The sequence below is a fragment of the Exiguobacterium sp. LL15 genome (assembly GCF_024436095.1).
Classification (GTDB): Bacteria; Bacillota; Bacilli; order Exiguobacteriales; family Exiguobacteriaceae; genus Exiguobacterium_A; species Exiguobacterium_A indicum.
The window spans coordinates 1620550-1678090 of the sequence record NZ_JANFNX010000001.1 but is presented as its reverse complement, the minus strand read 5'-3'; the positions used below and the strand labels follow the sequence as shown (position 1 = coordinate 1678090).

The window sequence follows — 57541 nt, the reverse complement described above, 5'->3', positions numbered from 1 at the left end:
ACCTACATTGCAAGAAGCATCTCGCACCTCATCAACGACCGACGGAGTGGCAACTCGTTGAGCAAATTGAGCTGTCTGTGAATGGGAAAGTGAGTAGAAAACGATTGGGGGAACAAACATGTCCCGTTTAACGATTGCGCAATTCGAAGATATACTGACCGAACAGCTCGAATGGTCATCATCTGTCGCTATTTCGACAACAGACTCTCTACGAGATGATCTAGGACTGGATTCGATGCGCTTGATTCATCTGTTGCTTCACCTCGAATTGGAACACGGATTAGTGATTCCCGATGAGCACATGTCAGCCCTTCCCAAAATGCGAGTAGAAGAGTTGATGTCTGTTTTACAGGAGGTCATTCATGATTAAAGTACACTGTCTCGTCAGTTGCGTCTGCGAGACGATCAAACGATCGGCCGCGGACCATCGTCCCTATTACTTTGGCGTGTGGGACTCTTCCTTTTCCATGTCAGCCGATTATGTCCTCTCGCATCATGATGAAACAATCAACCATCAGGAGATGCTTGTTTGGTATGAACGTCTTTACGGAATCCCAGTCGAAGAATGGTACGATCACAAACAATCAAAAGAAGAAAACATCACTCAGCTGATTCAACGGATTGAACAGAAAAATAAGGACGAGTCAGTGATCGTCATGTTGGATTTAGCTAGTCTACCTGAGCGCGAAAATAAATTTCACCATGATGTGTTTCCCCACTACGTCATGTTAGAGGCGACAGAAGATCCGGAAATATGGCATATGCTTGATCCTGATTTCCGGTATGAAGGTGAACTAGAAAGAGAACGTATTCTTGCAGCAGTACGCCATCGTGCTGTCGCTGGTGGGTTTGCGTTTCGAAGTACGGATGTTCGAATACCGAATGCGATGACGGTAAGTGCGTATTTCATGAGTTGTATAAAAGTACAACATCCATTGACTGAGGCAGTCAAACGTGTTGTGCATCACTATCGTGAACAACCTGAGGGATTACCGAATGCCTTAAAGCAGTTACCTGTCATTGCTATTCGAAAATATGCCTATGAGCATGCATTTGCTTATTTATATGAAGCGATTGGACGCGACTTGCAGACATCTGATTTTGAAGAATGGACGGATGAGGTTGAAACACTTGTCAATCAATACTCTGTCATCCAACATCGGGCTGTCAAATATGCTATAACGCGTCAACCGAAAGTGTATTTAGAAATCGAACGATTGATTGAAGAACAATGGGCACGGGAGAGTGCCATTAAACGGCAACTCGTCGACACGTTCCATGCGTATCAACGACAGGAGGGGATTGAACATGAAACTCGCACTCTGTACGATCAGCTATCGGCATCATCTGCGTTCATTTAATGATTTGATCGATTTTGCTTCAGAAGAACACTTTGACGCCATTGATATTTGGGGAGTTCATGCTGAACATTTAAGAACGGAAGAAGTCGAACGGCTGAAATCGTCCCATCTGAATGTCAGTATGCTAAGTCATTATTTAAATTTAGACGCACCGATGTCAGAACTGCTTGCGGAGACGAAACGACTCTCGCGATTAGCGACACGAATCGGAACGGAGCGTATCCGCATCTTTGCGGGGAATGAGGCGAGCCATACCTTATCCGATGCCAAATGGGATCAACTCGTTTATCGGTTGAAGGGGATTTGCCGTGTCCTTGATTCTGCAGGACAGCGATTATTACTTGAATTTCATCCGAATACTGCAACAGATACGGTAGAGACAACGATACATTTACTACAAGCGATCAACCACCCGGCATGTCGGATCAACTTTGACGTCTTACACGTCATCGAATCAAAGGCAGATCCCGTCGAAGCATACTTCAGACTCGCATCGTATGTGGATCATCTACATTTAAAAACAGTGGGGAATGTTGATCAGTTCTCAGTCTTTGAACCGACGAATGTCTATGCGGCAAGCGGATCACGGGAAGGGATGGTTCCATTGTTCGAAGGGATCGTCGATTATCACCGGTTCTTCCAAGACTTATCAGGTCATCTCGATCACTTGACGGCTAGTCTCGAATGGTTCGGTCCTGATCCAGACAAGCGTTTAAAAAGTGATCGACGTCTTATTGTTCAAGCACTTGAAAGAGTACCCGTTTTGTTAAAATGATTCGAATCGATGGGGTTTAAACGTCAGCAGAAAAGGCAATTCCTCTACTGTATGTCATTGATCATCGTGTCCCTTACAGAAAGGATGTTGAAACATGTCAGAACGTGTCTTCATTAGTCCCTCAAAGTATGTCCAAGGAAAGGATGTCATTGACCGGCTCGGTACATATGTGAGCCCGTTCGGTGAAAAAGCGCTCGTCATCGCGGATGATGTCGTTTGGAAAATCGTCAAGGAACGTGTCGAGCATTCGTTGTCCGGCGAAAACGTCGGCATCGAGAAGGCGGACTTCAGTGGTGAAGCCTCACGGCATGAAGTGAAACGAATCGCTGAGCAAGCACAAGCAGCAGATGTCCGGTTCGTCATGGGTGTGGGAGGCGGAAAGACGCTCGATACGGCAAAAGCCGTCTCGGATGAGCTGAACGTCTCCGTCGTCATCGTTCCGACGCTTGCTTCGACCGATGCCCCGACGAGTGCCCTGTCCGTCATCTATTCCGACGAAGGGATTTTCGAAAGTTACCGATTCTATAAGAAGAATCCCGATCTCGTTCTCGTCGATACGAAGCTGATCGCCCAAGCACCAGCGCGTTTCTTCGCGTCCGGAATCGCGGATGCGCTCGCGACGTGGGTCGAGGTCCGGAGTGTCGTCGCTTTTGGTGGACAAACGATGGCAGGAGGACGACCAACGATTGCGGCACAAGCGATCGCTAAACGGTGTGAGGAAGTCTTGTTCGAGCATGGTCGCTTGGCGTATGAATCCGTTCAAGCGCAAGTCGTCACGCCGGCACTTGAAGCCGTCGTCGAGGCAAATACGCTCTTAAGTGGACTCGGCTTCGAGAGTGGTGGATTAGCTGCAGCGCATGCCATCCACAACGGGTTCACGGCGCTTGACGGTGAGATTCACCACTTGACGCACGGGGAGAAGGTCGCCTTTGGTACACTCGTCCAGTTGGCGCTCGAAGAACATCCACAAGAAGAGATTGAACGCTACATCGCGCTCTACACGGATCTTGGTTTACCGGTGACGCTCGAAGACGTCAAGCTAAAAGATGCGTCGCGTGAAGACATCGTCAAGGTCGGCGAGGCAGCGACTGCTGAAGGCGAGACGATCCACAGCGGTTTTAACGTCACGGCGGACGAAGTCGCGGATGCGATCATCGCAGCTGACCGCTATTCGAAAGCGTATCTAGCGAAACATGCTTCTTCCTGATTGATGCGTTTAAATCCGCTTCCTCTACCAAGGGGAAGCGGATTTTTTATGAGTCTATATCAATTTGCCCTTGAATTCTTCTTAAAAACACGCTATCTTTATAAAACGTAATGATTACGATTTAATTCGGGTAAAGGAGTTTTTGTGATGACGGATCGATATGAATGGGTGATTGTAGGTGGAGGAATTCATGGAATGACGGTATTCAATGCCTTACGTGAAAAAGGAATCGATCGGGAGATGATACGGATCATCGACCGTCATGAGCAACCATTGATGAACTGGCGGAAACAAACCGAACGGATCGGCATGCCTTACCTACGTTCAACTCGGGTCCACCACACTTCGACGAATCCGACGAGTCTCAGGCATCATGCGGAAGAACAGGATTATACACATCAAGCCTTCAAGGATACATACGGGCGGCCATCCTTGGAATTATTCAACGACCATGCCCTTCAATTGGCGCAGCAAAATGAAGTGGAGGCGAGTTGGGTCCAAGGGGAAGTCGCACGGCTAAGACGAGAAAGCGGAACGTGGATCGTCTCGACAGATGAAGGCGAGTTACGAGCAAACCATGTCGTTCTCGCTCTCGGACAATCGGAACATAACGTCATGCCAGAATGGGCGAAATCGGCGCGTCACGTTTTCTTATCAAAGCACGATACACCACCGGTCGTCATCATCGGAGGTGGGATTAGTGCTCTGCATCATACGATTCAATGTGCCGAGCGCTATCCCGGGCAGGTGACCCTTCTTTCACGACGTCCGCTCGAAAAAAGTGCATTCGATGCCGATCGAAAATTCATGGGACCAAAAGGATTGACACCATTCAAGTCCTTGTCGGCTAGCGAAAAACGAGCGCTGATCGTACAGGAGCGTCGCCCGGGAACGGCAACACAGGATTTGATTCAACGTGTCCGTCATCTGATTCGAGAAGGAATCATCAGTCATGTGATTGGTGAAGTCGAGCAGGAAGTCGAAAGCGGAGTAAAGCTGATGGATGGTCGTATCCTCACCGCTGAATCGATTATTTGCGCAACGGGTATCCGTCCGATGGTCGTCGAAGGATCTTGGCTTGAAGCGGTACAGCAAGAGTTGAAGCTGCCATTATCTCCTTGCCGGACACCGTTATTAGATGAAGAAACCTTTGAATGGGGAGAGAACTTATTCGCGACAGGCAGCCTCGCTGACTTAACGGTTGGTCCGTTCGCTCGCTCGATTTACGGAGGACAAGCCGCAGCGCGTGCGATCGCCTCGACGATTGAAGCGAAACAGACAGAAATGCTCGTCTAACACTATATCGCTATCCCCGTAGACATTACGAGAAGTCATGTTTACGGGGATTTTAATGTTTTAATGAAAGAAAGACAATCTTATCAATTCAACGAATTAGTCTAGTAAGATTTAATACTAGTCGCTTGCTATCATCATGAAAGTAAGTTGACTCATTTGGGTGTAATTGGATAAAATGTAAAATTGGATGGAATTCAAAAAAGGTACCCCGTACGGAGTACCTTAAAAGTGATTATAAGAAAGCGAGTGGGTTGACGCTGCTTGCTGCAGACGAACCGCTGTAGGTGTAGTTTCCACGGTGGATCTCGAAGTGCAGGTGAGATCCGAATGAGTTACCAGTGCTACCGACAGCTCCGATGTTCGCGCCTTTCGGGATTGATTGACCGACGAAGACAGAACGTTTGCTAAGGTGAGCATACACGGTTGTGTACGAAATACCGTTCACATTATGTTCGACCATGACATGGTTACCATAAGCTCCCTGATATGACGACTTGATGACTTTTCCGGCAGCAGCTGCTTTAACTGGTGCTCCAGTCGGTGCTCCAAAGTCAATTCCGTTATGGAACGTGTAGCCGTACTTACCGCTAGCATTCCCGTAGCCTTGCGTGATTGGTCCGCTTGTCGGACGCATGAATCCAGTTGATGAAGAGAACGAAGCTTTTTTCGCTGATTTGCTAGAAGTACTGTACTTCTTGACGTAACCAGAATAGACGTAGCGTTTTTCACCTTTATGCATGATTTTCGTCCAGTTCCCTGTCTGACCGAGGTACTTGAATGTTTGACCCGCATTGACGCCGTCGACGATACGGTGTTTTAACGATGGACCAGTCCGGACGCGAAGTCCGTCTGCTTTAATCTTTACTTTATACGATGAGCCAGAAGAGGCTTCAACTTTACCTGTACCCGTAGCTGCAAAACCTGAAACAACGAGGGCGCTCATTGCTAACGTCGTGATTGTTCGTTTCATGAATGTTCCTCCTAAGTTGAATATCTAGTGTTGTCGTCGGAATGACATCTATAGAAGTGGATGCGTTTAGTGTGTATTGAAGTGAGTGATGCGGTCATTTGACTAACGAGAGTATAGCATTCAACTATCAGACCGTTGTGTTTCAATTCGATTGCTAAAATATATTCTAATAACATTTGTTGTAATATTGAGTGATCGTTCAATTCGAAAATCCTTTAAAATCAAGATGAATTTATGTTACAACGAGATGAATTTGATGACAAAATAGAATCGTGGGAAATGATGAGAAAGTATGGGAATCTAATAAGAAGAGAGTAGGAAATAAAATGGACTTAACGTTTACAGTAGATCAAAAAAAGCTTAACATTCGCGCAGTGGCGCTGCTCATACAAGATGGACATCTTTTGATTCATCGTCAAGGAGAAGATGATTTTTGGTCATTACCGGGAGGACGCGTCCAGTTCGGTGAGAGTGGTGCAAAAGCAATTGAACGTGAACTAATTGAAGAACTAGGACAATCGATCGAACCACCAATCTTTCGTTTCCTGCATGAAAACTTCTTTGATTATGCGGCGCACCAATTTCACGAACTGGGACTATTTTATGAAGTGACGTGCCGTGAACCATTACCGCTCTCAACGGATGACTTCTATGGACCAGAAGGTGAAGGATTGACATATCGGTTCGTACCGTTCGAAAAGTTAGATCAATATACGTTGTATCCAAGTGAACTCACGCATATGCTCCGAACGAGTATATTCCCGCCCCTGTTGACGAATGACATCTGACTTTTTTAGAAAAGCGTTTACATATACTTCGCAAGGGAATCGTTGAACATATGATTCATTATGTCATCGATGAGGGAGTGGAACGTTCATGAGGGAAGAGCAGTTCGAAGCGTTACATCAGGAAGCACGAGGGCAGACGCAGGAGCGACAGCCGGGCATCGAATATATCATGAAACCGGAGCCGATCTACGATGATCCAGATTATGTCGGTTCAGGTAAGTTAAAAGGGAAAGTCGCGTTGATTACCGGAGGGGATAGTGGAATCGGGCGTGCTGTTGCCGTCGCTTTCGCTAAAGAAGGGGCGAACGTCGCGATCGTTTACTTAAATGAGGGGAAAGACGCTGAAAAAACGGTGACAACCATCGAATCATACGGCGTCAAAGCATTAAAGATCGCGAAAGATATTAGTCGACCGGAACACGCACAACCAATCATCGATACCGTCATCGCAGAGTTTGGACAATTGAACATTCTCGTTAATAATGCCGGGAAACAATTCCCGCAAGATGACTTTCTAGCCATCACACCGGATCAACTCCGAGAAACGTTCGAGACGAATGTATTCTCGATTGTCTACCTGACGCAAGCCGCATTGCCGCATCTAAAAAAAGAAGACACGATCATCAATACCTCGTCCGTGACAGCATACGCCGGTGCACCAACGTTGATCGATTATTCGGCGACGAAGGGAGCAATCGCGACACTGACGCGTTCACTTGCATCAAGCTTGATCAAACAAGGGATTCGGGTCAATGCCGTCGCACCAGGTCCGATTTGGACACCGCTCATTCCAGCGACGTTCACGAAGGAAAAAGTGGAGGCACACGGGGAAAACACGTTAATGAAGCGTCGGGGTCAACCGTCTGAGAATGCAGCGGCCTATGTGTATCTCGCCTCCCGCGATTCAAGTTACGTCACAGGTCAGACGATTCATATCAACGGCGGCGATTACATTACGTCTTAAGGGGGAGATCAAGATGAAGAAAAATCCGAATGAAGTGCCAAAACGCGAACCGGATCATCAACCGGACGAGGTCCCGCAGACACCACCGAGTGAGGTGCCAGATACGCCACAGGAGGACCCAGTCCGTCAGCCGGAACCGGATACGTTCCCAGAACCGACCGAGATTCCGGATACACCGCAGGAAGATCCGAATCCCTATTAACGAGTGAAGTGACCACCATCCAAAATCGGATGGTGGTTTTTTCGTGATAAAGAAGACAAACTATCTTGACAGTCAAACTGTATGGTGAGTATGATACAGAAGAGAAGTGTATTATTGTTTTAATACATTATACAGGAAAGGGAGGTCTACCGATGCATTTCGACCAAAGAAGCCCGGTGTACCTGCAGGTCGTCCGTTGGTTCAAACAACGAATTGCGACCGAGGAATTGCAAAGCGGGCAAGAAATCCCGTCCCGCCGCGAAATCGCCGCACAGCTCGGAATCAATCCGAATACCGCACAAAAAGCATACAAAGAGATGGAGGAGCAGCAATTGATTACAACAGAACGGAATGTCCCGAGTAAGATTACACGTGATCCACAAGTCGTCCAAAAAGTACGTGCCGAGATGCTGGAAGAAGCCGTCTCTGAATTCATCGATGCCGTCAAGGCAATTCAAATCCCACTCGATGAGGTCGTCTCGAAGGTCGAGACGGTCTATCAGGAAACGGAACGGAGGAAGATCGATGCTTGAAGTCCATGGCTTACAAAAGAAGTACGGGAAAAAACCGGTTCTTCAAGGAGTATCGTTCTCGGTTCCGATGGATCAACTGACGTGTCTGATTGGACTTAACGGTGAAGGAAAATCGACGATCCTGAAGGCAATCGCAGGTCTCGTCCCAGTCAACGCGGGAACAGTTCTCGTCGATGGCGAGGTCAATCGAAACAAGATCGCCTTCGTTCCGGATATCCAGACGATGCCCGGCTACATGACGGTCGGTGATGCGCTGACGTATATGGCGGATTATTACTCCGACTGGAACCAGGCGACAGCGGATGAACTGATGCGGATTTTCCAGTTGTTATCGACAGATAAGATTACGGACTTATCAAAAGGAAACCAGGCGAAGGTCAGCTTGATTCTTGGTTTTGCGCTCGATCGTCCTTACTTACTACTCGACGAACCATTCGCTGGGATCGATTTGTTTACGAAAGAACAGATCGCAGGACTATTCTCGAGTCACTTCATGGAAGGACGCGGTATCCTGATGACAACACACGAAATTCAGGAAATCGAGCACTTGATCGACCGGGTCGTCTTCTTACAGGACGGTCGGATCATCGATGAACATGAGACGGAAGAGATGCGAGAACTGTACGGGAAATCGGTTCAGGACCGGATGCGGGAGGTCTATCAGCGATGAAACAATACATACAATTGACGAACGAAGAAATTAAGCGGAGTTTTAAGCTTTATGTAATCGTCGTGCTTGCTATGGTAGCAATTGAGCTGGTGTCGGTCGTTGCGCAAGTCATGTATCACGCACGGAAAGTCGAGAATTTCATGGAACTTAATCGAGTTTCCGTCGCAGAAGCACTTAAACAAATTGATACACTTGGATACTCTGAGGCGTCCTCTTTCTTTAGTTATGTGACTCTGATCGGAATGGCGATTGTTGTCATCTATGCGATTCAAATTTGGTATCGAGATTGGTTAGGAGAAACAAAGTATATTTATCGTTTATTGATGCTTCCAGGAAATCGGGCAAGTATTTTCTTCTCAAAATTGACGACAGTCTTTTTAATCATCGTAAGTTTTATTGGCATTCAGTGGTGTGTATTGCAATCAGGTTTTTATCTGTTTGATTGGTTGATTCAGCCGGAATATCAAAATCAAAGTAACTTAAGTCCAGTCCGAAACGTGATGAACGATTTTTATACGATGAATCTGATCGACTTAGGGATCATTCTCGCCATTTCACTATTCATTGTCAGTTTTATTTTCTTGTTGGTTTTAATCGAACGTTCATTCCGTAAAGGAAAAGCCATTATCAGAATTGGACTTGAAATTTTTGTTCCTGTTGCTTTAACGATTGGTATATTAGCGCTTTTAGATGAGACGCGTTACTTACTGGAGACAGAGGCGATGTTTCTTCTGATTGGGTTAAGTCTCTGTTACTTCGTGTACATGATCTGGAAAAGTCTTCGATTACTGCAACGAAAAATTACGGTGTAAGGAGTATACTATGCGAACCTATAAATATATATTGTGTTTGGGAGTCATTTGTATTTTGACACTTGGAGTCTACGCCGTGTACTCTTCTTCAACAGATGAGCCCACATTTACGGTCCAAACGTTACAGGGAACTTCAGATGATCCGTTGGTGAAACAACTTCAATTCGAATTCAATGATCCTGAAAGTTATAAAACAGATTACGAAGTTACGTTAAAAGGAGAAGTTGAAAAAAAGCGAACGAATTATTTGTCTGAGTTCGCTAGAGATTACTCCGATGTGACGGATGCCCCGCGTAGTTTCCGGCATTTCATGAACCAAATCGAATTATCACGATATGAGCAAGACAAAGAGGTATTTGGATTACACGTCAATGAAGATGGATCATGGGATCTACAATCATGGAAACGTGGCACGGAAAAGGTGCAGATTGTTTCTTTACCAAAACCGGCAAAGACTAAAGGGATCTACTATCAACCATTTCAACGAACGAAACAGAAGTTATATGTCAAACGAATTGGCGATGTTATACAAAAACCAGGTACAAATCATATCTACGTGATTGATTTAAAGAAAAAAACAGTCCAACTTATGGATTTACCATTTCAATTAACAGAAGACGATGAGGTACTCGCCATCTATCAGAATCGTGTCTTATATCGACAGATGCCTGACGATTCCAAGACAAGAGTTTATCTGAGAGACAATTCAAAAACGACACGATTAAAGTTGTTTGAAGTTGAAGACATGTGGGATACACGTGTGATAGACGAAGGTACCGTCGTAGGGATGACAGAGAACATGACCGAAACAAAAATCAAATGGTCGACGTTTGACTTACGAACAAAGCAATTCACGCAGCATCGTTATGATTTACCTAAACGAGATGCCAATGAAGTGCAACGACACACATCGGCAATCCTTGAGAACGATTTAGTGTATTCCTTCATCGAAACAAAGAAAAATGGCACATCTATCCTTGTTTTAGATGCACAGACTGAAGAAGTTCGATACGAGGGGACAATCAAATATGACATGCCTAAGAGTGACCTTCAACTCAACGGGATGACAATTAACTGAACTACGAAAAAAGTAAAATATTTGAAACCTCCTGTTTTCTTCCAACGTATAAAGACTATACAAAGGGGGAACTCACATGCAATTCTTGATTTTTGTCGTATTCGCAGGTGCTATGTATTGGTTCTACTACAATTTCTTACTCGGGTATCGTAAGAAAAACATCACGATGACGTTTGACGATCGGTTTTATTCACTCGACGAACATGTCGCAGCAATCGAACAAAAGCTCGCAACGGATGGGCATTCGGCACGTTATCTCGGTGACCGTCGCTTTGAAGTTGATGGTAAACCATACCTATTCCTCGAGCGTACGGTCTCAGTCGGCGGGACCCCGACACAACAGACGATTCTTGAGCAACAAAAAAAATAACTCTCCCGCGTTTGGGAGAGTTTTTTTCGTTAGACCGGAATCCGGTCCAGGGGATGCGGTTGCTGCGACGAACGATACCAGCGGATGATCCAGTGATCGATGCCGATTTGATAGGCAAAGCGTCCTGCAGCCAGTAAGGCGATTGACGCTGCTAAGAATACTGGATTCAATGCGATCGTCCCAGCGAGTAAGTAATTGAGATTCATGATGCTTCCGACAACCAGTGCAGGAACTGTCAACAGACTAAGAATCAACAGAATCCCGACGACGAGTTCCGCGAACGGAATCAAGGCGTTGATCAGCCCGATGTTCGGTAAGGCGAGTTGCTCGATCCACGTCGCATACCAGGAACTGACGAGTGCGTCTTCGCCCGTTGACTTCGCGAGCGCTCCTTCGAGAAACGGTTTTGCATCAAAGCCATTAATGTACTTACCGATTCCAGCGATGAACCACTGGATTCCGAGCCAGAGTCGGATGATCGTCAACAGACCGAGACCGATGATGTGTAATGCTTTCACTTTCAGACACTCCTCTACTACAACATAGTCCCCATCATACTGAAAAATCATCAGCGAGATGGGGACTATCATCATAACGTCATCGAACCGTCATCGACCTGTTACAAAAAAGGATAAGGTAACGGTTTCATGACCGTTGATCGAGGCGATGACTGACTGCAGTCAATAAAGCAGCAATGAGCGCGACCAGTCCACCGACGAGTGCCGTGTTCATCATCGGACCGTTCGCATAGACGATACCACCGAGTGCCGAACCAAAAGCAATCCCGACGTTACTCGCAACCGGCATTAATGAAGCGGCTAGTCCTTTTGCTTCCGGGTTGAACTTTTCAGCGAGGTCAATCAAGTAGATTTGTGTCGAAGTGGTCAGTAAAATCGACATCAACGACATCAAGGCGATGTTGAACAGACCAAGCGGAAGGGATGCTGTCGTGAAGTATAACGCAGCAAGAACGATTGCTTGCACGACGAAGACGAACCGTAAGCGTCCCATCGGATTTTTGCTAGCAATCTTGCCGGCAAGGATGTTACTAAAGATTGAGACGACGCCGTAAGCGAGCAAGATCGGACTGATCCACGTTTTCGCAATCCCGAGTTCTGTTTGCAGAATCGGCACGAGATATGTGTAGACGACGTAAGTTGCCCCGAATCCAAACGACGGAATAAAGAAGGCGATCAGGATCCGTGGGTTGGCGAGCAATCCAAGCTGTTCCTTAATAGAACCAGAACCCGTCGATTGCTGGACCGGAACGATTTTCCACACGGCGAGAAACGCGATCAATCCCATGACTGTCGTCAGCCAGAACGTGGCTTCAAAGCCAGCATGTTGCCCGATGAACGTTCCAATGGGGACACCGAGAACGTTCGCGAGTGTAAAACCACCGAAAATGAACGAGACGGCGACACCGCGTTTTGCGACAGGCACACCGTCACTTGCGACGACCATCGCGAGTGAGATCAAGACACCAGTCAAGATCGCTGTCAGAATGCGGGTTGCGAGCAACACTTCGTAACTTGGAGCAAAACTACTGGCAAGGTTCAGTAAGACCCAGGCGAGTAAGAGACGTAGGATCAGGCGACGCCGTTCCAGGTGACCGGTCAGCGACATGACGATCGGTGTACCGATTGCAAAGGAGATGGCAAAGGCTGAGACGAGCGTACCGGCTGTTGCGATCGTGATATCAAGGGCTGAGGAGATTTCAGCGAGGATCCCGACGATGACGAATTCGCTTGTTCCGAGTACGAACGTCAGGAGCGACAACGTGGCGATCAAGAGCCAATCGCGTCGACTTAAACGAGTAGTAGGTGACATGGATAATTCCTCAATTCTAGCGCTTGCGCGCGAAACTATGAGTAACAGGATAGCATGAAACGATTTCGCCGGGTATCGCAAAGCGAGATTTCGGGAAAAGAACCATTATTCAAAATAGCGTGTGAATTTCCAGGCTTGCTGTTTTTTGCGTATACTACAGAAGAAGACTACTTATAAAGGAGTGGAAACGATGCAAGCGACAGTGACATGGAACAAACAGATGGGGTTTAGTGGACAGACGGAATCAGGGCATCACCTGGCGATGGATGCAGCACCCGAAAACGGGGGTGAAAATCAAGCGCCGCGACCGACTGAACTACTGCTACATGCCGTTGCCGGCTGTACCGGAATTGATATCGTTTCGATCTTAGAGAAGATGCGCTTGACGATCACCCATTTCGAAATGGATATCGAAGGAGAACGGGCAGAGGACCATCCGCGGCGTTTTACGTCGATCTCGATTCATTACCGGCTCGAAGGAGATCTCCCGGAAGATAAAGTCCGTCGCGCCATCTCGTTATCAAAGGATAAATATTGTTCGGTCTCGCAATCCCTGAACGCTGAGATTTCCGTCTATTATTCGATCAATGGTGTCCGGAGCGAGGATCCTTTGTGAAGAAAGTCGTACTGATCGGTTGCCTGTTGCTTGCAGGGTGTGCGCAGGAGACGACGGAACCAACGAAATCATCACAACCGGAATCGAAACAACCGACAGAAGAAAAGAAACCGAAGCCTGAGCCAACGAAGGAAGAACGACAACAAGCAAAACTAAAGCAACAATTAAAAGCGATGTCGACGTCAGAAAAAATCGATCAACTGCTCTATATCGGAGTCGCCGGCACGGAACTTTCAGCAGCTGACCGGAAATTGTTACAGACGCATGCGATTGGCGGGGTCTTATTGCTCGGCGGAAACATCACGTCAGAAGAACAACTCTTGACGTTCACACGTGCGATTCAAGAGACGAATCAAAAACCGTATGCGTTTGTTGGGATCGATGAAGAAGGCGGACGGGTCAGCCGGGTACCGGATCAACGATTACGTCTACCGACGAGTCAACGGATGGCGCAAGGAGCAGATGATGCGAAAATGGAAGATGTCGGACGTACGCTCGGACATTTGTCACGATTTTATGGCTTCAACATGGACTTCGCACCGGTCCTAGACGTCAACAGTAATCCGAACAATCCGATCATCGGCGACCGTGCGTTCAGTGCTGATCCGAAGACCGTCGCGACGCTTGGTACGGCCCTGATGCACGGGATGCAGGAGACGGGAACGATTCCGGTCGTCAAACATTTTCCCGGTCACGGCAATACGAGTGTCGATTCCCATGTCGGGCTACCGAAAGTGACGGCATCAAAGGAAGAACTGAAGCAGACGGAACTGTTACCGTTTAAAGAAGCGATTCAAGAGGGCGCCGAGATGGTGATGGTTGCCCATATTCTCTATCCCGCGTATGACGATACGAATCCATCCTCGCTCTCAAAGCCGATCTTGACTGACCTCTTGCGTCAGCAACTCGGATTCAACGGTGTCATCATCACGGATGATCTCGTCATGGGAGCGATCACGAAACGATATGGTCTCGCAGAAGCGGCACGTCAGTCGCTCGTCAATGGAGCTGATATGGCGATGTTTTCAGAGGCAGGTGCTTACGCAAAAGTTCATGCTGAAGTGATGCAAGCCGTCAAAGACCAAACGCTGACGCCGGAGATGCTCGATGCTAAAGTAATGCGCATCCTGAAGCTAAAGCAGACGTATGCCGACAGCCAAGAGCAACAGCGACCGACGAAATCGGAGCTGATTCAGCAAGTGGAAGCGCTCAACTAGGACTAGCGAAGCAAAGCGACTCATGCTAGACTAATGGGGCAAGCCAATTAAACACGAAAAGACACTAGGGGAGTCTCCCAGCAGACTGAGACGGAAGTATCCGGACCCTTTGAACCTGATCTAGTTCGTACTAGCGGAGGGAAGTGGCTCGAAACCCTAGATATCCTTAGCGCTTCAGCGCATTTTCGGACCACTCCCTTCAACATCGGGAGTGGTCCTTTTTCGTATGGAAAGGAAGAACATGATGCGTTTACATCTGATTTCGACGGGATCCATTCATCCGCTTGACGAAATAAAGACCTTTCAATCACTTCAACCCTATACGGATCAGCTGCATCTACGTGAACCGAACTTATCGGCGGCAGAATTACTTGATCTGATTGACGCACTCCTTGGGCATGGTTATTCGCCTGAACAGTTAACGGTTCATGACCGGGTCGACGTCGCCCATGTCGCCGGCATCGGTGTGCAGCTGACGCGCCGTTCCATGCGTGTCCGCGATGTGCGACGTCATTTTCCGAATCTCGTCATCGGGAAATCGGTCCATTCACTAGCAGAGGCACTGGCAGCAGAAGCGGAAGGAGCCGACCGACTGCTGTACGGTCATATTTATCCGACAGCGTCGAAGCCGGACCTACCACCCCGAGGGATCGACGCCTTGAAGCAAGTCGTCACCTTCACGACGAAGCCAGTCATTGCGATCGGTGGGATTACACCAGAATGCATGCCTGAAATCGCAGCAACCGGTGCAACCGGAATCGCCGTCTTATCGGGTATTCTCGGTCAATCGGATCCACTCGCCGCCATCAGGCGTTACCAGGGGGTTCGCGTATGACGGATCACATCATCATCGGCGGCGGAGTCATCGGGTTGACGCTTGCTTACGGTCTCGCCTGTCAGAATGAATCCGTCGTCGTCTTAGAACGTGGAACATGCGGACGAGGAACGAGCCGCGCAGCTGCCGGGATGCTTGCGACGGACATCGAGCTGAGAGCAGAATTGCATGCACTTGCCGCGCGAAGTCGTCGTCTGTATCCACTGCTTGCACGTCGACTCGAGCGAGAGACAGGCATCGATTGTGGGTACCGGGAACAACCGTTTTTGTTAAAACGTAAAGGACGCGAGCATCTGTTTCCAGCTGTCGGTCAAATCGATCCACGACGACTGACGACTGCATTGATGTATGCCTTACACGCACGTGGCATATCGATTGAAGAACAGGTAGATGTCACACGCATCGAAGAGAACGATGACTTCATCAGGATCGAATCGAACGCAGGAACGTGGACCGGACGAACAGTGACGGTCGCTGCCGGACGCGGGTCGCAAGCCTTGCTCGATACAGCTGGTATTTCGATCGCGACATATGGGGTCAAAGGGGAGTGTCTCGCCGTCCGTCTCGCGGGTCAGCCGTTACGCTCGATTCTGTTTGATGAAGCCGTCTACCTCGTGCCAAAAGCTGACGGACGGATTTTGATCGGTGCGACCGAACTGCCGCACGACGAGACGGTCGGCGTCAGTGTCGCTGGGATCATGTCACTGCTTCAAGCAGCAGAACGACTGTATCCACCGATTCGTGACGCGGTCATCGAAGAAGTCTGGTCCGGTGTACGACCGCAAACGGTGTCCGGCTTGCCATATATCGGAGTCACCGATTCATCCCGTCGGATCTTCCTAGCGACAGGGCATCATCGGCATGGCATATTACTCGCACCAGCGACAGCGGAAGTCTTGGTAAATACATTACGGTTGATTCAGAAGGAGGAAGTCCGATGAACATTACGATTAACGGCAATGACCACACGATCGAACAGATTAAAACGATCGAGGACATGCTCACGCAACTCGGCTTAGGGGAAAAGCTCGTCATCGTCGAACAGAATCGACAAATTATCGATCGCATGGCGTACGGTCAGACAGTCGTTCGGGACAATGACACATTTGAAATCGTTCATTTCGTAGGAGGAGGATAAACATGCTGAAAATTGGAGAAAAGACATTTGAATCACGGTTATTGCTCGGAACAGGGAAATATACGGATGCTACGGTACAGCAGAAAGCAATCGATGCGTCTGCTTCACAAATTTTGACATTTGCCGTCCGTCGGCTCGATATCTTCGACAAACAACAAGCGAATTTCTTGGAGTCGCTTGATTTAGCGAAGTACGATCTACTTCCAAACACGGCTGGTGCGAAGACGGCGGAGGAAGCTGTTCGGTTAGCGAAGCTTGCGCGGGCATCCGGTATGTGTGACATGGTCAAGGTCGAAGTGATTGGTTGCGATAAGACGTTACTACCTGATCCGATCGAGACGTTACGGGCTTCTGAAGAATTACTCAAAGAAGGCTTCATCGTCTTACCGTATACGTCAGACGATGTCGTCCTTGCACGGCGACTCGAGGAACTCGGTTGTCACGCCATCATGCCGGCTGCATCACCAATCGGTTCCGGGCAAGGCATTCTCAACCCACTTCATCTACGATTCATCATCGAGCAGACGACGGTCCCGGTCATCGTCGACGCCGGGATCGGCTCGCCGACCGACGTCGCCTATGCGATGGAACTCGGTGCGGACGGTGTCTTATTAAACTCCGCTGTCGCCCATGCGAAAGATCCGGTCAAGATGGCGCACGCCATGCGACTAGCTGTCGAAGCAGGGCGCTTCGGATACGAAGCGGGACGAATCGAGAAAAAACAGTATGCGGTCGCGAGTAGTCCAACGAGTGGATTGATTCGATGAACCGTTACTCACGGCAAACTCGATTTCAACCGATCGGGGAAGCGGGACAAGCACGCTTAGCAGCAGCAAAGGTACTGATCATCGGCATGGGAGCGCTCGGAACGGCGTCGGCAGAGCAACTCGTCCGCGCCGGTGTCGGTGTCGTCCGAATCGTCGACCGCGACTATGTCGAGTGGAGTAATCTACAACGACAACAGCTTTATACCGAGGAAGATGCGCGTCACATCGTACCAAAAGCGATTGCCGCAAAAGCACGGCTTGAAGCGATTAATTCGACGGTTACGATCGAAGCGCATGTAGTAGACGTCGACCGGGCAGCGCTGACGTGGCTTCTCGATGATATCGATCTGATCATCGACGCGACGGACAATTTCGATATTCGTTTGCTGATGAACGACATGGCGTCGATGCGTTCGATTCCGTGGATTTATGGTGGATGCGTCGGCAGTTATGGAATCACGTTTACCGTCCGTCCCGGGGAGACGCCGTGTCTGCATTGTCTGCTCGATCAATTACCGCGAGATCAGGAGACGTGTGATACAGCGGGAATCATCGGACCAGCTGTACAGATGGTCGCTTCCTTGCAGGTGACGGAAGCGTTGAAGTGGTTGAGCGGAAAAACGGACACCATGCGGACGCGCTTGCTTGCGTTTGATGTCTGGTCGAATACGTTTCAACAAATTAACGTCCAGTCACTGAAGCAAACGGAGTGCCCGTCGTGCGGCATCGATCCGTCCTACCCTTACTTATCGGATCAAACGGTTCGTTTCACGGCACTGTGCGGTCGGGATGCCGTTCAAATCCGCGGAGACGGACAGCGGGATCTGGAACAGTTGAAACAACGTCTCCAGCCGGTCGCTGCGATTTCCGCCCATAATCCATATTTGCTGGCGTTTACGACGGACGAACATCGGATGGTCGCTTTCCGAGATGGACGTGTTCTGATTCATGGCGAGGCGGATCTCGTCAAAGCGAAACGGCTCTATCATGCCTATTTCGGCTAACGTTCATAAAACAGTAAAACTAATTTTAAATATATATGTTTTAAATGTTTGAAAAACAGGTAAATAAGACTTCAGACATAAATCGGTCTACAAGTTTTGAACGTGAAGAGGAGTGATTCAGATGAAACAAGAATTCGATCCAATCAAGGATCAAGCACAGACGGAAGACGCCCAAGCAGTTGTTCAGCAAGCCAACTGGAATCCGGATCGGTACCGGACAAACTTGAACCCATTCTATCTGTCACCTTGTAGTGTCGAACGTAGAGAAGACGTGCATCAGGATGCATCGAAAATTCTCGAAGTCGAGACGTCGTCGCCCCTCCAACAACTTTTTGAACACAATCAAGCAACGCATAAATCAGAACAATCGGGCAAAAAATTTAAAACAGGCATCGTAGTCGGCGTCGGTGCGATCATCGGCGGATCGGTTTCTGTGATTCGTTCCGTTCAACGCTTTAGAAAACAACGGACGAAATAAAACGTTCGTTGTTCGAACACAAAAAGCAGGAGGCAATCGCCTTCTGCTTTTTGTGTTCCAAACGGATGTTCGTCGCAGAACGAACGCTTGCATGCTACACTTAAGCTACTATATTCAAAAAGTGAGTGTGATGAAGATGAAATGGATACATACTGCCGATTGGCATCTCGGCAAAATCGTTCATGGCGAGTCGATGCTCGAGAACCAGCGGGCGGTCTTAGCGGATTTTTTGACACTCGTCGACCGCGAACAACCGGATGCGATCGTCATTGCAGGTGACTTGTACGACCGCGCTGTACCACCAACGGAAGCCGTCGAACTGCTTGACGAGACGCTCGCTGCCTTGATTCTCGATAGAGACATCCCGGTCGTTGCGATCAGCGGAAATCACGATTCGGCTGAACGGTTAAGTTTCGGAACAACGTTACTCCAACGGGCCGGTCTGCATCTCGTCGGAAAACTAACGCCGGTCATTACTCCGGTCACGATTAAAGGAGTGTCGTTCTATCCAGTGCCATTTGCCGATCCTGCGACCGTTCGGTACGTGTACAAGGACGAAACGATCAAGACACATGATGATGCGATGCGGACGATCCTTGCCGGGTGTAGTCCGGACGGACCGAGTGTCCTCGTCGGTCATGCCTTTGTGATCGGTGGACTCGAGACGGATTCGGAGCGGCAATTGTCCGTCGGAACAGCAGGACAGGTCAGTGCGAGTCAGTTTGCACCGTTTACGTATACGGCACTCGGTCATTTGCACAATCCGCTTGCGATTCAATCCGAGACGGTTCGCTACAGCGGATCGCTCTTGAAATATTCATTCTCGGAAGCCCACCATGTCAAAGGAGTCGATGTGTTGACGTTGAACGATGCGGGTACGTTCGATCGTCGGTTCGAACCACTTGCACCAAAACGTGATTTACGAGAACTGACTGGAAGTCTCACTGAACTGACAGACCCGGCATTCGTCGCGACACAAGACACGGACGATTACTTAAAAATCAATCTAACAGATGGTGAAGCCTTGATGGATCCGATGGGCAAGCTGAAGAAAATCTATCCGAACATCCTGCACCTCGAGCGAATCGGATTCGTCCGCGAGAGTACGCGGGCAGTCAAGGCGTCGCGGGAACAAGTCAAGGATGCGTCCGTTGCGGACCTGTTCAGTGAGTTTTATGAAGCGGTCCGTGAGAAGAAACCGACGGAAGCGATGCAAGCCGTCCTGAAGGAGGAAGCGACATGCGCCCAGAACGACTGACATTACGCGCCTTTGGACCGTTTGCTGGTGAAGAGACGATTGATTTCACGGCACTTGCCGGACGGACGATGTTCGTCATTTCCGGGAATACCGGAGCAGGAAAAACGACGATCTTTGACGCATTGACGTTCGCCCTGTATGGCGAAACGTCAGGCGGCGAACGGGAAATGAGCGAACTGCGAAGTCATTTTGCCGTGCCCGAGCAAAAGACGGAAGTTGAACTGGAGTTTACGCTGAAAGGGGAACGGTACCGGATCATCCGCCAACCGAGTCAACCGCATCCGGTCAATAAAACCGGCTACTCGCATGAAGCCGAGCTCGCTCGGTTCGACGGAACGACGTGGAAACCGCTCGCGGTCAAAATTCCAGAAATCAAGCAACGGGTTCAAGAGCTGATTCAGCTCGACCATAAACAGTTTTCGCAAATTCTCCTGTTGCCGCAAAATAAGTTCCGCGAACTGTTGATGGCAGAGTCAAAAGACAAACTCCAGATTCTCAAACAGCTGTTTAAGACGGAACACTACGGTGAGTTCCAGCAACGTTTGCACCGACAAGCGCTCGATCTTGCGGCACGCATCAAGGAAACGAAGACGAAACAATGGGCCAAGCTTGAGGAACTACCTTTGCAAGCGAACTGGAGTGAGTTGACGGAAGGCGACATCCGGTTACGGATGGAGGCATTGACGACGGAACGGGACGAATGGTTAACGGCTGCTCGTCAAGCTGAAATAGAGACCCGTGCGATCGTCGAGAAGAAAACGACACAATTGCAACAAGGCGAGCAACTCGAAGCGGTTTTCCAAGAGCAGGAGCGACTTCAACAGACGGAACAGTTGCTAGTGGACCGCTTACCGGAAATCAAACAGATGCAAGAAGAAGCAATGGCAGCTGAACGCGCTCAAATCGTCGCACCGATCTATGACCAGTGGCAACAGGATCAAGAACAATTGACGCAACTCACGCATCGAAAACAGGAAACTGAACAGCACATCGCTCGCTTGAAAGAGCAACAAGAGGTCGTGCAAGCAAAAGTGGATCGATTGCTAGCGGAGGAACCACAGATCGAGCAACTCAGTCGTCGCCTCGAAAAGATTCAAGAAGAACGCGAACGGTTGGAAGCAGAAACGGCTTTACGACAACAACAGCAACAACTAATCGAACGTTCGAAGCTTCTGGACCCAGAGCCATTACGGAAGCAACTCGAACAAGCACGGACGGAGCGTAAGACAGTTCAAGAACAACTGCATCCATTGCAAAACATCGGAGCAGAGCGCTTAAAGGTGCAAGAACGGCGCTTCATCCTGCAACAGCTGGCGACGAAGATGGCGGAACATGACAAATTGGAAGCAGAACGGCAACAGCTGATTGTCCGCGGCACAAGCGTTCGGGACCAAAAAGAGGCAGCAGCGCGCCAATACGAAGAAGCGCGTAGATACGAACGGGAACAACTGGCTGCTGAACTTGCCAAAGGATTGACAGACGGGACGGCTTGCCCAGTCTGCGGCAGTACGTCGCATCCACAGCATGCTGTCGCCGTCGTAAAGGAACTATCCGTCGATGTAGCGCAACAGCGGTTCCTAGAAGCCCAACAAGCGCATCAAGAGTTACAAGCCTCGTACCGAACGGTTGCCGAACGTCTCGGACAACTGACGACCGAGATTCAAAAGACGAGTGAAAACGAGTCATCTCATGCAGATGTTTCAGCACAGCTTCGGGAAGTCGAACAGACGGAAGCCCGATTAGCGTCAGCACAGACGGAAAAAGCGCGTCTTGAGACTCGCCTGCAACAACTCGAGCAATCCATGGATCAGCTACAACTGAAAATCGATGCAATGATCAAAGACCGGACCGTCATCGAATCGGAAATGGCACACTTGTCTGGTCGCCTAAGTCAATCAGGAGAGTCCACGAAATCGCTACCAGCACTACGTGAGGAACAACAACAGGCAGAAACACGTATCGAGCAGTTCAAGCAAGACAAACAGCAACAGCTACACGAGAAGGAACAGCTCGATCGAGACTTCGCGGAACACCAAGGTCGATTCCGTCAATTGACTGAGGCATCTGCTGAACAAAGCGACCGATTAACGAAACGCGAAAACAAATTACACGCAGTCTTGGCAGAAGAAGCGTTTCCGACGATTGAAGCCTTCCGCGATGCGAGACGGTCTCGTGACGAACTCCGTCACCTCCAAGAACGTTTGGAACAAGATCGTCTAGCGCGGCAGGAATTGAAGCTGAAGCAGGAACAAGCCCGTTTGAAGACAGAAGGTCAAGTGCGTCCGGATCTCGAACAGTTGCGGATGGATGTGAAGACGTCGTCGCTCGAACTGACGGAGCAGACCGACCGACGAGTCGGGCTCGAGAAGGAACGCGCACATATCGATCAATTGATGGCGGCCTGGGAAAGCTTGCAACGCCAGATTGAGGACGAGGATGCGAGATACGGCATCATCGGCGAACTCGCTCGCGTTGGTGTCGGGGAGAATGCGCAACGGATGACGTTTGAGACGTACGTCCAGACGGCATACTTTGATGAAATATTGTTCGCCGCAAACCGGCATCTGCACGAGATGACCTCCGGGCGTTTCCAGCTTGAACGGAAAACGGAGGCGGGAAAAGGGCTTAAGAAATACGGGCTTGATTTAAATGTCTTTGACGCGTACACGTCGCAAACACGGCATGTCAAGACGTTATCCGGTGGCGAAAGCTTTAAAGCATCCCTTGCCCTTGCGCTCGGGTTGTCGGAAGTCGTTCAAGAAGCGAGCGGTGGCGTGTCACTTGAGACGATGTTCATCGATGAAGGATTCGGAACACTTGATCCAGAATCACTTGAACAAGCAATCGAGACGTTGCTCTCGATTCAAGCGAGCGGTCGCATGGTCGGGATCATCAGTCACGTCCAGGAACTGAAGTCACGAGTTGACGCAAAAATCGAGGTCAAACAAGGAAAAACGGGGTCGACGATTGCACTAGTCGTCGAGTAAGGAGATAAGATCGATGGAAACACGAAATATGGTCACGAAAACACAAATCAAAGAGGCGTTACACGAATTAGGTGTGACGCCCGGTATGAAATTGTTCGTCCATTCGTCTCTCAAACAAATCGGCTGGATTCCCGGCGGCGTACAAGCGTTGATCGAGGCCTTACAGGAAGTCGTCACGACGGAAGGGTTGATCATGATGCCGGCGCAAAGTACCGATAATTCGGATCCGAAGAACTGGAGTCAACCGGCTGTGCCGGAAGAATGGTGGGAAACGATTCGCCGGGAAATGCCGGCATATGATCCGGCAAAAACGGTCACACGCGGCATCGGTCGTGTTCCGGAAGTTTTCCGGACATATCCCGGCGTCGTTCGAAGCGATCATCCGATGTGGTCCGTGACTGCCTGGGGGAAAGATGCGGCGACATTCGTTGCTGATCATACATTAGAAAATGGCTTCGGTCCCGGTTCACCGATCGAACGCTTCATCGAGGCAGACGGTCAAATTCTGCATATTGGTTCTCCTTGGGATACGACGACCGTTTGGCATTATGCAGAATACGGGTTAAATCGTCCGGACGTCGAGGATGGTTGTAAAGTCAAAGAAGGAACGACGGAACGATTCATTCATTACCGACATCGCCAAATCGATAGTGATGCGTTCGGTCCGATCGGTGAAGGGTTAGAAAGTGCCGATTTCGTCACGTCCGGTTTGATCGGACAAGCGAAATCTTACCGCATCGATGCCAAAGCCTCGATCCCAGTCGTCATGTTGCAATTAAAAGCGCTTGATCAATGGTTATTTTGAAACTTTTTCGGGAAACCTTCGTAGTAGAAAACAGAATCATAAAAAGGAGTGAAAGCAATGGCTTCACGTTTTAAAGTAAACCCGGCATTGCGTCGCGGATTCGATACGGCACGTGTCGGAGAACGACCAATGACAAAAAGCGGGACGATGAGCAAGATTTTCTTGATGCTCGCTCTCGTCACGGCAGCAGCAGGGGGAAGTTGGTTCTTCCTCGCAGAAAACCAAGCGTTCCTATTCCCGGCATTAATCGGTGGATTCGTCATCGGTCTGATCCTTGCCTTGATCATCACATTCAAACCAGCAACAGCACCGGTCCTTTCACCGATCTATGCGTTGGCAGAAGGTGTCGCCGTCGGAGCATTGTCGCTCGTCTTTGAAAGCATGTACCCAGGTATCGTCGGGAAAGCGGTTCTTGCGACTTTCGTCGTCGCGTTTGCGATGTGGTTCGTCTACTCGACGGGGATGATTAAAGTGACGCAACGTTTCCGTTCTGCGGTCACAGCAGCGATTCTTTCGATCTTCGTCTTGTACGCAGTCAACTTGATTCTCTCGTTATTCGGTGTCGATCTCCCATTCATGACAGGTAGCTCACCGCTTGCGATTGGTATTCAATTCGTCATCGTCATCGTGGCATCCCTGTCACTCGTGATGGACTTCGATTTTATCTCGCAACAAGTTCGTGCGGGTGCTCCAAAATCGATGGAGTGGGTTGCAGCATTCGGATTGATTGTGACGATCATCTGGCTCTATATCGAATTACTCGATCTCTTATATCGACTCGCGGCGCGGGATTAACAGCAACGGAGCTGACTCAAAAGTCAGTCTCTACAAAGATAGGGGTGGCAGAATGATGATCTGCCACCCCTATCTCGTAATAAAAAGAATGACGCGTTTCACGCAACTCCTACAGGAAAAAGCGCATTTATGCGCTGTCAGAGACAATCAAGACCCGCTTTCCTGCTTGAATAAGGCAGGAAAACTGGCTTGTGTCTCGCCTGAGGAAAGGGCGTGAAAAGACGCGTCATTCTTTTTGTTGAGTCAGCCTCGTTTTTTGTCGCAAGCAGGGATGATTATGTGAAATGAGAAATAAAAGAGTGGTGAAACGAGAAGGAGGATCCCATATGAAAGAACGTATCGTCATTGGAGCAGGACCGTACCACAACAATCCCGGTTGGTATCATACACAGGAAGATGAGCTGAATCTACTCAATCGGTCCGATTGGGAACGATTGTGTTCGAACGACACGTTGCAAGCGATTCTTGCGGAACATGTCTGGGAGCACTTGACGTTCGAAGAAGGAATTGACGCGGCACGTCATTGTTATACATACCTTGCACCAGGGGGATACGTCCGTTGTGCTGTGCCGGACGGTTATTTTCGGGATGACGCATACCAATCGATTGTTCAAGTCGGTGGACCCGGTCCAAATGACCATCCAGCGGCGAGTCACAAAATCGTTTATACGCACGAAACATTACGACAAGTATTTAAAGAGGCTGGATTTCAGGTGCGTCTTCTCGAATATTTCGATCAGGATGGAATCTTCCATCAAGCGGACTGGGATGGCGCAGACGGTGTCATTTTCCGTTCGAAGCGATATGATCCCCGGAATGCAGAACAGATGAGATTTCCTTCGTTGATTCTTGATGCAATCAAATCGAAATGACAAATAACGGTGAGCGCCCAAATAGGTGCTCACCGTTTTCTTATGAATGAAATCCTTCCTTGATTGTTCGCAGTAACACGCGCGCACTGGGCGATAAAGTCGCCTCTTTTTTCCAAATCAAATGGACGTCCGAGACGACGGGAGGATCGAGGGGAAGAAAGATTAGATCGGAAGCGGTCGTATCGATGATGCCATCGATTGCTAGAGCGTGACCCACCCCTTGACGTACAAGTAAGGACGCATTGAACAACAAATTATATGTTCCGATGATCTGACAATCCTCAAGCGTTAAACCACTCTGTTCATGGAAATACGTGTCGAGCTGTGTCTGCTCGGATAGGAGCAAGGGAAGGGAGAGGAGCTGCTCCCGCGAAATCGTTTTAGACTGTGCGATCGAGGCATCACGACGTGTTAAGATCCCCCAACGGTCCTGACCGGGTAACGGTAAGGAATGAAATGTGGATAGATCGAACGGAGCAATGACAAGTCCAAAATCGAGCAATCCCTTTTCGAGCCGGTCGAGTACATCATTTCCATTGCCACTATACATACGAATCGTTACATCAGGATGAATGGCGTGTAAGTCTCTAAACGCTTGCAATACTGTCGTCAATTGTTGGGTTTCGCCACCACCGATATGAATTTCACCTGTCAATACTTCTTTTGTATTCAAATCGACCAATACCTTATCTGCTAGTGTAACCATCTCGCGTGCGCGCTCTTCAAAGAATCGTCCCTTTTCTGTTAAACGCAACCCTTGTTTCGACCGTTCAAACAATTCGACCCCAATCGTTTCTTCTAGCTGTTGCAACTGACGCGATAATGCCGGTTGCGACAATCGAAGAATCCGTGCCGCTTTCGTAATGTTTTTTTCTTCAACTAAAGCTAAAAAATAACGTAGTTGTTGTAATTCCATCATTTCACCTCTATCCATGCGAAAAACGTATGGTTTATTACTTAAGATTAGCATTAGACATGAATGGTTGTCAGCCGTAAGATGAGACCAAGCAATCAAAAGAAAGGAGAATATACGATGACTGAACTACAAACTTATGTGAAAGAATATACGATTCTTCCAACGGATCCGGTCCTTGAGCGCATTCATGCCATTCAAGATGAAATTGAACCGGAAATACAGCGATTGAATCAAGCGGTCTCACAGGAAGAGAGAAGACAGGCACTTGCCGTGATCACAGGGCAAGACATCGATTCGTCTGTTAGAGTCTTAACGCCTCTATTTACGGATTTCGGACGGCATCTATCCATCGGCAAGCACGTTTTCCTCAATCGAGGTGTCATGTTCACGGATCTTGGGTCGATTCGGTTAGACGATCATGTCTTGATTGGTCCATTCGCACGGTTGCTGACTGTCAACCATCCGGAAGCACCGACGAAAAGAGGCGGCGTTGAGACAGCACCGATTCATGTCGGTCGTAATGCTTGGATTGGCGCTGGGGCGACGATTTTGCCTGGCGTGACGATTGGTGAGGATGCAATCGTCGCAGCGAACGCAACAGTGACACGTGATGTCCCGCCCCGTACGATCGTCGCAGGTACTCCGGCGAGAATCATTCGAATGGTTGAGATGTCGGATGAGTAGATGGTACGGTTGTCTACTTGCATTTTTTCTATTGAGTGGATGCACCGACATGAAAGAATCGTCACGATCGAGTGATTTAGAACAAAAGGAGTTGAAATCCGTCTTGCTTCAAATCGATGGAACAACCGTGCCGATTCGTTTTGCGGACAATGAGACAGCGATGGCCTTGCAAAAAAGACTGCCGCTGGCGATGCAGATGAAAGAGTTGAATGGGAATGAAAAGTATCATTACGTGCAATTCTCGTTACCGACGAATCCAAAGAATGTCGGAACGGTGCAAGCGGGAGATCTCATGCTGTATGGATCAGATTGTCTCGTCCTGTTTTATGAGTCGTTTCAAACGGATATAAAATACACGCGAATTGGTTGGGTCGAACCGAATCGATTATCCGAACTATTATCGGCTGATACAGTACGTGTTCAAATGAGCACGAAACAATAAGAAAACAAGAGAGGAAGTCATCATCATGGCCATTCAAGGAAAAGTCATTATCATCACAGGAGCAAGTTCAGGTATTGGAGAAGCAACAGCACGCTTACTTGCAAAGCAGGGGGCAAGGCTAGTCTTAGGATCACGGCGCAATGATCGACTGGCGAAACTCGTCGATTCGATTCAAGCGGACGGTGGGGAAGCAATATACCAAGAGACAGACGTCGTGAAACTGGAGGATAATCAACGACTCATCGAAGCAGCATTGACGGCGTATGGTCGAATTGATGCGATATTCCTTAACGCGGGGCTGATGCCGAGTTCTCCACTATCTGCTTTACAAGTAGACGAGTGGAATCAAATGATTGAAGTCAATCTCAAAGGTGTCTTGAACGGGATTGCGGCTGTCATGCCGACATTTACCTCCCAACGTGCGGGGCATATTCTGACGACCTCATCCGTAGCAGGTCTTAAGGCGTATCCGGGTGGAGCCGTATATGGCGCAACGAAATGGGCAGTACGTAACTTAATGGAAGTCTTACGGATGGAGTCGGCGCAAGAAGGAACGAATATCCGCACAGCGACGATTTATCCGGCAGCGATTCATACCGAATTGCTCGAGACGATCTCACACGGAGAGTCCCTGGAAGGAATGACGGCACTATATGACCAATACGGTATCTCACCAGAGAGTATCGCGCGGATCGTCGCCTTTGCGATTGATCAACCAGAGGATACGAACGTGAGCGAATTTACGGTCGGTCCAACGACTCAACCGTGGTAAAAAGGAGGAGTATTAATGTTTCCACGAGGCGAAAAGAACGAAGCGTATCAAGAGGTATTCACAGGTATCAGTTATTTAGCACCACTTGTCGACGAATCATTACCCGTTTCCGTATCACATGTGACGTTCGAGCCGAAGACGCGGAACCATTGGCACATCCATGATGGAGGATATCAAATTCTCCTCGTCACGGAAGGGGAAGGATGGTATCAAGAAGAAGGGCAACCCGCTCGACATTTGAAAGCAGGAGATGTCGTCGTCACGCATGATGGTGTGAAGCATTGGCACGGGGCAACACGGTCTTCCTGGTTTTCGCACATTGCGATCACTGCTGGGACACCACTCTGGCTCGAGGCAGTTTCAGACGAACAATATGAAGTAACGGAATGAATAGAAAGACCATCTGAACTTCGCTGTCAGATGGTCTTTTTGATCATAGTCCGTGCTCGCTTTTCAGTTGATCGACGTATTGTTTTGCCTCGAGCAAAGACGATCCGAGTGTCTCTCGAACGCGTTTGACAGCTTCAACCGTCTTTCCTTCATGAAGCAACTGAACTAATTCGACTTGTAACGCTGCTTCTTCTAGTGACACCTCATTCAGACCGAGGTGCTCCTCGATCCGTTGTAGCTTCTTCAGAATCGTTTGTTGGCGGCGTTTCGCTTCGTCCGCTTTTTGTGATAAGGACATCCAGATGAAGAATAAGACGATCAGTGGTGCGAACGTGACGACAGAATCCATAGTGAACACCTTCCTTTGTTTCACCGTACCATAGGACAGTCTCCATAACAAATAGTGGAAAATGATGCAGAAATTGATTATGCTGATATAGTGGAAAATAAAGGGTTAATATGGAAAGGAGATAAATCTAGTGGATAATGTGTTAGTGACATTTTTACCGCTCTTGATTCAAATCGGACTGATCATGGTACTGTTCTTCTTCGGAACGTTTGGTCTGTTTTTCTTCGTAAAACGCAGTTCGTATCACAGTAGTCGTTATTATCGTTTAACGCGCGAACCGTTTTTACGGATCGTTCGTGATAAAGGGAAATGGGGCGAATACTTGACGACACGTCAACTCGATCAAGTTTCCGGATACGGCACTTATGTCTTTAATACATACTTACCACGTGCGCGTGGAGAAGGAACGACGGAGATCGATGTGACGTTCATTCATGAAAGTGGCATCTATGTACTCGAATCGAAAAACTACAGCGGGTGGATTTTCGGACGCGAGCAGGACCGTCAGTGGACGCAGCAGTTCCAGAATCGCTTCAAGCAACGGTTCTATAATCCGATCAAACAAAATGAAGGGCATCTCAAAAGCATGCAACGCTTCTTAGAAGGAACGGATCCCGCGCTCTTTCACTCCTTGATCGTTTTCAGCGAACGCTGTGAACTGAAAAAAATCACCGTCGATTCAGCGCATGTCCGTGTCTTGAAACGAAATGTCCTTCGCAAGACGATCGAGCAACTCGCGACAGGAAAACCATTGACACCGAGTCAAGTTGATACGATTGCAGGGAAACTCGGGGTTCATTCACAAGTCGATCGTGCCACGCAACAAGCGCATATCGAAGGGATTCGCCAACGCCAGGCAAAATGAGACCGTTGACGGACTCGTTCTTCTTCAGGTATAGTGGATAAATAATAAGTAGTGCAACTATATGGAGATGATGGGATGAAAGAATCGGAATGGTCGCTTGGAATGCAATTATCCCGTAGTTATTATGCGTTCAAACGTGCTGCTGCTAAACGGATGGAAGCGTTCGGTCTGACACCGGAGCAGTTTTCTGTCCTGAGCGAACTCGCTAAACAAGATGGTGTTTCGCAAAAGCAGCTGGCATTCGTGACAGAACGTGATCAAACGACGATCGGTAAGATTCTGGATAAGCTCGGTAAAAAAGAACTAATCGTTCGGACGCCGGACCCCCGGGACCGACGAGCGGTTCTGCTCTTGATGACACGAGAAGGACGCGACATTGTCGATCGCCTCGGGCCAGAGCTCGATCAACTACAACTCGAAGCGTTCCGTGGACTATCGCGAGAGCAAATCGAGCAATTAAAAGAAACACTTGAGACCATTCACCGGAATGTGACGTGAATGGTTTTCCTTCGGACATATAGTTGCACGTGATATTATAAGTAATGCATGTAAAAGGAGATTGTAATATGAAAGCATGGAAAGATGTCTGGTCAATGACACAAACGAAAGTGGGGCTCGTCTTCGCAATCGTCGTCCCGCTCTTGTTCCTCGTCGTTTGGATGACCGGTTACGAAGGAACGACGGAACGGCTCGATCAATTGAACGTCGGTGTCGTTGGCGAAGTGAATGACCCGTTCGTCAAATCACTAAAGGAAGCACCGTTCACGGTCCAAGCACTTTCGACCGAAGTGAAAGGATTGGAAGCACTCGATGCCAATGAAGTCGATCTCGTTCTACAAAAGGATGATGTAACGCGTCAACTGACGGCACACGTCAGCCAGACGAATGCCGAATTCGCGAATGCGATTCTCGAGCGGGCAACGGAAACGATCGGCAAACAGTTGAATGGTGAGCCAACGTTTACGACATCGATCGTCACGGAGCATGCCGTCTCGGATTTTGCCTTGTCGATGCTGCCACTCGTCCTCGGGTTCGTCATCTATATCGCGACGATGACGATGGGGATTCAATTCAATCTTGTCAGTACGATCTTAAGTAAGCGTCATTCGATCTGGTCGCTATTTTGGAGTCGCCAACTGTTGCACGGGATCGTTCTTTTGGTCGTTCCATTACTGCTCGTTTCCATGGCACATGTATTAACGGACATCACGACACCATTCATCAAACTGTGGGCGTTCGAGCTCCTCGTCGTCGCGACCTGTGTCGCCGTCACGCAGATGAACTTTGCGATATTTGGACCGATTGCTCCACTCGTCAATGTTGCGTTGATTCCGTTCCAGTTGATGACTGCCGGAAACATCGTGCCGGCGAAGATGCTGGCACCGTTTTATCAATCCCTCGGAACGTTCTTACCTGTTCCGAATGCCGTGGCTGGATTCAGTCGATTGTTATTCATGAATGGATCCATCGGTACGCAAGTGTTGCATTTATCCCTGCTTTGTTTCGGTAGTTTTATCATAACGTGCTTAGTGCTGAGTTGGAGGGAGCAACGACAAGCACAACGTGTTGTTGCATGAAGAATATAAGAAGAATCGTCATCGAATGAGATGGCGATTTTTTTTATTTGAGATCGATTTATGAAAAAATCATTGCATAACAAAAACGTTATATAATAATATGGTTATGTGAAAAGCGAAAAAGATAAATTCGCTCCTGTATCAGGTATGGATTATACGTTTAAGAGAAAGGAGGACTCTCCAGTGATCGAGACAGCAAAACGGGTAGAAGAGATGAGTCAGTTCTTAAAGCTACTGAGCGATGGAACACGTCTTGAAATTTTGCGAAGACTACACGTTCGGGAACATTGTGTCTGTGATTTCGTCGAAATGTTTGATATTTCGCAACCTGCAGTCAGTCGTCATCTAAAATTATTGCGTCAGTCCCATCTCATCTTGGAACGACGTGAACGACAATGGATTTATTTTCGAATCAATCCAGATCACCCGCAACACAAGTTGTTATTGACGATTTTAGAAGAAATGGACACTCCGGACATCCCGGACAGAAGTTGCTAAGGACACACACCGTGGATGAAATGGATTAGCACGAGCAAGGCATTGGAATCGAGACGATATTCCATTCTTGATGACACGTTCAAGATTGGCGAATCGTTAACAAAGCCACTCGAAATTTAATACAGAAATGAAGTGAACGCATTGACCGGTACACATTTACTAGCGATCGGAATTTTTCTAATCACCTTATTCTTAATCATTAAACAACCGAAAGGACTCGGCATCGGTTATTCAGCGATGGGGATGGCACTCGTTGCGCTATTGACGGGAGTCGTCAATCTCGATGATGTTTCGACTGTCTGGGGCATCATATGGAATGCCACCTTTACGTTCATCTCCCTGATCATCATCTCATTGATTCTTGATGAGATCGGATTCTTCGAATGGGCGGCACTCCACATGGCACGCATCGCGCGAGGTGGTGGTGTCAAACTATTCGTGTATATGACATTACTTGGTGCTGTCGTTGCGGCTTTATTCGCGAACGATGGGGCAGCATTGATCCTGACACCGATCGTCCTCGCGATGGTTCGTCACTTGAAACTTCCGGATTATGTCGTGTTAGCCTACGTCTTCGCTTCCGGATTCATTGCTGATACAGCCAGTTTACCGTTCGTCGTCTCGAACCTCGTCAACATCGTCTCAGCAGACTTCTTTAACATCGGGTTTACGGAGTATGCGTCACGGATGGTATTCGTCAATCTCTTTTCTGTCGTAGGCAGTCTGATTGTCTTGTATCTCTATTTCCGAAAGAGTATCCCAAAGAATTACGATGTCGCGCAACTCGTCGCACCCGCGACAGCGATCAAGGATCAACGGATGTTCAAGTTATCTTGGTTCGTACTCATCTTGCTTGTCGTCGGATACTTTACGAGTGACGTCATCGGCATTCCAGTCAGTCTTGTCGCTGGAATCATCGCCTTGTTCTTCTTATTGATGGCACGTCGTTCACCGAGCGTACCGACGAAAAAGGTCATCGGTGGTGCACCGTGGGCGATCGTCTTCTTCTCACTTGGAATGTACATCGTCGTCTACGGACTTCAAAATGCAGGATTGACACAAGTTCTCGCTGACATCATTGATGGCTTTGCGACGAATTTAGCAGCTGCAACATTTGGTATGGGCTTTTTGGCTGCTATCTTGTCGTCGATCATGAATAACATGCCGACCGTCATGATCGATGCCCTTGCAATCGACTTGAGTCAGGCGACTGGAACGATGCGAGAAGCGCTCATCTATGCGAACGTCATCGGATCCGATCTTGGACCGAAGATCACGCCGATTGGTAGTTTAGCGACGTTACTTTGGTTACACGTGCTTCGAACGAAGGGTGTAAAGATTGGTTGGGGACAATACGTTAAGATTGGAGCGATTCTAACGATCCCGACACTCGCGATCACATTGCTTGGCTTGTATATCAGCTTGATACTTTATTGATTTTCAAGGAGGAACGAGAGATGAAATTGATGATTATTGGTTCAGTTGCTGCGGGAACGTCCGTTGGAGCAAAAGCACGTCGTAACAGTGAAGAGTTGCAAATCACGATTTATGATCGGGATCAGGACATCTCTTACTCAGGTTGTGGGATTCCCTACTTCGTCGGTGGGGAGATCGCTGATATCGATGAATTGACACCACGCGATGCCGCTTTCTTTAAAAAACGGTATAACATCGATATTCACACACAACACGAAGTCGAGTCGATCGATCATGCGACAAAAACGGCGACGATCGTCAATCTCCTGACAGGGGATCGTTTCACGGACACGTATGATACGTTAGTGCTGGCAACCGGTGCTTCTAGTATCGTTCCACCGCTTCCAGGCGTTGAGCATGAGAATGTCTTTACGGTTCGAAATGTCCGCAATGCCGACGCGATTCGGTCCTACATCGACGCCCATGATCCGAAGACGGCAACGATCGTCGGCGGAGGATTCATCGGACTCGAGATGGCAGAGCAATTGACGTATCGCGGTATTCAAGTCACGCTCGTCGAACGCTTGCCGCAAGTCATGCCGCCACTTGATCGCGATATGGCAGAACGCGTAGCGGATCATTTGAAAGATAAAGGGGTATCGCTCTTGCTTGGCGAATCCGTGACAGCGTTCAACGGAGAAGAACGTGTTTCTGAGGTCGCGCTTGAGAGTGGAAAAACGATCGAGACCGATCTCGTCATTTTATCGGTTGGCGTCAAGCCGAACACGGGTCTTGCGAAGCAGATCGGTGTAGAGCTTGGTAAAACAGGGGCGATTGCAGTCAACCGTCACATGCAGACGAATGTAGCTGAAGTTTACGCAGTCGGTGACGTCGCGGAGAGTTTCTCCGTCATCACGGGTGAAGCACTTTATCGTCCGCTTGGGTCAACAGCGAACAAGATGGGACGGATTGCCGGCATGGTCATTACTGGAGAAGAAGCGGAGCACCGTGGGATCTTAGGAACAGGTATCTTCAAGGCATTCGATTTGACGGTCGCTCAAACAGGTTTGACGGAAAAAGAAGCGCGTGAGTCAGGCTATGACATCGAAGTCTTGCATAACATCAAACCAGATCGTCCGGAATACATGGGCGGGAAAGAGATGACGATCAAAGCGATTGCCGATCGGGCAACAGGGCGAGTTCTCGGAGCCCAAATCGTAGGTCCGCAAGGTGTCGATAAACGGATTGATGTCCTGGCGACGGCAATCACCTTTAAAGCAAAGGCAGAGGATTTATTCCATCTCGATTTAGCCTACGCACCACCATTCGCGACGACGAAGGATCCCGTTCTCTATACGGGAATGGCACTCGATAATGCCATCAAAAAAACAGCGCGCTTGATGACGCCGAATGAATTGATCGACCAAGTCGCGAGCGGGAAGTCGTTCCAAATCATCGATACACGCTCAAAAGCACAATTCGAAAAAAATCATGTTGATGGAGCGATTCATATCCCGCTTGGTGAACTGCGGACACGCGCGAAGGAACTGGATCCGACGTTACCAACGATCGTCTACTGCAACAAAGGGGTGACGGGGAATGCTGCGCAAAATGTCTTGAAAAACCTTGGATTTACGGATGTATGCAACTTATCAGGCGGCAACAAGAACTATCAACATATCAAAAAATGCTTGTCATAAAATCGAACAATCTAGCGTGATGATCCTATTCATTTAGGAATCATCACGTTTTTTTGTTGCCAAATCGTTAAAAATAGGATATTTTTAGTATATCGGAAGACGATATAACGGAAGACGTAATAAGGAAGTGGGAAAATGGCACGAACGGTTCAAGAGACAGCATTAACAGAAGCTGTCTATTATATTTTACTGTCACTTCAACAACCCCGTCATGGTTATGGCATCATGCAATTCGTCCAAGAGTTGAGCAATGATCGTGTCAAGTTAGCTGCTGGTACGTTGTACGGCGCACTCAGCAGTCTGGTCGATAAAGGGTGGATTGAAGCGATCGAGCAAGAAGCAGGGCGAAAGAAAGAATACATCATGACGAATCAGGGGCGGGAGAGATTACAGGTAGAGCTAGATCGACTAAAAGAACTCGTGCGACATGGACAAGAAACGATGGGAGTGGATCAAGGTGAGCAGTAAAACGGTCTATCGCTTTTACGCTGATTATGCAAAAGAAGAAGTGTGGTTAAACGAGATGGCAAACAACGGCTGGTACTTACAGCAGTTTCGACTCGGACGTTATGTATTCATCAAAGGTGAACCTGGTATGTACACGTATCGAATCGAGTTATTAGAAAACATGCCAAAGCATCCGAAGTCGCAGGACTACTTTGCGTTTTTGGAAGAGATGGACATCGAAGTCGTGGATACATCGTTCCGCTGGGTCTTCTTAAGAAAACGGACCTCGGATGAACCGTTTCATATGTATTCGGACTTTGATTCACAGATCCATCACGAACACCGGATTTTGCAACTCTATAAAGTCGTTTTTTTCGTGAACATCATTGCAGTGCTTATTAATTTGTTTAATCCGATTACCGACACGATGATTTGGTTCAATCTCGCGATCGTGACGGGTCTCTCATTCGTAATGCAACGCCACGAACGTAAAATTCAAACATTACGTGGATTGCGTGCCATCGCGGAGCAGGATTAAACATCGGAATCCGAGCTAGCGAGGAAACATTACGTGCTCTCATTCTCGACGATTGCTGAAACGATGTGAACGATGTATCTGCAACTTCACCAATGAGTGATTTCATCAAAAAAAGCTCACGTCTCGGAAATGGAGACGTGAGCTTTTGTATTAAAATAACTCGTTGATCGGTGTGTCACCTTCGAGTAGTGTGACGACTTGCTTCGACGCCTTGTCGTGACCGATTGCAGCTAGAATGACGCGTGCGACATCCTCGCGCGGAATTTTTTTAGTTGCTTGTTCGGACGGATCCGTAGTGATGTTTCCTGTGCCAGCTTCATCCGATAGTCCGCCTGGACGAAGAATCGTGTAGTTGAGTGACGATTCCTTCAGGACACGATCCGCGTAGCGTTTTGCAATGTAATACGGTTTCATGCTGTCGGACCATGTTTCCGGCGAATCGGCATTCAAGGCACTGACCATGATGAACTGTTTTGCATGGATTGCTTCCGCTGCTTCGATCGATTTGACGGCACCGTCGAAGTCGATCAGCATCGTCTTGTCCGCACCCGTGTGACCGCCGGATCCTGCCGTAAAGATGACGACATCTGATCCTTGTAATGCATCAGTGATCGTCGCGACGTCCGCTTCAAGATCGAGATGGACCGGGGTATGACCTAATTTCTCAAAATCACTGAACTGGTCCTTGGAACGTAATCCTACTTTGACATCGTGCTCCGAATCCTGCAGTAAGCGAGCAGCGTGACGACCTACTTTACCATTTGCACCAATGATGAAAATCTGACTCATGTTCCATTCCTCCATTTCACGATTTGATGATTCTGTTTCAGTATGGAAAAGACGGGGGGATTCTGTAAAGAGAGACGACTTGTAGAACTGTAACCGTCATCAAAATATCTTTTTAACGCTTTTATGCATAAAATCATCAAATTATCTTGAAATCACGTGTAAGTGTGGTAGGATAATGACTATTACCCACACCGAAAATCATTTGGGTTAAATTGTAGCAATATTCGGTGAATGGGCAACGACGAAACAGAAAGGAGAGATACGATGAGAAAGAAACCATGGCTACTGGCAGGGCTTGTTTTGACAGGGGTTGCCGCTTGGATGATCTGGAATCAACAGACGGATGCCGAAGCACATGACATCTTCGAAGACCGAAAGCTGGTCGTCGGAACGACGGGAGATTATAAGCCCTTTACATACTGGAACGAGGAACGGAATCGTTATCAAGGCTTTGATATCGATGTCATCCAAGCGTTCGCAAAAGCAGCAAATCTTGACGTGACGTTCGTCAAGACGACATGGCCGACATTATCGGAGGATACGAAATCAGGAAAGTTTGATATCGCTGTCGGTGGCATCACGAAGAAAGTCGAGCGCGAGGTCGTCGGAGACTTTACATCGTCGTATTTCTCCTTTCAAAAAGCACCGCTCGTAAAGAAGAAAGATGTCGAACGCTTGAATTCGCTCGCTGCAATCAATGATCCAGGAGTCAAAATCGGTGTCAATCCGGGTGGCACGAACGAAGCGTTCGTGAAGAAGCATTTTCCGAAAGCAGATGTGACCGTCTTTGAGAACAACTTGGATATTCCAAAAGCCGTAAAAAGCGGACAAGTCGATGTCATGGTGACGGACGACATCGAGGCGTTGCATTACGCGACAGAACTCGATCTTGCGGTGCCGAAACTGACAGAGGCATGGGAACCAGCTGAGATGGCGTATTTGATGAAACCGGACCAAAAACAGCTTGGAGACGTTTTCCGGGTCTGGATTGAAAGTGCAGAGGGGCAAGAACAAGTTCAAAAATTGAAGAAAAAATGGAACATCGTCTCGACACGTGAGACGGTCGGAGCGAAAGGAGCGGGAGCACATGAGTAAATGGGGATGGATCGTCGTCGGAGGTGGCGTCTTATTTGCGAGCTTACTGACGCTATGGCAAACGGAGCAACCACGACGTGTACAAGCGAAGAACGTCTTTGCGACGAAAAAAATCGTCGTCGGAACGACTGGGGATTACAAACCATTCACGTACTTGAACCGGAAGACGAACGAGTACGAAGGGTTCGATATCGAAGTGATCCGTTCATTCGCCAAGACGACCGGCATCGATGTCGAGTTCGTTCCGACGACATGGCCGACGCTGTCTGCTGATCTTGCTAGCGGGAAATTCGATATGGTCGTCGGGGGTGTGACGAAAAACATCGAGCGCGAGATCATCGGCGACTTCACGTCGAGTTATCTGTCGTTCCAAAAGACACCGCTCGTCCGTAAAGAAGATGCTAAACGGCTTGCTTCGATCGAACAAATCAATCGTCCAGACGTGACGATTGGTCTAAATCCAGGGGGGACGAATGAACAGTTCGTCCGTAAGACGTTCACGAAGGCGAATATCATCATGTATGAACAAAACCTCGATATCCCGCACGCGGTCGCATCGGGCGAAGTCGATGTCATGATCACCGATACGGTCGAGGCGATTCATTATGAAGCACTCGACAAACGACTTGCGGCACCAAGAATTCAAGAAAAATGGATTCCGGCGGAGAAGAGCTACCTCGTCCGAGAGTCGGAAGGGGACGTCGTTGATGTCTTCAATCTGTGGATGCACTCGCACGAAGGTCAAGAAGAGATGGAGCAATTAAAAGAGAAATGGCAAGTGGCATCATAAGTGAATCGTGTCTCCTGACAGCAGGAGGCACGATTTTTTAGTAACAGGAATCTAATGGGAAAGGGCGAACAAGTATGTAGAAGTAAATTAGGAGGAAACCAATATGTTGAAAAATTTGTCAGCGAGACAATGGCTCATTATGACCGTTCTTTTTGTTTGTATCACTTATGGATGGATCGTCATCGGAGATGCATGGATCAATCCTACGTTGTTATTCGGAGGGGCGCTTATATTTACAAGTGGTGCAGTGCTGTCATTTAGTCTCGCGTTAGCCCGAACTGTTCGATTAACAGGAATCGGATTAACGATGATGCTGGTGTCGATCGTCACAACGCTCGTGGTATCTGCCAGCGTCTTGTATGGTGTGTATCAGATTGTTGCGTAATAGTTATAGAGTGAATCAAGGCACCGAATCAGGTGTCTTTTTTTTGATTCGAGATCAGAAAAAACGGGAAAATCTTGGACATGACTTGGAATTCAGAGAAAGAAGGAATGAAGATGATTCATGTCGAGAACTTGACGAAGACGTACAATGGGAAGGATGTTGTCAAAGGTATCTCGTTCGACGTTCAGGCAGGGGAGATTTTTGCCTTTCTTGGACCGAACGGGGCCGGGAAATCGACGACTGTTCAGATGCTGACGACATTGATTCCGATTTCCGGAGGTCGGGCGACGATTCAGGAATTTGATGTCGTCAAACAAGAAAAACAGGTTCGCTTGCAAATTGGAGTCGCCCTTCAAGATACCGGCATCGATGAGGATTTGACCGGTCTTGAGTTACTCGTTCTACAGGGAAAATTATTTGGATTAAGTCAGACGGAAGCTAAGAAACGGGCAGAAGAATTGCTACGACTCGTCGGACTCGATCGAGACGGCAAGCGTCGATCTGGCACTTACTCCGGTGGGATGAAACGTCGGCTTGACCTGGCTTTGACGCTCGTCCATCAACCGACTGTTTTGTTCCTTGACGAACCAACGACAGGACTCGACCCGGCGAGTCGTCTGCAAATCTGGAACGAGGTCCGGCGACTAAATGAAGAGTTCGGAACGACGATCTTTTTGACGACTCAGTACTTGGAAGAAGCCGATCAGCTAGCAGACCGGATCGCGATCATCAATGAAGGGCAACTGATTGCGGAAGGGACGGCAGCTGAGCTGAAGGCAGCAAACGGGGAAGAGCGGATCGAATTGACACTTGCGGAAAAAGAGGACGAACGAATCGTCTTAGAGACGTTTGCCGGTCGTCAGGAAAAGGATCGCCTCGTCATTCCTTCGCGGGGAACGGAGACACTGCGCGCGGTCGTCCGTTTTCTCGACGAACGGAAAATGGTTGCGACGTCACTCGTCGTCAAACAACCGTCACTTGATGATGTCTTCATTCGTTTAACCGGACAAGCTTATAAGGAGGAATCGTGACATGATACGTGAAACGTGGTTTTTGATGCGTCGGAGTCTACTCGTCACGTTACGTAATCCGTTTTCCTTCATTCCGAATTTGATCATCAGTGTCTTCTTCCTGCTCGTCTACACGAGTGGTTTGTCCGGAATCTCGAATTTACCGCAGTTCGACGGCGTCGATTATTTGAACTTCATTTTGCCTGTTTCGATCGTCTCGGGTGCTGTCGGCGGAGCAGGGGGAGCGGGGCAAGCACTCGTCAAGGACATCGAGAGTGGTTATTTCGCTCGACTCTTATTGACACCGGTCTCCCGGACCGCAATCGTCCTCGGACCGATGCTTGCCGGGATGCTGCAATTATTCGTTCAAACATTACTCATCTTCGGAATGGCATTCTTGCTTGGTCTATCGATTCCAGTCGGTGTCAGTGGCTTTTTCTTGACGATCTTACTCGCGCTTGGCTTCGGTCTCGCCTTTGCCGGTTACTCGGTCGGTGTCGCTTTGAAGACACGGAATGCGCAAGCCGCGCAAGCCGGAACACTTTTGTTCTTCCCGTTAATTTTCCTGTCGACGACGTTTGTACCGAAAGACTTAATTGAAGCCGAGTGGTTGAAGATTGCCGCGACGATCAATCCGACGACCTATATCATGGAAGGCATGCGTAGTGTACTGACTCGTCCGGAAATTGATTGGTCGGTCTACTGGCAAGGTTTGATCGTCGCTGCTGTTCTCAGTATTGCGATGGTGATCTTTGCTGCGTTGAACGCACGTGGGGCATTGAAAAAGTAAAAAATGGACCCGTTTTTAAGCGGGTCCATTTTATGCGGCTATCTAGTTGACTGTCTTATTTCAAATCGCGTTTTTCTTCCTCTTCTTTCGACGATTTACTTTTTGCGTCGAACTCAGAACGTGTCATGACATCTTCGACATGCATGTTGATTTCGATGACATCGAGTCCTGTCATATCATGGACTGATTTTTTGATTTTCGTTACAGCGTCTTGGAAGATGGACGGGATGTTTTTGCCGTACTCGACGATGACTTTTAAGTCGAGTGCAACTTGTCGTTCGCCGACTTCCGCGTCGATGCCTTTTGTGATATCTTCCGTGCTCCGGAAACGATCTGTCAATCCACTCATGAAGCCACCACTCATTGAGAGGATGCCTTTGACATCATTTGATGCGATACCGGCGATTTTCTTAATGACTTGATCTTCGAATGTGAGTTTATTTTCGCGTACTACTTCGTTTTCGTTTTGTTTAGTGTTGATTTCGTTAGCCATGAGAAATCTCTCCTTTTAGTGTAAGTTGAATGATTTTTTATTTTCTGTATGCTCAATCCCGTTGAAAGAACTGAATCCATCCTTCGACATCGAGCGCGTTATCCCGCCACTGACCGATCAAGTAACCGATTGTTGCGAATACGATGATCAACAACGTCGGTCCAAAACCGATCGTCAAGAACAAGGTGGCGAGGATCAGTCCGACTAGCCCGCCGAGTAGACGGTAGCGATACGGACGAAGTGCTTCGCTCGTTTTCATGATCTTCCTCCTCTCGTATCTTAGACGACGCGTTCAGACGTTTTTGTCTTCGTGTCACTGATCCGGACGCGTGTTTTTGTGACAGGTAGTTCGAGCAACGATTCGACCGCGTTCTTGGCGCGTTCTTGAATGTCTTTTCCGATTGTCGGCAAGCCTTCTTGACCGAAGACGGAACAGTCGACTTCAAGCGCGATGGTTTCTTTTTTCGAGTGAATGTCTGCGTTGACGCGTGGCGAACGTACGCCGTTGATACCGCGAATCGACTCGAGTGCCGTTCGTTCGATTGTTTGCTTAGAGATCGTGATATTCCCGTCACCCGTTTGAATCAGGAGACGTTGTCCTTTTGAACGACTGAGTAGTCCAGTGAATAATAGAATGACAAATACGAATGCTAGGAAGCCACCAAGTGATAAAATCGTGTAGCTATACCATTGTTGATCTTGCCACTGTTCAATCAAAGGACTGAGTCGTGGAACATCATAGACGCCAAGTACAAGAAGACCGACGCTGACTAAACCGAGAATGCCGATCAGGACGAGTAGGAAACGATTGAATCCGTTCATGTTACATCTCTCCTTTCTGCCGATAAATTGTTTTAATGCGATTGTTCTACACATGAAATATTATGTGTATGGTGAGAATATTCCCGCTCAAACGAACTCGAAACATAAAAATACACTTAGGATAAAAAGACTATTTATTCTGATAATTTATCTATTTATTAGAAAAATAGTAGATGAAATACGGCTTTATGTACTGAAATCAAGAATGATACGATGTCCTAAGGGTATAAGCGTTCGTGAAAGATTATTTATCATGAACAATATGCAATGTCAATATAAAAAACATAGACACAAAAAAACTCCTCTCATGCGGCCATGAGAGGAGAGACAGACGTTTATTTTTCGATTTTCGGTACTTTTACGATGTAATAGACCGTACTTAAGATCAAGAAAGCGACTCCGATTAAGATCGAGACGCGTGTCTCATCGTTGAACAACATCCCGACGAGCACTGTCAACAGCGCGACGATCGACAGATAGTTCGTCACCGGCGCACCGGGCATCTTGAACGGATGTGAGGCTGTCCGTTCACTTTCGAGTTTACGATACCGGATATGACTGATTAAAATCGCGAACCACGGTACCATCCCTGGTAGTACCGAAGCACTGTAGACATACACGAAGATGTTCGTATCCTTCCCGAGAACGAGTGGCAAGGTGATATCAAGAATGACACCGAAGAAAATCCCAATTGAAATCGCGAAGACCGTGTAGAATGGAATGCCGCGTTTGTTGACCTTTAAGAAGAAGGACGGTACTTGTCCTTTTTCAGCCAATGCATAGATCATCCGGCTTGCGCTGAAGATCCCGGAGTTACAACCGGATAAAGCGGCCGTGATGACGACGAAGTTGATGATACCGGCAGCAATCGTGACACCGACCTTGGCGAATGTCGCAACGAACGGACTGCCGAGATCCGACAACTCATTCCATGGATACACCGTGACGATGATGAAGATAGATCCGACGTAGAAAATCAAAATTCGCCAGACGACACCATTGATTGCCTTCGTGATGTTCTTTTCTGGATCTTTCGTTTCTCCAGCTGTCACGCCGATCAACTCGACACCGATGTAAGAGGCGAAGACGATCGAGAGCGCAAAGAAGAAGCCGGTGAAACCATTCGTGAAGAAGCCACCGTTCGCCCAAAGATTCGAGAAGCCGACTGGGTTTCCGTCATTCCCTAGACCAAAGAAGATGATGCCGAATCCGGCGACGATCATCAGAAGAATCGTTATTACCTTGATTGAGGCGAACCAAAATTCGAGCTCACCGAACATCTTGACGGAAGCAAGGTTCGCGAGCGTCAAGAGAATGATGACGACGACGCCTGGAATCCAAGTCGGTAGCTCCGGCCACCAAAAGCGCAAGTATGTCCCGACAGCGATGACTTCACTCATCCCGACGACGACCCAGTTGAAGATATTACTGCTTGCTGTCAAGAAACCAGCTGCTGGATGGATATAGTCGTTTGCAAACTTTGCGTACGAACCACTGTGAGGATGGGTGTAGACCATCTCACCAAGTGCCCGCATGATGAAAAAGATAAAGACTCCTGCTAGCATGTACGCGAGTAAGACGGATGGTCCCGTCCAAGCAATCGTACTTGATGCTCCAAGGAAAAGACCGACCCCGATCGTTCCTCCGAGTGCAATCATTTGTACCTGTCGTGCTGTTAAATCTCGTTTCAAATTCGAACTCATCATTTCCCCCATAAAAATTCTGTGACGTCATAATGTTCAGACAATTTGTCCGAATAACTATAATGCTGAGTATACTATCCTCAGATAGAACTCGCTAGTCTTTTTGAAAATTTGGGTTAGAGGTTTTCAAAAGTAAAAAGATTATGAAACAACTGTGTAATGGCTTTCATTTGCCTGCTAAGAGAGAGACAAGTCGCTGACCGAGTTTCCCGAAATATAGGTGTTCCGAGGTCGCTAGTACGATCAAGTCATTACGCATTGTAAGGTCACCTGACAGGGTATTTCCCTGTTCTGTCATGAATCGAATCGAACGAACACTTTCAAAGAACGTACCTTTCCGTTCGAGTAAATGTGCTTCATCAGAGTTTGCGGCAAGCAGAAAATCGTCGTACCGAGCGAACTGAGAAAAGGCGATTGTAGGTGCCTCACAGACGAGATCTTCCTCTTGGTCGATACGAATGAAACGGTAATCAGAGTAGTAGAAGAACCAGACTTCTTTTGATGAACAGACGTTTAAGGCGTAACAATCATCAATCGGGTATTGACGGTTTTTATATTGTACTTCGCCCGTATCGTCAAAAGCGACGAGACCAAAGGCACCATTTGAACTGGTTACGGCGTCAGCATAGATACCTTCGTCAAAATAACTGACCCAAATCCACCCTCGTTCATCGATTTGCATGTTTTGAATCCCATCATCTAAACAAAATTGATTGACTAGATTTCCCTGAACATCATAAATAAAGGCATTCGGCAACCACGTTCCGTCTACGTCATCATCGCAACGGGAAGCGACGAGTAACAAACGTCCATCCGGAAATCGATCGACGAGCGAAAAATCAATTTCGCTTTTTTTAACGATCGTCGTCTTACGCCAATCATCCTTCAATTGATGAATGGAAAGGACGTGTTCATTGCGTGCTTCGTCGAGGGTTTCTTCGACGATTAAAATATGTCCGTCGACGGTGATCCCGGTCGCGACAGGATGACCCGCCCGATAGGATGCAGTCAAACGACGTAACGGAAAATGAGCAAGTGGGGATGTGAGCATGGCAGGACCTCCTGTTTGTTTAAAAAAACAGTCCGTCGTCAGACAGACTGCTAGTTGTTCAAACCGTTCGTTGACGGCGTTTGTAGATGACATAGAAGATGATCAAGACGACGGCAGCGATTAGGACACCGTTCGTGTACGGTGCAGCCACTTCCTTGATCGAGCGCCAGTTCGTTCCGAGCGTTTCACCAAGATACAGGAACAAGATCGACCACGGAATGATCGCAAGCACCGTATAAAGAGAAAACTTCGTTTGATCCATCTTGGCAAGACCTGCCGGAATCGAGATGGCATGACGGACGACCGGGATGAAACGGGCTCCAAAGATGACGCCTTGTCCGTACTTTAAGAACCAACGCTCGGCTAGATCGAGATGATGTTCTGAAATCAAAACATACTTCCCGTATTTCAGGATAAGGGGACGACCGCCGTAGCGAGCGAACCAATATAAGAATAATTGCGAGAATAATCCACCGATGACGGCAGCGACGATGGCGAGCGGCCAGCCGATCGTTCCTTGAGAAATCATGAATCCACCATAAGAGAGGACGATTTCACTCGGTATGATTTCAATCATCAACCCGAGGGCGATGCCGAAATATCCGAGATCGGCAAGCGAAAGTAAAATCTGGTTGACGACTTGAGATAACACGTTAGACAACTCCTTTGTATCAGTTCATTCCTTTATTTTAGAGAACCGACGACGAAATGAAAAGGAAAAAAACGGAGACAATTCAAAAGACGGATTCGCGATGACAGCGAATCCGTCTTGTTTTTATAATACGACCGCAGCGATCGTACCGAAGATGAGTAATGGAATGTTGTAATGTAGGAACGTCGGAATGACGGTCTCCCGCATGTGATCGTGCTGACCATCGGCATTCAGACCACTCGTTGGTCCGAGTGTCGAGTCAGATGCTGGGCTACCCGCGTCACCAAGGGCACCCGCAGTACCAATGATTGCAATCGTCGCTTCTAAGCTGAATCCGTATTGGATGCAAAGTGGAACGAAGATCGCGGCGATGATCGGAACCGTCGAGAAGCTCGAACCGATTCCCATCGTGACGAGAAGTCCGATCAAGAGCATGATGAATGCAGCAACGAGTTGAGAGTCGCCCATCAACGCTTTCGAGTTTTCGACGAGCGGTTCGATATCGCCCGTCTTACGCAAGACGCTCGAGAAACCGTTCGCTGAAATCATGACGAAACCGATGAAAGACATCATGCGCATCCCACGTGTGATGACGTCATCCGCTTCACTGAAACGAACGAGACGAAGCAAGAGGAAAAGGATCAAACCAGTCGTCGCAGCTAAAATCATCGATTCCGTTTGCAACTGGACGATCAATGTCGCGATGACGACGACACCACTTAAAGCAAGCTTCGTTTTCGTGATGACCGGAATTTCATAATCTTCCGGTGCGATATCTCGAATCTCATACGTTCGTTCTTTACGATACGTGTACAGACCGATCAAGAGACCAACGACCATTCCGAGGGCTGGAATCGCCATCGCCTCGATGACGGAGGCTCCAGTCGTATCCAATCCGTTCGCTTCCAAATTCTTCAGTAGTATCTGATTGAGGTAGATATCCCCGAACCCGACTGGTAAGAACATATAAGGTGTAATGAGACCGAACGTCATGATGATCGCTATCCGGCGTCGATCGATCTTAAGCTGAGAAAAGAGACCGAGCAACGGCGGAATGATGATTGGAATGAATGCGATGTGGATCGGCAACACGTTTTGTGAACTGATCGCAAGCAAGAGAATCGCGAACAAGATGAATCCTTTTAATTTTTTGACGGAAGTGGCACTTGCGTTACCACGCGAACGCGCAATCAAAGAGTGAGCAAGTGCATCCGGTAAACCTGTTTTCGAGAGGGCGACGGCAAATGCACCGAGCATCGCGTAGCTAAGGGCGATTTCTGCTCCGTCACCAAGACCACCGGAGAATGCTTTTGTCGTCGCAGTCAGGTCAAGACCACCGACGAGACCACCAGCAAACGAACTGATGACCATCGCGAGCACGATGTGGACGCGGAAGATCGCTAAAATAAATAGTAAAAAGACGGCAAACAATACGGCGTTTATCATTCAGTAAAACCACACTTTCTTTTGTTATCACTGTACTATACTAAAGTATCTTACAGCCATGTTGGAATGCTGTCAAGAGTAAAAGTCTGACCTCGTAATCGAAAGATGAATGATACGCTTTTTAGCTCTCCACAAGAAGTTACATTCTGTTATACCCCGAAGCATGAAGTGAGAAGCGTTTTGATCACTGAAAATGACTCATACGAAAAACGTGCCATCCTTCTCCGTTACGAGAAAATATGGCACGTTATCTTTAAATTAAGACGGAGTAGAATATCCGAGTCTATTTGCGTTTCTTCTATAGAGAGTGATCAGCAATCGACGACAGAGAGTGATCAGCAATCGACGACGTCGAGCTTACCAGTACCCGGATCGATGACGAGTCCGTGGACGTTCGTTCCTGGCGGTAGTAATGGATGGTTCTTCACGAGGCTGACCGAGTGAGCGACGCTTTCTTGAACTGACGTGAAACCACGCAACCATTGATTCAAATCAACGCCAGATACTTCGAGCGTGTGAAGAATCTGTTGGTCGATGCCCCGATCCTTCATCTCGTTGATCATGTGGTTAGGATCAATCGTGCTCATGCCGCAGTCGTGGTGACCGATGACGACGACTTCTTCAGCACCAAGAGCATACAACGCGACGAGAATCGAGCGCATGACGGAACCGAATGGGTGCGATAGGATAGCACCGGCATTTTTGATGATCTTCGCATCCCCGTTCTTAAGACCAAGTGCGTGTGGGAGGAGTTCCGTCAAGCGGGCATCCATACACGTCAGGATGACGACCTTTTTGTCTGGGAACTTATCCGAGACGAACTGTTCATACTGTTTTTCGGCGACGAATCGCTCGTTGAAGGCTAGCATTTCCTGTACAACTGACATTCAAGTGTCCTCCTTTAGTGGTAGCTCTTAATATGTACCCCATATCAGAATACAAGATGATGAAACGGCTATCAAGTCAGGAAAATGCGAGGTGTGACAAATCGCACACATCCATGTACATGAAGCAAAACGATGAAAAAGAAGATTTCACAACAGTTGTAAACGCTATCAAAGGTGTGAGGGAATTCACAGGATGGTCATGCACAAAACAGGAAAAAGGGGTTATGATTGATTTGTGAAGGAAAGCACAAACTATTGAAAAACAGCTTGGCATTCCTGACATAATGGTTGGCAAATCAAACTCAGATTCGTTCCACGACAGGGAGGAAACCACTCATGGCTGTGAAAGAAAAAACAAAATCGACGGCAACGCCGGTCGAACAAGCGGTTGGACAAATCGTTGAAAAAGGGCAACGTGCATTACAAGAATTACTGACATTCGATCAAGAAAAAATCGACACGATCGTCCGGGATATGGCACTTGCTGGACTTGAACGGCACGTCGAACTCGCTCGTCTCGCGGCAGAAGAGACGGGACGCGGTGTCTTTGAAGATAAGATGATTAAAAATATGTTTGCGACAGAATACATCTACAACAGTCTACGTCATGAAAAAACAGTCGGGATTTTAGAAGAGGATGTCCAAAACGGCATCACCTATATCGCTGAACCCGTCGGTGTCGTCTGTGGTGTCACACCGGTCACGAACCCGACATCAACGACGATGTTCAAAGCATTGATTGCGATCAAGACGCGCAACCCGATCGTCTTCGCGTTCCATCCATCGGCACAACGGTGTTCCGTCGAAGCAGCGAAAACACTCCGCGACGCAGCCATCAAAGCAGGGGCACCGAAAGACTGTATTCAATGGGTGGAAGAACCATCACTTGAAGCAACGAAAGTCTTGATGAACCATGAAAAAATCGCCATGGTCCTTGCGACAGGTGGGGCAGGAATGGTCAAATCAGCGTATTCAACAGGTAAACCGGCACTCGGTGTTGGACCAGGGAACGTTCCGTGTTATATCGAACAGTCTGCGAAAGTCAAACGGGCAGTCAGCGATCTTGTTCTTTCAAAAACGTTTGATAACGGGATGATTTGTGCGTCTGAGCAAGCTGTCATCGTCGACCAAGAGATTTATGCGACGGTTCGTGCGGAAATGGAAGCACTCGGTTGTTACTTCTGTACACCGGAAGAAAAACAACGCCTCGAATCACTCGTCATCAAAACCGATACATGTGCCGTCAACGCGGACATCGTCGGGAAACCTGCGACATGGATTGCAGAAAAAGCCGGAATCGATGTTCCGGAAACAACGGTCATGCTCGTCGCAGAACTCGAGCACGTCGGAGCGGCAGAACCATTGTCTCATGAAAAACTCAGTCCCGTCCTCGGTGCGTACCGCGTCGCATCAACTGAAGAAGCGTTCACGATTGCAGAACAGATGCTTGAAATCGGCGGTCTCGGTCATACAGCCGTCATTCATACGACGAACGATGACTTGATGACAGCGTTCGGACTCCGCATGAAAGCCTGCCGGATCCTTGTCAACAGCCCATCTGCTCATGGCGGAATCGGTGATCTGTACAACGAGTTGACACCATCACTGACACTCGGTTGCGGATCATACGGGAAAAACTCTGTTTCTGAAAACGTGACAGCGAAACACTTACTCAACGTCAAAAAGGTGGCGAGACGACGCGTGAACATGCAATGGTTCAAGGTCCCTGAAAAAATCTACTTCGAAAAGAACTCCGTTCAGTACTTGCGGTCGATGACTGACGTCTCACGTGTCATGATTGTCACTGATCCAACGATGGTACAGTTCGGGTATGCCGATAAAGTAATTCAAAACTTACCACAGTCCGTCAGTTACCGGATCTTCGACCAAGTCGAACCAGATCCATCGGTGACGACTGTTCAGACGGGTGCTCAAGCGATGCGTGATTTCAAGCCTGACTTGATTATCGCCCTCGGTGGTGGTTCGGCGATGGATGCTGCAAAAGGAATGTGGCTCTTCTACGAACAACCGAACGAAACGTTCTCGAACTTGCGTCAAAAATTCCTCGATATTCGCAAACGGGCGTATCAATTCCCGACACTCGGTCGTCAAGCGAAGTTCGTCGCGATTCCAACGACTTCGGGTACGGGTTCAGAAGTAACACCGTTCACCGTCATCACGGATAAAGAGAAAAACGTCAAATACCCGATTGCTGACTATGCATTGACACCAGACGTCGCAATCGTTGATCCGGAATTCGTCATGACCGTCCCGGCTTCGATCACTGCTGATACCGGAATGGATGTCTTGACGCATGCGACAGAAGCATACGTCTCGGTGCTTGCGAACGACTACACGGATGGACTAGCACTCAAAGCAATCAAGATGATCTTCGACTACTTGCCACGAGCATATGCTAACGGATCAGACGCCGAAGCACGCGAAAAAGTGCACAATGCGTCAACGATGGCAGGGATGGCATTTGCGAATGCCTTCCTTGGCATCAACCACTCGATCGCACACAAAATCGGTGGCGAATTCCACACACCACACGGTCGGACGAACGCGATCCTGATGCCACACGTCATTCGCTATAACGCATCACGTCCAACGAAACTAGCAGCTTTCCCGAAATATGAATCATTTGTTGCTGATGAACGGTACGCGGACATCGCGCGTTACCTCGGTCTTCCGGCAGCAACGACGGAACAAGGGGTCGAATCCCTCATCCAAGCCGTTGCCGATCTTGGACAACGTCTCAACATCAAGATGTCATTCAAGGCGCAAGGCATTCAAAAAGCAGACTTCGAGGCAAAACTCGATAAGATGGCAGTCGATGCCTTCGAGGATCAATGTACGACGGCGAATCCGAAGATGCCGCTTGTCGCTGAGTTACGGACGATCATGGAACAAGCATACGAAGGCATCTAAATAGAGAAAAAAATACCATGGCACCTGATCGTTCAACCGGCTTCTCATTCTGAGAGGTCGGTTTTTATTTTGGAAATCAGTGGAGACAGTCAGAGAAAAGGTGGGATATAATGGCTGTTGAATGAATTTGATGTTTTTGGTTTCGCTGTAGCAGGAATATTCAAACATCAGACATAAAAAGGAGGAAATGGGATGGAGTCAAGGCAAGAAAGGAAACAACGACGGTTTTCCGTCTGGGATGTCCTGTTTGGCGTCCTTATCGGTCTCATCTTTTTCGGTGTCATCTATGGCGTGATGGCATTTTTGACTTCACAAATCACTTCATCCTCAGACTATCAGGATCTCGTGACGCAGATGCAACAGGCGGATGTCTCCTGGAAAGATGCAGACATCACGGTGTCATTGATGCTACTGTTCGTCGGTGGGCTGTCGATCACGATGCCGAGTGCGGTCCGGGAAGGGATCATCAATCAGGTACTCGACGCGAGTTCTGCTGGTGATGTCTTATCGTTGTTTGGGATCGACTTAAAACAGGTCCTCGCACCACTTACGTTCGATGTCTCTTACGGCACGTTACTTTATTCTGTCTTTGGCATCGGTTTAATCGTCCTGTTATTTTTAGTATTACGGATTAAGGCAAGTCGTCTTGGGTGGACGATTCGATCGGTTAGTTTCTTCTTAACCGTCGGGATCATCTGGTTCGTCCTTGCCGGACGCGGAAACGACGTGCCATTCCTCTCGTTACAAGACGGCTATGCGATGAGTGGCATCTTACCGCTTCTCGTCGTCAGTTTGCTTGGTTGGATGGCGTTCTTCCCGCAAAAGTTATCCGGTCTGACAGCTGCTGGACGTGCCAGCTTACTGATTTTGATGCTCGCAAGTACGCTTCAACTCGTCTTTACGGTACAGGACGAAGCGGAATATGACGGCGATTCTTCACTACGGACGGCATTGACCGTCGCGAGTCTGAACGCCGGAAGTGGCGGGATGTACGACTGGATCCACGGCGGTCAAGTCGTGTATCAAGCAGACGTCCTTGGAGCGAGTGCGGAAATCCCCGTCTCGATGTTGAACGGGGAGACCTCAACGGATCAGCTCAATGACTCGATCCAAAAAGTCGTCGATGGGATCGACACGGACCGGGTGACAGAACAATTGTTGACGTTACTCGGTGGAGAACGTCCGGATTTGTCAGCAACACAATTGAAGCTCGATCCTGTTGATTACGGCGTCGCGCGGCAGACGATCCAAGTGATTGATGCGGAATCGGCAGGAGCGACGCCACCGAATGTCTCCAGTGAGAGTGCGTATTGGGTGTTGTTGCTCGTAACGTTTGCGATCTACTTCGTCTGTAGTATCCGAAGCTTCAAATCGATCATCGATCCGTTCGTCTTTGCGATCGCGATCGGTGTCATCAGCTTCATCGTCAGTCAAGCTTCGTACGTTCAGTTCGCAATGAAATGGCGCAGTGACGTCTTATTCGAGTTCGCTCAACAGACGGCAGGCTGGACGGTACTATACGCTGCAGGTCTTGCGTTACTTGGTGGAATTCTTGGTTATGTCGTCCGACGGAAACCAGATAAAACGGTGTAAGGGACGTGGAGTGATGAAGCTCCTCCACTAGGAGAGATACCCTGAATGGGGACGACGAACGTTACTGTCATCCTCGCTTTCCACAGACGAGAGGTAAGTCGCGTATCCTAAACTACGACCGGGTCTTACCAGACCCTGACTTAAGCGAAAACCATGCTTTTTTTCCTGTAGGAGTCGAGAAGGAACAGTTAAGTTCTACATCAAGCATAAACGATACGTTTTCAGGTTCATGACCTGAAATGTATCGTTTTTTTACGTGGTTTATCTCATTTGCATCATCTCCTTTTTTTACCATGTAAACTTGGTTTGTAAAGGGAAAATCAACAATGTTAAGCCAGTATTTGGAATTAGTTAAGTAGGTTAAATAAGACGGATGTCCGACCTATTTGAAAGGACTATTAGCTATAATCGAACCATGCTAAATTAATGAAGCAGTCAAAACATCCTGGGGGGAAAATCCATATGAAAAAAGCAACGAAACTCGTCATCGCGTCGACATTGATCGCACCGATGCTCGTACCAGTCGTTCAAGTCAAGACACTTGCTGCCGACAACAGTGTCGTCAAGTTACGCTTCTTAGAAACAACGGATTTACATACGAACTCAATGAACTACGATTACTTCAAGGATGCGCAGGACGAAACGATTGGTCTCGTCAAAGCGGCTACAGTCATCAAAAAGCAACAAGCTGAAGTGGGCGTTACGAATAGCTTCTTGTTCGATAACGGAGATACACTTCAAGGAACGCCATTCGGTGATTACGTCAAGAACCAGTACGACAAAGGAAACAAAGGCAAACATCCGATGTACGAATTGATGGAATACCTCGGTTATGATGCGGTCACGCTCGGAAACCATGAATTCAACTTCGGTCTTGATTTCCTCAAGTCAGCGATGAGTGCTTCGAGCGGTTCAATCAAGTTCGTCAACTCGAACGTATTGGATGCAGTCACGAAAAAGCCAATCGTCGCGGACTACAACAAAGATGGAAAAGACTATCAAATCATCGAACGTCAAGTCAAGGACCAGAACGGTGACATGAAAACAGTCAAGGTGGGTGTGTTCGGAGTCGTCACGCCACAAATCATGGCATGGGATGCGGGGAACCTGACGGGGAAAGTCACGGCTGAAGATATCATCCCGACTGCTAAAGCAACAGCGAAAAAATTAAAAGATGCTGGCGCAGACGTCGTCGTTGCACTCGCACACACAGGTATCGGGGATACGACGGATCAAAAAGATGGCGATGAGAACGTCGGCTACGCGTTGACGAAAGTCGCAGACATCGATGTCTTGATGACAGGTCATCAGCACGGGAAGTTCCCAGCAGCCGATTCAGCGTTCAACAAACTGCCGAACGTTGATGCAACGAACGGTCTGATCAATGGCAAGCCGGTCGTCATGGCAAACACACAAGGGAAAAACGTCGGTGTCATCGATCTTGAGTTGAAGCAAGTCGACGGGAAATGGGTCGTTGATACGTCTGGCGCTAAACTAGCGGACGTGACGAAAGACACGACAGCAGATGCCGGTGCTGTCAAATTGATCGAAAAAGCACATGAAGGAACACTCGCGTACATTCGTCAAGAAGTCGGGACGATTAATGACGACATCCAGAGCTTCTTCGCTCTCGCGCAAGACGATGATTCAGTTCAGTTCGTAACGAACGCTCAGAAATGGTATGTCGAGAAACAACTCAAAGAAAATGCCGATCTTGCGAAATATAAAGATCTCCCGTTGTTGTCTGCTGGTGCACCATTCAAGACAGGTGGTCGTAACCAAGTCAACGCATCCGATTACACGTTGATCAAAAAAGGACCAATCGCACTCAAGAACGTCGCCGATCTCTATGTTTATCCGAATACACTCGAAGTCGTCAAAGTAACCGGTGCTGACGTCAAAGACTGGCTCGAAATGTCAGCCGGTCAGTTCAACCAAGTCGGCGGTGAGCAAACGAACTTGTTGAACAAAGAATTCCGTAGCTATAACTTCGATATCCTCGATGGATTGACGTATGAAATCGACATCACGAAACCAGCGAAGTTTGACTATAACGGTGTCGTCGTCAATAAAGACGCAAATCGCGTCCAAAATATCAAGTATCAAGGTAAAGCGATCGCAGACGATCAAGAATTCCTTGTCGCGACGAACAACTACCGCGCAGGCAGTGCGACGTTCCCAGGTCTTGGTGGCGGAAAGAACATCGTCTACAAATCAGCCTACGAAACACGTAATGTCATTTCGGACTTCATCAAAGCGAAACAACCGGTTGATTATAAAGCCGATGACAACTGGTCACTCGTCGCAAGTAAGCCGACGACGGTCAGCTTTGATTCAGCGGTTGCAGCTGCACCGTACGTCAAGCGGTATGAAGGCATCACGAACACAGGTGAAGCACGTCCAGGTGAGACAGGTACGTTCCTTAAATTCAATATGAACGTTCCGATGAAAGACTTCACGGTCTCGGCAAAAGCAGTTAAACCGGGTGCAAAAGTCGTTACTGGTCAAGCCGTTCCAGGTGCGAAAGTCACAGTCAAACTTGGCGAAAAAGTCCTTGGAACAGCAACAGCAAACGAAGCGGGTCAATACGAAGTCGGAACACGTCCGCTCAAATTGCGTGACAAGTTGACGATTGTCTCTGAACTCAGCTTCATGAAGACAGAAACGAACGTTACAGTCGGCACAGGTGTCGTTGCGACACCAGCGATCGATAAAAAGTCAGCAGTCTACGGTTCAACGGTCCTCCGCGGTAAAGCAACGGAAGGTCTTGACGTGACGCTCTATAAAGGATCAACGAAGATCGCGAAAGCGAAAACGACGGCAAGCGGCTTCAAGATTGCGGTCAAGAACGGTCTAACGACAGGTACGTACACGGTCAAGTCGACAGACATCTCGAACAAGATTACGAAAAAGGCGTCGTTCACGATCAAGAACACGTATCCGGTCAAAAAATGGTCAGGCAAAAAGACGTTGACAGGTAAAGTCGAAAAACGACAAATCGTCCGCCTCTACCAAAAAACAGAAACTGGTTATCAATTGATCGCTCAAGACGTGGCGGATCAGCACGGGAACTATGTCTTGAAGATGCGTCAAGCATTGACGAACGGCTCGTACAAACTCAACATCTATACAGCGAAAGATCATCTCGATCAGTCACGCTACTTCATCACGAAGTAACATGTCACACGGATGTCTGCACATGCAGACATCCGTTTTTATTTGGCTAGATATGTGCGTTGTGAGAGCAGAAACCGTTTAATGCGTTCATAGATGGTTGCTTGCTCGACTGTTAATTGGTTCGTCACGTGCGACATGTAGAGTCGTGACGTAACGGTAAACACATCGTCCGTAATGAAGGGCAGCCCCATCTCGCGACAGACGGAGACAGGAACGAAGCTGAAATACCGTTGCTGACGTAAGGCGAGTTGCAGCGAGACGTCATCAATATAGTGCGTGGTATCGGCATAAATGTTCAGTTCCGCCATCTTCAATTGGATGAAGCGGTTGTAATCCTTATTGTGAGAGGGAAACAAAAAGGCAGTCTCCGTTGCGTCCGCATAGAGCGCCGTAATCGCTTCTTTCTCTGAATAGGAAGCAGGATAGGTGATGACAATCTCCTCTTCCACGATCGGTTCGCTCGTAATGAGCGGATGCTTGAGTTCCATGAAGCTGATCGAGAAATGGAATTCTTGATGGAGCAGGCCACTTAAAATGTCGCGATTCGAGAGGATGTCCGAGTTGAACAAAGGCGCAGTCTGCGGCAAGAGAAATTCCCGTAGGATTAATTGGATGAAGCGACCGTGCGAACTGGCAAGACTGAGTGGTGTTTCGGTAGAGGCATCATTTCGCGCCATGCGTTCCTGGACCCGTGTCAGCTCGTGTTCGATTTTTTCGACTGATTGCAACAGAAGTCGTCCATTGTCGGTCAAGCTGATCGTTCTGCCTTTTCGATGAAACAACGTCGTGTTCAATTCACGTTCTAGTTTTTTGATCGTCGCACTGAGGGCGGGTTGGCTGATGAATAATCGTTCGGCAGCACGCGTCACGTTCAATTCCTCCGCGACGTGACGAAAATAATTCAAATGTAAGAGTTCCATGATATCCTCCTAACATAACCTATAGGTTATTAAAATATATAAATATATATATTTCTGTTTATGATGAAACCAGTATATCGTAAATACCAGAGGTGATAGATATGAAAATCGGAATTTACGGAGCAGGATCACTAGGAACCATCATGGGAGCTTATTTGAGTCAACAGTATGCGGGTGTCGATCTGATCGATACGAATCGCGCACATATCGAAGCGCTAAACACAACAGGCGCGCATGTCATTGGACCAGATTTGACGCAAGCCGTCCATGCGATGCATCCGGATGACATCACGGAGATGTACGATATCGTATTGTTGCTGACGAAACAGGTCTACAATGAACCGGTTCTGGCGAAAGTCCGGACGATCTTGAAGGAAGACGGTATTCTCGTCTCCTTGCAGAACGGTGTACCAGAAGAATTCATTCAACAACAGATTCCGCGCGAACGTATCATCGCGGGATCCGTCGAGTTCGGAGCGACGTACGTCGGACCAGGTGAGTCACGTCTGACATCGGATTACGAGCACTTCAAGACATATGCGATGCAAATCGGTGAACTGGACGGTAAGAAGACGGACCGGATCATTCACTTGAAGGAAATCCTTGATCACATCGGTGGGACGGAAATCTCTGATAATCTACCGGGAACGAAATGGTCAAAACTCGTCATCAATAGTACGTTCAGTGGGTTATCCGCTGCGTGTAACGGTACGTATGGCGACGTTCTCGATCATCCGGTCTTGCTACGGGCAGCGATCCATACGATGCAGGAAGTCGTTGAAGTC

The 57541-nt window shown here is 48.2% G+C and carries 63 protein-coding genes and 1 riboswitch (2 of these 64 running past the window's edge); of the genes, 48 read left to right on the top strand and 15 right to left on the bottom strand.

Going from position 1 to position 57541, the window contains the following annotated elements:
* The 6 genes from NOM72_RS08845 to NOM72_RS08820 form a co-directional block, all read left to right on the top strand.
* Positions 1–131 carry the 3' end of an AMP-binding protein gene (locus tag NOM72_RS08845; protein ID WP_255998916.1) on the top strand. The gene continues 1066 nt to the left of window position 1, outside the view, so only the last 131 of its 1197 coding nucleotides appear in the window; its start codon lies beyond the left edge, outside the window; the stop codon is at positions 129–131.
* Entirely contained in the window at positions 119–370 is a 252-nt protein-coding gene (locus tag NOM72_RS08840; protein ID WP_023467837.1) for a phosphopantetheine-binding protein, read from the top strand. The genes NOM72_RS08845 and NOM72_RS08840 overlap by 13 nt, the downstream gene beginning before the upstream one ends.
* A complete protein-coding gene (locus tag NOM72_RS08835) occupies positions 363–1361 on the top strand; it encodes a DUF6005 family protein (protein ID WP_255998913.1) in 999 nt (332 codons plus the stop codon). The genes NOM72_RS08840 and NOM72_RS08835 overlap by 8 nt, the downstream gene beginning before the upstream one ends.
* A complete protein-coding gene (locus NOM72_RS08830; protein WP_255998910.1) occupies positions 1309–2136 on the top strand; it encodes a sugar phosphate isomerase/epimerase family protein in 828 nt (275 codons plus the stop codon). The genes NOM72_RS08835 and NOM72_RS08830 overlap by 53 nt, the downstream gene beginning before the upstream one ends.
* 94 nt (positions 2137–2230) lie before the next feature.
* Positions 2231–3343, top strand: coding sequence for a glycerol dehydrogenase (locus NOM72_RS08825; RefSeq protein WP_023467840.1), 1113 nt, complete (start codon positions 2231–2233; stop codon positions 3341–3343).
* A 147-nt stretch (positions 3344–3490) separates the two neighbouring features.
* On the top strand, positions 3491–4639 hold the full coding sequence (locus NOM72_RS08820; protein ID WP_255998898.1) for an FAD/NAD(P)-binding protein: 1149 nt from the start codon (positions 3491–3493) through the stop codon (positions 4637–4639).
* A 232-nt stretch (positions 4640–4871) separates the two neighbouring features.
* On the opposite strand, the gene NOM72_RS08815 is transcribed toward NOM72_RS08820, so the two are convergent.
* Positions 4872–5609: a peptidoglycan DD-metalloendopeptidase family protein gene (locus NOM72_RS08815; protein WP_035398042.1), complete on the bottom strand. Its 738-nt coding sequence runs from the start codon at positions 5607–5609 to the stop codon at positions 4872–4874.
* A gap of 326 nt (positions 5610–5935) precedes the next feature.
* On the opposite strand from NOM72_RS08815, the gene NOM72_RS08810 reads away from it, so the two are divergent.
* The 8 genes from NOM72_RS08810 (at position 5936) to NOM72_RS08775 (ending at position 11026) form a co-directional block, all read left to right on the top strand.
* Positions 5936–6397, top strand: coding sequence for an NUDIX hydrolase (locus tag NOM72_RS08810; RefSeq protein WP_023467843.1), 462 nt, complete (start codon positions 5936–5938; stop codon positions 6395–6397).
* Between the two features lie 88 nt (positions 6398–6485).
* Positions 6486–7361, top strand: coding sequence for an SDR family oxidoreductase (locus tag NOM72_RS08805; RefSeq protein ID WP_255998895.1), 876 nt, complete (start codon positions 6486–6488; stop codon positions 7359–7361).
* Positions 7362–7374: 13 nt separating this feature from the next.
* On the top strand, positions 7375–7563 hold the full coding sequence (locus tag NOM72_RS08800) for a hypothetical protein (protein ID WP_255998893.1): 189 nt from the start codon (positions 7375–7377) through the stop codon (positions 7561–7563).
* Between the two features lie 152 nt (positions 7564–7715).
* A complete protein-coding gene (locus NOM72_RS08795) occupies positions 7716–8096 on the top strand; it encodes a GntR family transcriptional regulator (RefSeq protein WP_255998890.1) in 381 nt (126 codons plus the stop codon).
* Positions 8089–8766, top strand: coding sequence for an ATP-binding cassette domain-containing protein (locus tag NOM72_RS08790; RefSeq protein ID WP_055967275.1), 678 nt, complete (start codon positions 8089–8091; stop codon positions 8764–8766). Before NOM72_RS08795 ends, NOM72_RS08790 begins: the two co-directional genes overlap by 8 nt.
* Positions 8763–9578, top strand: coding sequence for a hypothetical protein (locus NOM72_RS08785; protein WP_174316125.1), 816 nt, complete (start codon positions 8763–8765; stop codon positions 9576–9578). The genes NOM72_RS08790 and NOM72_RS08785 overlap by 4 nt, the downstream gene beginning before the upstream one ends.
* Before the next feature lie 148 nt (positions 9579–9726).
* Positions 9727–10656 carry a hypothetical protein gene (locus NOM72_RS08780; RefSeq protein WP_144080692.1) on the top strand — a complete coding sequence of 310 codons (930 nt, stop codon included), beginning with the start codon at positions 9727–9729 and terminating at the stop codon, positions 10654–10656.
* Between the two features lie 76 nt (positions 10657–10732).
* Positions 10733–11026, top strand: coding sequence for a hypothetical protein (locus tag NOM72_RS08775; RefSeq protein WP_023467850.1), 294 nt, complete (start codon positions 10733–10735; stop codon positions 11024–11026).
* A 29-nt stretch (positions 11027–11055) separates the two neighbouring features.
* Here the strand turns inward: NOM72_RS08775 and NOM72_RS08770 are convergent, their stop codons facing one another.
* Together NOM72_RS08770 and NOM72_RS08765 are read right to left on the bottom strand one after the other, a co-directional pair.
* Positions 11056–11544: a DoxX family membrane protein gene (locus NOM72_RS08770; RefSeq protein WP_255998884.1), complete on the bottom strand. Its 489-nt coding sequence runs from the start codon at positions 11542–11544 to the stop codon at positions 11056–11058.
* A gap of 127 nt (positions 11545–11671) precedes the next feature.
* Positions 11672–12856: an MFS transporter gene (locus tag NOM72_RS08765; RefSeq protein WP_255998882.1), complete on the bottom strand. Its 1185-nt coding sequence runs from the start codon at positions 12854–12856 to the stop codon at positions 11672–11674.
* 190 nt (positions 12857–13046) lie between these two features.
* Here NOM72_RS08765 and NOM72_RS08760 point away from each other — a divergent pair, with 190 nt between their 5' ends.
* From NOM72_RS08760 to NOM72_RS08700, 13 genes are all read left to right on the top strand, one after another.
* Positions 13047–13472, top strand: a complete 426-nt coding sequence (locus tag NOM72_RS08760) for an OsmC family protein (protein ID WP_023467853.1) — start codon at positions 13047–13049, stop codon at positions 13470–13472.
* Entirely contained in the window at positions 13469–14689 is a 1221-nt protein-coding gene (gene nagZ, locus NOM72_RS08755; protein ID WP_035398024.1) for a beta-N-acetylhexosaminidase, read from the top strand. Before NOM72_RS08760 ends, nagZ begins: the two co-directional genes overlap by 4 nt.
* A gap of 56 nt (positions 14690–14745) precedes the next feature.
* A riboswitch (TPP riboswitch) is annotated at positions 14746–14848 on the top strand.
* 82 nt (positions 14849–14930) lie between these two features.
* Positions 14931–15524: a thiamine phosphate synthase gene (locus NOM72_RS08750; protein ID WP_255998878.1), complete on the top strand. Its 594-nt coding sequence runs from the start codon at positions 14931–14933 to the stop codon at positions 15522–15524.
* Positions 15521–16465 carry an FAD-dependent oxidoreductase gene (locus NOM72_RS08745; protein ID WP_255998875.1) on the top strand — a complete coding sequence of 315 codons (945 nt, stop codon included), beginning with the start codon at positions 15521–15523 and terminating at the stop codon, positions 16463–16465. The genes NOM72_RS08750 and NOM72_RS08745 overlap by 4 nt, the downstream gene beginning before the upstream one ends.
* A complete protein-coding gene (gene thiS, locus NOM72_RS08740; protein WP_023467856.1) occupies positions 16462–16662 on the top strand; it encodes a sulfur carrier protein ThiS in 201 nt (66 codons plus the stop codon). The genes NOM72_RS08745 and thiS overlap by 4 nt, the downstream gene beginning before the upstream one ends.
* 2 nt (positions 16663–16664) lie before the next feature.
* The gene (locus NOM72_RS08735; RefSeq protein WP_035398021.1) at positions 16665–17429 is read left to right on the top strand and encodes a thiazole synthase; all 765 of its coding nucleotides are present in this window, start codon (positions 16665–16667) and stop codon (positions 17427–17429) included.
* Positions 17426–18433 (top strand): ThiF family adenylyltransferase, encoded by a 1008-nt coding sequence (locus NOM72_RS08730; protein ID WP_255998872.1) that lies wholly within the window; start codon positions 17426–17428, stop codon positions 18431–18433. Before NOM72_RS08735 ends, NOM72_RS08730 begins: the two co-directional genes overlap by 4 nt.
* A 121-nt stretch (positions 18434–18554) precedes the next feature.
* A complete protein-coding gene (locus tag NOM72_RS08725; RefSeq protein WP_023467859.1) occupies positions 18555–18911 on the top strand; it encodes a hypothetical protein in 357 nt (118 codons plus the stop codon).
* 136 nt (positions 18912–19047) lie between these two features.
* Complete coding sequence (locus tag NOM72_RS08720; RefSeq protein WP_255998859.1) at positions 19048–20169, top strand: exonuclease SbcCD subunit D; 1122 nt, start codon at positions 19048–19050, stop codon at positions 20167–20169.
* Positions 20151–23156: an AAA family ATPase gene (locus tag NOM72_RS08715; protein ID WP_255998856.1), complete on the top strand. Its 3006-nt coding sequence runs from the start codon at positions 20151–20153 to the stop codon at positions 23154–23156. Before NOM72_RS08720 ends, NOM72_RS08715 begins: the two co-directional genes overlap by 19 nt.
* A gap of 13 nt (positions 23157–23169) precedes the next feature.
* Positions 23170–23961 carry an AAC(3) family N-acetyltransferase gene (locus NOM72_RS08710; RefSeq protein ID WP_023467863.1) on the top strand — a complete coding sequence of 264 codons (792 nt, stop codon included), beginning with the start codon at positions 23170–23172 and terminating at the stop codon, positions 23959–23961.
* 57 nt (positions 23962–24018) lie between these two features.
* The gene (locus tag NOM72_RS08705; RefSeq protein ID WP_255998852.1) at positions 24019–24756 is read left to right on the top strand and encodes a Bax inhibitor-1/YccA family protein; all 738 of its coding nucleotides are present in this window, start codon (positions 24019–24021) and stop codon (positions 24754–24756) included.
* A gap of 326 nt (positions 24757–25082) precedes the next feature.
* Entirely contained in the window at positions 25083–25628 is a 546-nt protein-coding gene (locus NOM72_RS08700) for a class I SAM-dependent methyltransferase (RefSeq protein WP_064300141.1), read from the top strand.
* A 40-nt stretch (positions 25629–25668) separates the two neighbouring features.
* On the opposite strand, the gene NOM72_RS08695 is transcribed toward NOM72_RS08700, so the two are convergent.
* A complete protein-coding gene (locus NOM72_RS08695) occupies positions 25669–26547 on the bottom strand; it encodes a LysR family transcriptional regulator (protein ID WP_255998848.1) in 879 nt (292 codons plus the stop codon).
* Between the two features lie 114 nt (positions 26548–26661).
* Here NOM72_RS08695 and NOM72_RS08690 point away from each other — a divergent pair, with 114 nt between their 5' ends.
* Genes NOM72_RS08690 through NOM72_RS08675 form a run of 4 tightly spaced genes read left to right on the top strand, consistent with a single transcriptional unit; the run spans position 26662 to position 28832 of the window.
* Positions 26662–27228: a DapH/DapD/GlmU-related protein gene (locus tag NOM72_RS08690; RefSeq protein WP_255998845.1), complete on the top strand. Its 567-nt coding sequence runs from the start codon at positions 26662–26664 to the stop codon at positions 27226–27228.
* Between the two features lie 49 nt (positions 27229–27277).
* Positions 27278–27670 (top strand): cyclophilin-like fold protein, encoded by a 393-nt coding sequence (locus tag NOM72_RS08685; protein WP_223041657.1) that lies wholly within the window; start codon positions 27278–27280, stop codon positions 27668–27670.
* 25 nt (positions 27671–27695) lie between these two features.
* Positions 27696–28442: an SDR family oxidoreductase gene (locus NOM72_RS08680; protein WP_255998842.1), complete on the top strand. Its 747-nt coding sequence runs from the start codon at positions 27696–27698 to the stop codon at positions 28440–28442.
* Between the two features lie 15 nt (positions 28443–28457).
* A complete protein-coding gene (locus NOM72_RS08675) occupies positions 28458–28832 on the top strand; it encodes a cupin domain-containing protein (protein ID WP_255998841.1) in 375 nt (124 codons plus the stop codon).
* A 43-nt stretch (positions 28833–28875) separates the two neighbouring features.
* Here the strand turns inward: NOM72_RS08675 and NOM72_RS08670 are convergent, their stop codons facing one another.
* Positions 28876–29181: a hypothetical protein gene (locus NOM72_RS08670; protein WP_035398001.1), complete on the bottom strand. Its 306-nt coding sequence runs from the start codon at positions 29179–29181 to the stop codon at positions 28876–28878.
* A gap of 130 nt (positions 29182–29311) precedes the next feature.
* Between NOM72_RS08670 and NOM72_RS08665 the strand changes: the two genes are divergently transcribed.
* The 8 genes from NOM72_RS08665 (at position 29312) to NOM72_RS08630 (ending at position 36222) form a co-directional block, all read left to right on the top strand.
* Positions 29312–30046 (top strand): nuclease-related domain-containing protein, encoded by a 735-nt coding sequence (locus NOM72_RS08665; RefSeq protein WP_214857267.1) that lies wholly within the window; start codon positions 29312–29314, stop codon positions 30044–30046.
* 75 nt (positions 30047–30121) lie between these two features.
* Complete coding sequence (locus NOM72_RS08660) at positions 30122–30544, top strand: MarR family winged helix-turn-helix transcriptional regulator (RefSeq protein WP_050677025.1); 423 nt, start codon at positions 30122–30124, stop codon at positions 30542–30544.
* A gap of 68 nt (positions 30545–30612) precedes the next feature.
* Positions 30613–31623 (top strand): ABC-2 transporter permease, encoded by a 1011-nt coding sequence (locus NOM72_RS08655; protein WP_255998838.1) that lies wholly within the window; start codon positions 30613–30615, stop codon positions 31621–31623.
* Between the two features lie 183 nt (positions 31624–31806).
* Complete coding sequence (locus tag NOM72_RS08650) at positions 31807–32121, top strand: ArsR/SmtB family transcription factor (RefSeq protein ID WP_029341347.1); 315 nt, start codon at positions 31807–31809, stop codon at positions 32119–32121.
* Positions 32122–32253: 132 nt separating this feature from the next.
* A complete protein-coding gene (locus NOM72_RS08645; RefSeq protein ID WP_255998836.1) occupies positions 32254–33558 on the top strand; it encodes an arsenic transporter in 1305 nt (434 codons plus the stop codon).
* A gap of 20 nt (positions 33559–33578) precedes the next feature.
* Positions 33579–35237, top strand: coding sequence for an FAD-dependent oxidoreductase (locus NOM72_RS08640; protein WP_255998835.1), 1659 nt, complete (start codon positions 33579–33581; stop codon positions 35235–35237).
* 135 nt (positions 35238–35372) lie between these two features.
* Entirely contained in the window at positions 35373–35705 is a 333-nt protein-coding gene (locus NOM72_RS08635) for a PadR family transcriptional regulator (protein ID WP_050677029.1), read from the top strand.
* The gene (locus NOM72_RS08630) at positions 35695–36222 is read left to right on the top strand and encodes a DUF2812 domain-containing protein (protein WP_255998832.1); all 528 of its coding nucleotides are present in this window, start codon (positions 35695–35697) and stop codon (positions 36220–36222) included. The genes NOM72_RS08635 and NOM72_RS08630 overlap by 11 nt, the downstream gene beginning before the upstream one ends.
* A gap of 150 nt (positions 36223–36372) precedes the next feature.
* Here NOM72_RS08630 and NOM72_RS08625 read toward each other — a convergent pair whose 3' ends face one another.
* Entirely contained in the window at positions 36373–37011 is a 639-nt protein-coding gene (locus NOM72_RS08625; protein WP_255998830.1) for an SDR family oxidoreductase, read from the bottom strand.
* A 264-nt stretch (positions 37012–37275) separates the two neighbouring features.
* On the opposite strand from NOM72_RS08625, the gene NOM72_RS08620 reads away from it, so the two are divergent.
* The 5 genes from NOM72_RS08620 (at position 37276) to NOM72_RS08600 (ending at position 41081) form a co-directional block, all read left to right on the top strand.
* The gene (locus NOM72_RS08620; RefSeq protein ID WP_035397989.1) at positions 37276–38106 is read left to right on the top strand and encodes a transporter substrate-binding domain-containing protein; all 831 of its coding nucleotides are present in this window, start codon (positions 37276–37278) and stop codon (positions 38104–38106) included.
* Entirely contained in the window at positions 38099–38896 is a 798-nt protein-coding gene (locus NOM72_RS08615; RefSeq protein ID WP_255998827.1) for a transporter substrate-binding domain-containing protein, read from the top strand. The genes NOM72_RS08620 and NOM72_RS08615 overlap by 8 nt, the downstream gene beginning before the upstream one ends.
* 103 nt (positions 38897–38999) lie before the next feature.
* Positions 39000–39281, top strand: a complete 282-nt coding sequence (locus NOM72_RS08610) for a hypothetical protein (protein WP_035397985.1) — start codon at positions 39000–39002, stop codon at positions 39279–39281.
* A gap of 80 nt (positions 39282–39361) precedes the next feature.
* Complete coding sequence (locus NOM72_RS08605; RefSeq protein ID WP_255998824.1) at positions 39362–40312, top strand: ATP-binding cassette domain-containing protein; 951 nt, start codon at positions 39362–39364, stop codon at positions 40310–40312.
* Position 40313: 1 nt separating this feature from the next.
* On the top strand, positions 40314–41081 hold the full coding sequence (locus tag NOM72_RS08600) for an ABC transporter permease (RefSeq protein ID WP_023467885.1): 768 nt from the start codon (positions 40314–40316) through the stop codon (positions 41079–41081).
* A 55-nt stretch (positions 41082–41136) separates the two neighbouring features.
* Here NOM72_RS08600 and NOM72_RS08595 read toward each other — a convergent pair whose 3' ends face one another.
* The 8 genes from NOM72_RS08595 to NOM72_RS08560 form a co-directional block, all read right to left on the bottom strand.
* Complete coding sequence (locus NOM72_RS08595; protein WP_050677037.1) at positions 41137–41574, bottom strand: Asp23/Gls24 family envelope stress response protein; 438 nt, start codon at positions 41572–41574, stop codon at positions 41137–41139.
* A 52-nt stretch (positions 41575–41626) separates the two neighbouring features.
* Positions 41627–41833 carry a DUF2273 domain-containing protein gene (locus tag NOM72_RS08590; protein WP_023467890.1) on the bottom strand — a complete coding sequence of 69 codons (207 nt, stop codon included), beginning with the start codon at positions 41831–41833 and terminating at the stop codon, positions 41627–41629.
* 20 nt (positions 41834–41853) lie between these two features.
* Complete coding sequence (gene amaP / locus NOM72_RS08585; RefSeq protein ID WP_050677038.1) at positions 41854–42396, bottom strand: alkaline shock response membrane anchor protein AmaP; 543 nt, start codon at positions 42394–42396, stop codon at positions 41854–41856.
* Positions 42397–42731: 335 nt separating this feature from the next.
* Positions 42732–44102 (bottom strand): amino acid permease, encoded by a 1371-nt coding sequence (locus NOM72_RS08580; protein WP_058265276.1) that lies wholly within the window; start codon positions 44100–44102, stop codon positions 42732–42734.
* Between the two features lie 163 nt (positions 44103–44265).
* Positions 44266–45150, bottom strand: coding sequence for a hypothetical protein (locus NOM72_RS08575; RefSeq protein ID WP_255998820.1), 885 nt, complete (start codon positions 45148–45150; stop codon positions 44266–44268).
* 58 nt (positions 45151–45208) lie between these two features.
* A complete protein-coding gene (gene uptA / locus NOM72_RS08570; RefSeq protein ID WP_023467894.1) occupies positions 45209–45802 on the bottom strand; it encodes an undecaprenyl phosphate transporter UptA in 594 nt (197 codons plus the stop codon).
* Positions 45803–45925: 123 nt separating this feature from the next.
* Positions 45926–47245 (bottom strand): Na+/H+ antiporter family protein, encoded by a 1320-nt coding sequence (locus NOM72_RS08565; RefSeq protein ID WP_255999192.1) that lies wholly within the window; start codon positions 47243–47245, stop codon positions 45926–45928.
* A gap of 338 nt (positions 47246–47583) precedes the next feature.
* The gene (locus tag NOM72_RS08560) at positions 47584–48135 is read right to left on the bottom strand and encodes a beta-class carbonic anhydrase (protein ID WP_035397969.1); all 552 of its coding nucleotides are present in this window, start codon (positions 48133–48135) and stop codon (positions 47584–47586) included.
* Positions 48136–48471: 336 nt separating this feature from the next.
* Between NOM72_RS08560 and adhE the strand changes: the two genes are divergently transcribed.
* The 3 genes from adhE (at position 48472) to NOM72_RS08545 (ending at position 55836) form a co-directional block, all read left to right on the top strand.
* On the top strand, positions 48472–51066 hold the full coding sequence (gene adhE, locus NOM72_RS08555) for a bifunctional acetaldehyde-CoA/alcohol dehydrogenase (RefSeq protein ID WP_050677042.1): 2595 nt from the start codon (positions 48472–48474) through the stop codon (positions 51064–51066).
* Positions 51067–51258: 192 nt separating this feature from the next.
* Complete coding sequence (locus tag NOM72_RS08550) at positions 51259–52659, top strand: hypothetical protein (RefSeq protein ID WP_255998816.1); 1401 nt, start codon at positions 51259–51261, stop codon at positions 52657–52659.
* A 462-nt stretch (positions 52660–53121) separates the two neighbouring features.
* The gene (locus NOM72_RS08545) at positions 53122–55836 is read left to right on the top strand and encodes a bifunctional 2',3'-cyclic-nucleotide 2'-phosphodiesterase/3'-nucleotidase (protein ID WP_255998813.1); all 2715 of its coding nucleotides are present in this window, start codon (positions 53122–53124) and stop codon (positions 55834–55836) included.
* A 38-nt stretch (positions 55837–55874) separates the two neighbouring features.
* Here the strand turns inward: NOM72_RS08545 and NOM72_RS08540 are convergent, their stop codons facing one another.
* Positions 55875–56756, bottom strand: a complete 882-nt coding sequence (locus NOM72_RS08540; protein WP_047395991.1) for a LysR family transcriptional regulator — start codon at positions 56754–56756, stop codon at positions 55875–55877.
* A 101-nt stretch (positions 56757–56857) separates the two neighbouring features.
* Between NOM72_RS08540 and NOM72_RS08535 the strand changes: the two genes are divergently transcribed.
* A protein-coding gene (locus tag NOM72_RS08535) for a ketopantoate reductase family protein (RefSeq protein ID WP_255998810.1) crosses the window boundary here: on the top strand, positions 56858–57541 show its 5' portion. Its footprint extends 336 nt past the window's final position; 684 of the gene's 1020 nt are visible here — the first part of the coding sequence; it begins with the start codon at positions 56858–56860; the stop codon falls past the right edge of the window.

Excerpts from the sequence above, each read along its gene's own strand:
- NOM72_RS08840 (WP_023467837.1), top strand. The coding sequence starts at position 119 with ATGTCCCGTTTAACGATTGCGCAATTCGAAGATATACTGACCGAACAG.
- NOM72_RS08835 (WP_255998913.1), top strand. The coding sequence starts at position 363 with ATGATTAAAGTACACTGTCTCGTCAGTTGCGTCTGCGAGACGATCAAA.
- NOM72_RS08830 (WP_255998910.1), top strand. The coding sequence starts at position 1,309 with ATGAAACTCGCACTCTGTACGATCAGCTATCGGCATCATCTGCGTTCA.
- NOM72_RS08825 (WP_023467840.1), top strand. The coding sequence starts at position 2,231 with ATGTCAGAACGTGTCTTCATTAGTCCCTCAAAGTATGTCCAAGGAAAG.
- NOM72_RS08820 (WP_255998898.1), top strand. The coding sequence starts at position 3,491 with ATGACGGATCGATATGAATGGGTGATTGTAGGTGGAGGAATTCATGGA.
- NOM72_RS08815 (WP_035398042.1), bottom strand. The coding sequence starts at position 5,609 with ATGAAACGAACAATCACGACGTTAGCAATGAGCGCCCTCGTTGTTTCA.
- NOM72_RS08810 (WP_023467843.1), top strand. The coding sequence starts at position 5,936 with ATGGACTTAACGTTTACAGTAGATCAAAAAAAGCTTAACATTCGCGCA.
- NOM72_RS08805 (WP_255998895.1), top strand. The coding sequence starts at position 6,486 with ATGAGGGAAGAGCAGTTCGAAGCGTTACATCAGGAAGCACGAGGGCAG.
- NOM72_RS08800 (WP_255998893.1), top strand. The coding sequence starts at position 7,375 with ATGAAGAAAAATCCGAATGAAGTGCCAAAACGCGAACCGGATCATCAA.
- NOM72_RS08795 (WP_255998890.1), top strand. The coding sequence starts at position 7,716 with ATGCATTTCGACCAAAGAAGCCCGGTGTACCTGCAGGTCGTCCGTTGG.
- NOM72_RS08790 (WP_055967275.1), top strand. The coding sequence starts at position 8,089 with ATGCTTGAAGTCCATGGCTTACAAAAGAAGTACGGGAAAAAACCGGTT.
- NOM72_RS08785 (WP_174316125.1), top strand. The coding sequence starts at position 8,763 with ATGAAACAATACATACAATTGACGAACGAAGAAATTAAGCGGAGTTTT.
- NOM72_RS08775 (WP_023467850.1), top strand. The coding sequence starts at position 10,733 with ATGCAATTCTTGATTTTTGTCGTATTCGCAGGTGCTATGTATTGGTTC.
- NOM72_RS08765 (WP_255998882.1), bottom strand. The coding sequence starts at position 12,856 with ATGTCACCTACTACTCGTTTAAGTCGACGCGATTGGCTCTTGATCGCC.
- NOM72_RS08760 (WP_023467853.1), top strand. The coding sequence starts at position 13,047 with ATGCAAGCGACAGTGACATGGAACAAACAGATGGGGTTTAGTGGACAG.
- NOM72_RS08750 (WP_255998878.1), top strand. The coding sequence starts at position 14,931 with ATGATGCGTTTACATCTGATTTCGACGGGATCCATTCATCCGCTTGAC.
- NOM72_RS08745 (WP_255998875.1), top strand. The coding sequence starts at position 15,521 with ATGACGGATCACATCATCATCGGCGGCGGAGTCATCGGGTTGACGCTT.
- thiS (WP_023467856.1), top strand. The coding sequence starts at position 16,462 with ATGAACATTACGATTAACGGCAATGACCACACGATCGAACAGATTAAA.
- NOM72_RS08735 (WP_035398021.1), top strand. The coding sequence starts at position 16,665 with ATGCTGAAAATTGGAGAAAAGACATTTGAATCACGGTTATTGCTCGGA.
- NOM72_RS08730 (WP_255998872.1), top strand. The coding sequence starts at position 17,426 with ATGAACCGTTACTCACGGCAAACTCGATTTCAACCGATCGGGGAAGCG.
- NOM72_RS08725 (WP_023467859.1), top strand. The coding sequence starts at position 18,555 with ATGAAACAAGAATTCGATCCAATCAAGGATCAAGCACAGACGGAAGAC.
- NOM72_RS08720 (WP_255998859.1), top strand. The coding sequence starts at position 19,048 with ATGAAATGGATACATACTGCCGATTGGCATCTCGGCAAAATCGTTCAT.
- NOM72_RS08715 (WP_255998856.1), top strand. The coding sequence starts at position 20,151 with ATGCGCCCAGAACGACTGACATTACGCGCCTTTGGACCGTTTGCTGGT.
- NOM72_RS08710 (WP_023467863.1), top strand. The coding sequence starts at position 23,170 with ATGGAAACACGAAATATGGTCACGAAAACACAAATCAAAGAGGCGTTA.
- NOM72_RS08705 (WP_255998852.1), top strand. The coding sequence starts at position 24,019 with ATGGCTTCACGTTTTAAAGTAAACCCGGCATTGCGTCGCGGATTCGAT.
- NOM72_RS08700 (WP_064300141.1), top strand. The coding sequence starts at position 25,083 with ATGAAAGAACGTATCGTCATTGGAGCAGGACCGTACCACAACAATCCC.
- NOM72_RS08695 (WP_255998848.1), bottom strand. The coding sequence starts at position 26,547 with ATGATGGAATTACAACAACTACGTTATTTTTTAGCTTTAGTTGAAGAA.
- NOM72_RS08690 (WP_255998845.1), top strand. The coding sequence starts at position 26,662 with ATGACTGAACTACAAACTTATGTGAAAGAATATACGATTCTTCCAACG.
- NOM72_RS08685 (WP_223041657.1), top strand. The coding sequence starts at position 27,278 with ATGAAAGAATCGTCACGATCGAGTGATTTAGAACAAAAGGAGTTGAAA.
- NOM72_RS08680 (WP_255998842.1), top strand. The coding sequence starts at position 27,696 with ATGGCCATTCAAGGAAAAGTCATTATCATCACAGGAGCAAGTTCAGGT.
- NOM72_RS08675 (WP_255998841.1), top strand. The coding sequence starts at position 28,458 with ATGTTTCCACGAGGCGAAAAGAACGAAGCGTATCAAGAGGTATTCACA.
- NOM72_RS08670 (WP_035398001.1), bottom strand. The coding sequence starts at position 29,181 with ATGGATTCTGTCGTCACGTTCGCACCACTGATCGTCTTATTCTTCATC.
- NOM72_RS08660 (WP_050677025.1), top strand. The coding sequence starts at position 30,122 with ATGAAAGAATCGGAATGGTCGCTTGGAATGCAATTATCCCGTAGTTAT.
- NOM72_RS08655 (WP_255998838.1), top strand. The coding sequence starts at position 30,613 with ATGAAAGCATGGAAAGATGTCTGGTCAATGACACAAACGAAAGTGGGG.
- NOM72_RS08640 (WP_255998835.1), top strand. The coding sequence starts at position 33,579 with ATGAAATTGATGATTATTGGTTCAGTTGCTGCGGGAACGTCCGTTGGA.
- NOM72_RS08635 (WP_050677029.1), top strand. The coding sequence starts at position 35,373 with ATGGCACGAACGGTTCAAGAGACAGCATTAACAGAAGCTGTCTATTAT.
- NOM72_RS08625 (WP_255998830.1), bottom strand. The coding sequence starts at position 37,011 with ATGAGTCAGATTTTCATCATTGGTGCAAATGGTAAAGTAGGTCGTCAC.
- NOM72_RS08620 (WP_035397989.1), top strand. The coding sequence starts at position 37,276 with ATGAGAAAGAAACCATGGCTACTGGCAGGGCTTGTTTTGACAGGGGTT.
- NOM72_RS08615 (WP_255998827.1), top strand. The coding sequence starts at position 38,099 with ATGAGTAAATGGGGATGGATCGTCGTCGGAGGTGGCGTCTTATTTGCG.
- NOM72_RS08610 (WP_035397985.1), top strand. The coding sequence starts at position 39,000 with ATGTTGAAAAATTTGTCAGCGAGACAATGGCTCATTATGACCGTTCTT.
- NOM72_RS08605 (WP_255998824.1), top strand. The coding sequence starts at position 39,362 with ATGACTTGGAATTCAGAGAAAGAAGGAATGAAGATGATTCATGTCGAG.
- NOM72_RS08600 (WP_023467885.1), top strand. The coding sequence starts at position 40,314 with ATGATACGTGAAACGTGGTTTTTGATGCGTCGGAGTCTACTCGTCACG.
- NOM72_RS08595 (WP_050677037.1), bottom strand. The coding sequence starts at position 41,574 with ATGGCTAACGAAATCAACACTAAACAAAACGAAAACGAAGTAGTACGC.
- NOM72_RS08590 (WP_023467890.1), bottom strand. The coding sequence starts at position 41,833 with ATGAAAACGAGCGAAGCACTTCGTCCGTATCGCTACCGTCTACTCGGC.
- amaP (WP_050677038.1), bottom strand. The coding sequence starts at position 42,396 with ATGAACGGATTCAATCGTTTCCTACTCGTCCTGATCGGCATTCTCGGT.
- NOM72_RS08580 (WP_058265276.1), bottom strand. The coding sequence starts at position 44,102 with ATGATGAGTTCGAATTTGAAACGAGATTTAACAGCACGACAGGTACAA.
- NOM72_RS08575 (WP_255998820.1), bottom strand. The coding sequence starts at position 45,150 with ATGCTCACATCCCCACTTGCTCATTTTCCGTTACGTCGTTTGACTGCA.
- NOM72_RS08560 (WP_035397969.1), bottom strand. The coding sequence starts at position 48,135 with ATGTCAGTTGTACAGGAAATGCTAGCCTTCAACGAGCGATTCGTCGCC.
- adhE (WP_050677042.1), top strand. The coding sequence starts at position 48,472 with ATGGCTGTGAAAGAAAAAACAAAATCGACGGCAACGCCGGTCGAACAA.
- NOM72_RS08550 (WP_255998816.1), top strand. The coding sequence starts at position 51,259 with ATGGAGTCAAGGCAAGAAAGGAAACAACGACGGTTTTCCGTCTGGGAT.
- NOM72_RS08545 (WP_255998813.1), top strand. The coding sequence starts at position 53,122 with ATGAAAAAAGCAACGAAACTCGTCATCGCGTCGACATTGATCGCACCG.
- NOM72_RS08540 (WP_047395991.1), bottom strand. The coding sequence starts at position 56,756 with ATGGAACTCTTACATTTGAATTATTTTCGTCACGTCGCGGAGGAATTG.